Source organism: Alkalihalophilus marmarensis DSM 21297 (assembly GCF_000474275.2).
GTDB classification, from domain to species: domain Bacteria; phylum Bacillota; class Bacilli; order Bacillales; family Bacillaceae_D; genus Alkalihalophilus; species Alkalihalophilus marmarensis.
Genome location: NZ_ATAE01000033.1, coordinates 1 through 49,864 on the forward strand (window position 1 = coordinate 1; position 49,864 = coordinate 49,864).

The following is a 49,864-nucleotide window of genomic DNA, read 5'->3' on the forward strand; positions in this document are numbered from 1 at the left end:
TGGTTTAAAAGCTATTAAACATTAAGTGTCTCAAAGAAGGGTTATAGCATAGTCTTCGCTACTGAAATATGCTTCGCTTTCCGCGGTGAGCTGCTGAGCTTCCTCGGGCTTGTGCCCTGCGGGATATGCGTGACCAGGGAGATCCCACAGGAGCAAAAAGCGACGAGGAAGCTCCCGGACCGCCCGCGGAAAGCGAGCACCTGCAGCGGAAATCAACCACTATCGCAAGGTAAACTCATTCAGTTTGTGCGTGGCCAATAGTTATCCAAAAAAGCAAGGCGAAGAGTAAGCTCCCGGACCGCTGCCTGCAGAGGAGATCAACAACCACTGCAAAGAGGACTTTTTCATTCGTTTCCTTAATTGTGGCGTTCTTGCACAAAAAAGACGACTAGTTCAAACGGTTTTGAACTAGTCGTTTTCTTTATTTCAACATACATAATGATCTAATAATACTTTCTATAAATACTCTAGTAATGCTGTTGCGATGGAGAAGTAGATGAGCAATCCTAATATGTCATTAACAGTTGTAATAAATGGACCAGATGCGATGGCTGGGTCGAGTTTCATCTTATTGATGATGAGAGGCACAATTGTACCAATAATTGTAGCGATGCTTAATGTAAGAAAGATAGAGATACCAACTATGAATGCAAGCATCATATTACCGTGCATCACTGTCACAATCCCTGCGATAACAAGCATACAGATGAACCCAAGCATCAAACCTGTCCCAAGTTCACGCTTTAACATCTTCCAGACACCATCTCGCTCAACAGTGCCAAGCGCTAGACCACGAACCGCTACAGCAAGTGACTGTGTACCAGTATTGCCCGCAGAGTCCATTAACAGCGGGATAAAGGCAGCCAACAGAACAATCGCTTCTAATGTTTCTTCAAACTGGCCGATCACTTCAGCCGTAATAAGTCCAAAAAACATCAATAAAATGATCCAAGGTGCGCGCTTTTTAGCTGCTTGAAAAGAAGACACATCCACATCTGTCGCTCCTTTAGATGCAGAAAATTCTCCTAAGTCCTCCGTCGCTTCCTCTTCTAAAATATCGATGATGTCATCGACTGTAACAATTCCGACCAGCTTTCCTTCACTTGAAATAACAGGTGCTGCCAAGAAGTCGTATTTCTTTATTAAACGAGCCACATCCTCTTGGTCAGTTTTAGCCGAAACAGAAACAACCTCCCGGCTCATCACATCCTGTACTAAATCTGTCTCCTCAGAAGTAATTAAATCTCTTAAAGAAACAACGCCGACAAGCTTCTCGCGTTCATCTACTACATATAAATAGTAGATCGTCTCCGCATCAGGTGCTTCTTTTCTAAGCCTTCCAATTACTTCAGCTACCGTTTCTACAGCAGAGACGCGGATAAATTCTTTTGTCATAATTGCTCCGGCAGTTTCAGGCTCATAGGATAATAATTCGCGGACTTCACTTGCTTCTGATTCTTCCATTGAATTCAAAATCGCTGTTACTTCCCTTTCACTTAAAAATGATAAGAAAGTTACCACATCATCGGCATACATATCATTTAACATCGCTGATCCGTAAGTCGGATCAAGCTCTTTAAACACATACATCTGCTCTTTCTTTTCAAGTCCTTCAAATACTTCGGCAAATTCATTCGGAGATAGGAATTGATACACTTTTTGGCGCGCTTCAATTGCTAGCTCAATGAATATATCCGCTTGATCTGTTGGGTGGAGTGCAAGAAACCACTCACGAAACTGCTCAACATCTCCACTTTTTAATAGATCATATATTTGCTTTGCATACGTCATTCTCTTTTGTTCGTTTAATTTCACCATGTTGTAGTCCCCCTATTATGGGACCCACTTCCCTTTTCACCCATGAGGGGGGAAATGGATCATCTTGATTCGTTTCATTGCTTGATTTTACTGTTATGACTGATTGCTTTATCCTACTATCCATTTTCGCACCACCTCACTTTTCTATTCCTTTAAAAAGGGAAAATAAAACAAAAAGCACCTCCTACGAAAGAAGATGCCAATACTAAATAACAGATATCAATTACTTGATGATCAATATTATCGAAATCCTCCATTCGTAGAGCTTTAGCACTGTGCGGCATAGGAATCTCATTCCAGCTACATTAAAAACCACCTTATGTCGATGGTTCCTGTTGACCCATTGGCGTCTTTGGACGTTTTTGGGCAGCAGCGTATCTCCAGCACAGGAGCCTCACCTAACGAGGAACTATTTAATTACAACGAAGACTTTACAGGACATAAGATATTCTGTCAATACATCGAATCTAATTTTCTATAAAGAAGTTAGCTGCTTTCTTCCCTTAATGGCTTCAGCCTGCCAAGGAATAACCACGGTTTGTTTTGTATGAGTGGTCATAACTTCATTGATCCATTTTATCTCACTTTGTGCTCGCTCAGATAAAATTGGGTCAATTGTATTCGTGCCAGCAAAACTTTGGTTAATCACCCACCAGCTCGGTGTAATGTCAGCGCGAATAAGATCCTCTTGCAGCCTTGATGCCTCAAATACCGGCGTGGCTTCTGGCAAGGTGACGACAAGTACATCTGTCTCTTTTGGATTTCGCAGTCTTGGAAGTAACTTCTTTACCGATTCAGGCACTTCCCCTGTACTTCGTTCCATTTCCTTATGATAGGAATGTGCAGCATCTAGCAAGAGGAGCGTGTGGCCGGTTGGTGCCGTATCAATGACAACAAACGCATCATCGGCTTGTTCCACTACATCAGCAAATGCTCTAAAGACAGCAATTTCTTCTGTACATGGCGAGTTTAAATCTTCCTCTAAATAGGCAAGTCCATTTTCATCTAAATGTTCACTAGATGCAGACAACACTTCCTGTTTATACGCCTCTACTTCGGCTTTCGGGTCAATTCGGCTGATCGTAATAAGCTGATCCTCTTTTTCAGAGAATAAATCACTTACATGCGCAGCCGGATCTGTAGTTGTTAATTTCACTTTATGCCCTTTGTTTGCAAGGCCTGCTGCAACGGCCGCAGCGACCGTCGTTTTACCGACTCCCCCTTTTCCCATTGTTAAGATAACTCCTTGCTCTTTTTTCGCAAGGTCATTAATCAGGACAGAAAGAGAATCAGCCTGAACGTCTGAACGAGGCACCAATCGCGCATTGCTTTTAGGCAGCTCCTTAAAAAGAGAGCGCAGCGACTCTATTCCCGTCAGCTGATAAGGGACATACGGCAGCTCATATTGCTTTGTTTCTTGTAATTTTGCAGGCATTGATTGCAATGCTTTTTCTTGGCGCTTATAAAAAGCAGTTGATGTCAGATCCTCATTTACATAGGATTGCATTTTCCCATTTATAAGCAGCCATTGATTAACAAGGCCGAGCTCCTTCAGCTCTCCTGATGCACGGTCTGCCTCTTTAAGTGTAGACGGTTCTGGTCTTGCCACTAAAATAAGTGTTGTTTTCGCTGCATCTGACAGGGCTTTAACTGTATGGTCATAAAGTGCCTTCTTCTCAGCTAACCCTGATAATGGACCAAGACATGAAGCTCCATGAGTGCTCGTATCTAAAAAGCCAGACCAAGCAGTTGGCAGCTGTAAGAGACGAAGGGTATGTCCGGTCGGTGCCGTATCAAAAACAATATGATCATACTCATTTGTTCGTTCCGGATTTGTCAGGATCGTAGCAAATTCATCAAATGCGGCAATTTCTACAGTACATGCACCCGATAACTGCTCTTCCATTTGAGCAATCACTGGTGCTGGCAGCTTATCTCGAAACGGCCCAATCATTTTATTTCGATAAGCAGCAGCTGCTTCCTCGGGATCTAAGTTAATCGCTGTAACGTTAGGAAGTTCATCGATTTTCGTTTCGTGATAGCCAATTTCCTGTTCAAAGACATCTTGCAGATTAGAGGCAGGATCTGTACTAACCAAGAGCACTTTCTTCCCCTGATCAGCTAAGGCAACAGCTGTCGCACAAGCTGTAGAAGTCTTCCCCACTCCCCCTTTACCTGTAAAAAATAAATAAGGAGTCAGCTCTTCTTTTACTGGGTTAAATCGACGAGAGGTTGATTGAAATTGTGTCATTATAATAACTCAATTCCTTTCATTTTTTTAGGTTCTTTGGTCAGCTCTTGCACGCTTATTCCAGTCCATTTTGCCAGCTGCTCGTTAGTAGGATACTTACCTGTTAATTCAACTTTATCATTAACAACGACAACAGGAAGAGCCTCCGTTCCTTTATCATTAAGAAGCTGATTTACATTTTTCTCATCAATAAAAGCTTGCGGTTCACTTCCTAGGTTATAGCGGGCAACATCTGCTCCCTTTTTTTCCAGCATAAAAAGTGCGGTTGCAATTCTTGTTAACTCAGGATCTACACTTGGTCCACATACTCCGGTTGGACAACATAGTGCAGGGTCATAAATTCGAATCTTAGCCATTACAGTCATCTCCTTTATTCTCATGTGTAGGAAAAGGGTCAGACCATTTCAGTCGACCCTTCTAACTTGTTTATTTACCTGTTTCAGCGAATGTTTTAATACGGTCGCCAATTTCATCACGAACACGTTGGAAGAATGCCCATTTTTCTTCTTCTGTTCCTTCTGCTTTTGCAGGGTCATCAAAGCCCCAATGTACACGCTCTTTATTTGGCGGTGTAGCCGGACAAACGTCTGCTGCATGACCGCATAATGTCACTACAAGGTCTGCTTTCTTTAAGATCTCTTGATCAATCGTATCAGATGTTTGATTTGTAATGTCCACATCTACTTCTTTCATCGCCTTCACTGCATTTGGATTGACGCCATGTGCTTCAATTCCAGCTGAGTACACTTCATATTTATCACTAAGGTAATGCTTTCCCCAGCCTTCTGCCATTTGGCTGCGGCAAGAGTTTCCTGTACATAAGAAGTAAATAATTGGTTTTGACATGTTTAAAACCCCTTTGTTTATAGTAGTAGTAATGTATGTGCAGCTTTACGCTACAAGATAATAATTAGCCAGAGGTATAGTCCGACTAAGGTAATAAATAGTGTTGGCACAGTTAAGATAATACCGACTTTAAAGTAGTAGCCCCATGAAATCTTCATTCCTTTTTTCGAAAGGACATGCAGCCATAGCAGTGTCGCAAGGGAGCCTATCGGCGTAATTTTAGGACCTAAATCAGAACCGATCACATTAGCATAGATTAATGCCTCACGCATGATACCTGTTGTATTCGTGTCTGCAATTGCCAAAGCATTGATCATCACCGTCGGCATATTATTCATAATCGATGAAAGAATGGCCGCGATAAAGCCCATCGAGATCGTTCCAACAAATAATCCTTGATCAGCTGTCATTTGGATAAATCCAGCTAGAACATCTGTTAATCCAACATTTCGTAAGCTGTATACAACGACATACATACCGATGGAGAAAACAACGATCGCCCACGGAGCACCTTTTATTATGCCTGCTGAGCTTAAACTTGGGTTGTCTGCACTCATGATCCGGAAAATAATATAGAAAATAATGGCGATCGGCATAGCTACAAATGAGACTGGCAAGTGAATAAATTCACTTACGAAGTACCCAATTAAAAGGACAGCCAAGATATACCATGAAAGCTTAAACAGCTTCTGATCTTTAATTGCTTCAACAGGCGCCTTTAATTGAGACATATCATATTTTAGTGGAATGTCTTTTCTAAAGAATAGATACAATACAAGAATACTTGCCCCAAGTGCAAAGAAGTTCGGCACAATCATTCTTGTTGCATATTCAACAAATCCAATTCCGAAAAAGTCAGCAGATACAATATTAACGAGGTTACTTACAAGCAGCGGCAAACTTGTCGTATCTGCGATAAATCCGCTTGCCATAATAAATGGAAGCACCATCGCTTCTTTAAAACGCAGCGCCCTGACCATCGCTAATACGATGGGTGTTAAAATTAAGGCAGCACCGTCATTTGCAAACAATGCGGCAACAACTGCTCCTAGTAATGAGACATATATGAACATTTTCAAACCATTACCATTTGCAAACCTGGCCATATGTAAGGCCGACCATTCAAAGAAACCAATTTCGTCTAATATTAATGAAATGATAATAATGGCAACGAATGTTAATGTTGCATTCCACACAATTCCTGTTACCGTCACGACATCGCCAAAATCAACCACTCCAACGATTAAAGCTAAGATCGCTCCAATTGTTGCTGACCAGCCGATAGACAAACCTTTCGGCTGCCAGATGACGAGAACAAGCGTGAACAGGAAAATCAGTGATGCTACTATCACAGATGTCATTGTTTCCCCCACTCTCTTTTTTTTCTATTACTTTTTAATCACAACACACTCGTAACCCGCGTTGTTCTAGTTCAATTAATTTAACCTGCTGACTAGGCAGGTGTTGTAGTAAACTTTTGACCATAGGGTACGCCAAGTGGTCAGGGTTTACCCTAAAGAAAATCCATTGGCCGCGTCTTTCTTCCACAACGAGCCCTACATCCCTTAATTTTCGTAAATGCTGGCTCACTGAAGGCTGACTCATGTTAAATAGTTCGACAAATTCACATACACAGCATTCATCTTCTTCCATAAGCGCCATCATCGAAAGACGTGTTTTATCTCCTAAAAGCTTAAGAACTTTAGCAGCTTCTTCTATTTCCACTTGAGATTTTGTTTCCTCCATATCTCTCAGCCCTTTCTTAAGTACAAAGTTAGTATATAAGCATATACTTATATACGCAAGTGATAATCATATTCTTTACATTAACTTAACATACATTCAGTATAGATGAAAAATTATTATATCAACTTTTTTTGATTTATTGGTTGCATTTAGTGAAATTAGGTAGTAACATACAAATAAATCAATTTATTCTGATTTAATAATAAGGAGGCAAGAATCATGAAGTTAACTATTCCCTTAGCTGCTTCTGTAGAAAAGCCAGACTTTACGTTGTATGAAAAGCAGTTCAAAGCATTAGCTGATCAAAAACGATTACATTTATTGTCTATTCTGTGCCAACAAGGCGCTTCATGTGTATGTGATTTAACTGACATTCTTAATCTTACCCAATCTAAGCTGTCTTATCATTTAAAAATCTTACTTGATGCAGATATCATTACAAAAGAGAAAAGAGGCACCTGGAATTATTACAGTATTAATTCAGATGTGATCAATCATTTATTATCAGAAGAGTTATGCTGCTTGCTCCGCCCAGCTGAATAATATTATTAGCTGGGACTACTAATTACAGTTTACATCAATTTATTTTGATGTATCATAGCCTATTAATCAAAAAAAAATTGATATAAAAGAGGGGTTCAAATGAAAGAAACAATGATCAGCTTTAGTATGATCGCTCTACAGTTAACAGTGTTGTTTATCGGTGTCTCATTTTTACTGAACTTCCTTCAATCCTACATACCTTACGAACGAATTGAAAACAAACTCAAGCAGTCTCATCCTATTTTAGCAAGTGTCATCGCTTTATTTTTTGCTTTCCTTACACCATTCTGCTCATGTTCCACTATACCCGTCATTATTAATCTTCTAAAAAACAATGTCCGCTTCGGTGTAGTGATGGTTTTCTTATTTGCTTCCCCCGTACTTGACCCTACAATTCTCTCCATTATGACAGTCATTATGGGATGGAAAGTGACGATGATTTATATTCTTATTACATCGTCCCTCTCATTAATCATTGGACTGTTGCTAGAAAAGCTGGGGTGTGAACGTTATGTCAAACAAGTGATGATGAGTGGATATGAACAATCGAATAAGGCGTTTTCCTTTAAAGCTGCTTGGCTAGAGACATGGCAGTTAATGAAAACCGTTTATCCGTATTTATTAATTGGTGCGGCTATCGGAGCTGTCATACATGGTCTGGTGCCAGCTGAATTTATCAGCAACTATTTCGGCGGCGATGCTTGGTGGCTTATCCCACTTGCTGCAATAGTCGGCATCCCTTTATATATTAGACTCTCAAGTATGATTCCGCTCTCTCACATTCTTATCATGAATGGAATGGCAATCGGCCCTGTCATGGCAATGATGATCAGCTCTGCAGGTGCAAGCTTACCAGAACTTGTTTTACTAAAGTCCATATTTAAAAAGCAGCTTATTATTGCTTTTGTCTTATCGGTGCTTAGTATGTCAACCATCTCAGGCTTTGTATTTTACTTTATATAGGGGGTGATCTTATGTGGAAAAAAATATTGAAGTCAATCCGTCAGCAGCCAACTAAACCATCCTCTTGCTGTAAGATTGACATTAAGGAAGTAAGTCAGCAGCCTAAAGAAAAATAGAAAGCGGCCAAACGCCGCTTTCTATTATTTATAACTCAAGCACAAGCCCTGCCTTTGCTAGTACAACATCCCCGCTAAATGTCTCTTCTACCTCCCGCTTTAATTGCTCATGATTCCCGTGATGCGGCAAGTGGGAGAGGATGATTTTTTCTACCCCTGAATGTACAGCTAGCTTCGCAGCATCCTTACTGTTCATATGACCATATTGTCCTACGTGATCGCCGCTGTAGCCGCTGCATTCGGTAATGACTAAGTCACATCCGTTTGCAAAATCAGCTAACCCTGCAAAGTAACTAGAATCAGCGGTATAAACGATCTGTTTTCCATCACATGTTATTTTCATCGCATAGCACGGAACAGGATGCTGCGTCTTGAAAAAGTTAAACGCGAAAGGGCCGATTTTAAGCGGTTCTCTCTCATTATATGCTACTGATTTTACAAGATCTTTGTATGCTAATTTATTGAAAGAAGCTGTATCTTCTTGATGGGCATATATCGTAAAATTCTTCTTCCGCTTTCCCATTCCCTTGTTTACAATCTGGGCATACTGAAGCGGGCCGATATCGGCGAAATGATCATGATGATAATGCGACAGCACAACACCATTTAAATCAATAAGATCTATGTATTTTTGCACGTTTGAGACGACTCCGCTGCCACAGTCGAGTAACAACTTTGTGCTGCCATGTTCTAGTAAATACCCAGACGTCGCTTCGCCTCTTTCAGGATAAGCATGCCAATACCCAACGACTGTAATGTTCATCAGCATTCCTCGCTTTCTTTCTATTTATAACTCTCCGTACACAGTCTTTCCATTAATAAAGGTTTGCATCACATTGGCATGAACATTAAATGGATGATGAGACCAAATAACAAAGTCAGCATCCTTGCCTGGTTCAAGTGATCCTACACGATCGGCAATCCCTAGATGCTCTGCTGCTCTGATCATTATTGCTTTAAAGGCAGATTGCTCAGACAACCCGTTTTTCACAGCTGTATGAGCAGATGTGATAAGATGCTCAATCGTTACAACAGGATGATCGGTTGTAATTGCAAAAGGGACCCCGTGTTTCTCAAGCTCAATCAGGGTATGCCATCCTTTATCATTCAACTCTACCTTTGTACGCGACGTCATTGTCGGCCCAACCGAAACACGGATTGGATGATTTGAAAGATATTCTGCAATAAGATGTCCCTCTGTGCAGTGTTCTATGGTTGCCTCTACTTCAAACTCTTTTATTAAACGAAGGATGGTTACAATATCATCGGATCGATGCGCATGAATTCGGAGTGGAATTTCCTTTTTGATGACTTTAGCCAATTGCTCCATTCCAAGGTCGCGCCGCTTTAGGGTGCCTTCCTTTTGTTCCTTTACATAATCCTGAGCCTTCATCAGCTGACTGCGAAAAATCGCAGCTACACCCATACGAGTCATCGGCTCCTTCCCTTTTCCTCCATGGACTCGTTTTGGATTCTCACCGAAGGCTGCTTTCATACCTGATGGAGATTTAACGATCATCTCATCGGTGATCGTTCCAGCTGTTTTTAAGATTGACATTTCACCGCCGATGACATTCGCACTGCCAGGCATAATCTGAACAGTTGTAACCCCTGCTGCACGTGCATCTAGAAACCCTTGATCGAATGGATTTATACCGTCAATCGCTCTTACATGCGGTGTTGCGGCAGCAGATGTTTCATTAAAATCATGTCCTGCAGGCCCAATCCCTTCTTCAAATACGCCAATATGTGTATGGACATCAATTAAACCAGGAGTTATGTATTTCCCTTCCATATCAATGACTTCGGCTTCTTCAGGAAGATCAATCCTCTCTCCCGCATCTACTACTTTTCCTTCATTAACTAATAAGGCTGCCTTCTCTAATACTTCACCTGTTCCAGTTATGATCGTCGCTCCAACATATGCTTTCATGCTTAGTCACTCCTTGTTTCGGATACCGAAAAGTTTGAATACTTAAACTATACATGCTTTAGTGAATAACTTCTACCCATAAAAAAATCGACCAGCCATGTTCTGACTAATCGATTTATTCGTTCTTTTATTCTGCTTCAATAACAACTTCTGCGATATTCACTGCGTGGTCACCGACACGCTCTAGGTTACTTACCATATCAACATAAATAACACCAGCAGCACCTGTACATCTATTTTCATTTAAACGAATGATATGTTTCTTTCGAAGATCACGTTCCATCTTATCAATTTGTTCTTCTTTCAGTAAAACAGATTTCGCTTCTTCAATATCGTCTGTTTCTAATGCTTTAACCGCTTGTCTTAACGTAGATAAAGTTAGGTCAAACATCTCATCTAGATCAGCAACGGCCGAGTCTGAGAATTTCACTTTATTCGTAATTTGATATTCAACAAGCTCCATAATGTTTTCCATATGATCACCGATACGCTCTAGGTCACGGATCGTGTTCATCAACGTAGAGTGCGTTTTTGAATCCTCATCTGTTAGTGAGTGAGAAGAGACTTGAATTAGATAATCCGTAATCTTTTTATCTAAATTGTTAATCGCATCTTCATATTGAGGAATAAGCTCTCTGTGCTTTTTCCCTTGTGTTTTAAAATACTGACCAACTTCTTCAATTCCCTTTTCAGACAGCTCTGCCATACGTAATACTTCTTTTTTTCCTTGCCCAAGAGCAATAGAAGGTGATTGTCTAATGAATCGCTCTTCTAAGTGAACTGCTTTATATGCAATCGCTGAATCTTGTCCAGGGATTAATTTCACAACGATCCATGCTAGTACACCGATGAACGGCAGTTGAATCAATGTGTTCGACACATTAAAAATACCATGAGCAAAAGCAATCGTCATCTCAGGATTTAGATTTAAGCTGTTTTGGAAATATTCAACGACCCTCGTAAAAGGAACTAGTAAAATCAATACTAATATCGTTCCAATTACGTTAAAAATAACATGTGTTAATGCTGCTCGCTTTGCTGCAACTGATGCGCCGATTGCTGCAAGTACAGCCGTAATGGTTGTACCAATATTATCCCCGAATAAAACAGGAAGAGCAGCATCTAAACTCAAAGCTCCTTGAGCAAACAATGTTTGTAATAAACCAATAGCAGCAGAAGAACTTTGGATAATGACTGTGAAAATCGTTCCAATTGCCACACCAAGTAATGGGTTATCACTCATACTAACCGTTAAATCAGCAAATGTTTGCAGATCGCGGACAGGCTTCATTCCATCTCCCATTAAATTCAGTCCCAAGAATAAAGCACCAAAGCCAAATAGAACTTGTCCATAATTATTAACTTTATGATTTTTAAAGAAGAATATTAAGAATGTACCTACTGCGATGATTGGAAGTGCATATGCGGAAATTTTAATCCCGATAATAAACGCCGTAGCTGTTGTACCAATATTCGCTCCAATAATAACCCCAATTGCTTGCTTTAAGGTCATAAAACCGGCATTAACAAGCCCGATCGTCAGTACAGTCGTCCCTGTACTTGTTTGAAGTAAAATCGTAACAAAAATACCCGCAAACACACCCATAATCGGATTTGTTGTAAAACGGTCAAGTAGATCTCTCAGGCCGTCTCCAGCGACCTTTTGAAGGCCATCCCCTAAGTACTTAATCCCGAAAAGGAAAATACCTAGTCCTCCAAAGAACATAAACAACAGTTCTTGTAAATCCATTACTACATCCCCTTTAGTTGTTGTCTGAAGTTGTCTTCAATAACTCATCCCTTGACCATAGTAAGTAACTTTTATAAAGAAGTAAACGATATTATTATTAAGATTTTGTAAAGGAATTGTAAAGGCGCTCATTATCGTCTTATTTACAACATTCTACACCTTCTATACTGCCCAAAAAACCTTTAAATGTTGAGCTGTTTATAACGTTCCCAGATAAAACTTTACCCTTTCATAGAAAATAATAACTTTTAAACACAACAAAAAAACCCTCAATTAGATATACTAACTGAGAGTTTTCTTTACAATTATGCAGGGTATACGCTCACTTGTTTGCGATCGCGTCCTACACGCTCGTATTTTACAACGCCGTCTACTTTCGCGAAAAGAGTATCGTCGCCGCCTTTACCAACGTTTGTACCAGGGTAAACACGTGTACCGCGTTGACGAACTAAGATAGATCCGCCTGTTACGGTTTGACCGTCAGCACGTTTAGCACCAAGACGCTTAGAACGTGAGTCACGTCCGTTCTTTGTACTACCTACCCCTTTTTTCGATGCGAAAAATTGAAGGTTCATTTTTAACATGGAATTCACCTCCTGGATATTTACTTTATTTCAATATACTCACTGTATTCTTCAGCCATCGATTGAAGAGAGACAATCATCCCTTCAAGGAGGAGCTGAACTTTCTCATATGTGGTGTTATCCAAACCAGTTGGAACACCGCAGCGGAGAAACCCGCCTTCCTCTTCCATTTGGATATCAAGCTCTACACTGCACAGGGCAGAAATCGCATTGACCGCTCCAAAAGAAACAGCTGAAGCTCCAGCGCAAACGAGGTCATGACCATGCGGACCGGAGTCAGCATGTCCACTCATCGTAAAAGAATCAATCTGTTGATTAGCATTACGTTCAATAAGAACAGTGATCATCTCTACACCTTAAGCGTTGATCTTGTCGATAACTACTTTAGTGTAAGGTTGACGATGACCTTGCTTACGACGATAGTTCTTCTTAGCCTTCATCTTGTAAACGATGATTTTCTTTTGACGACCGTGTTTTTCAACTTTAGCCGAAACAGTTGCGCCCTCTACTAAAGGAGCACCAACCTTCACATCGTTACCACCGATCATAAGTACTTTGTCAAAGCTAACAACATCACCAGCTTCAGCATCTAATTTCTCGATGTAGATTTCTTGACCTTCTTGAACCTTGATTTGTTTACCACCAGTTTCAATAATTGCGTACATACCTGCACCTCCTCATATACTCAGACTCGCCATTATAGGTAAGGGCTATGCCTTTTAAAAACCTAATCTGCGCGGTTGTAGTTGTTTGGGTGCGACCAAATAACTAACAAAAGCTATTTTATCACATAAAAATTCAGGGTGTCAATCGCAACTTTACGGTTGAACCTTTTATTTACCCTTTTTTCTGTTTTAACCGTTCAAGCTGGCTTGCTGCTTCTTCTAAGTCTCCCATAAAGCGAATCGCAAAGGCTTCTTCCGGCATATGCTTATTTGGCATAAGTAAAATTCTAAAGCCTGCCGCTTCTTCAAGCTGCTTTAATAATTCCCCTTTTGGCCCAGCCAGAACAGCAGACACGGCGGAAGGAAGTTCAATCAGAATGGCTTCATGGTCCATTCCGCGGTATTCCCATATTAATCGTTCAATTTTATAAGCCTGCGCTTCATCTGACAAGACAGACCCTTGCTCCTTGCATGTCGGACAAGCTTTTGACAGACTTGCCTGCAGACTTTGGCGCACTTTTTTACGTGTCATCTCTACAAGACCAAGCCCGGTTAAACCTACTACATTCGTCTTAGTCCGGTCATTTTTCAGCCCTCGTTTAAATGCTTCTAATACGTATTCGCGATCTTCTTCTTTTTTCATATCAATAAAATCAATAATAATAATCCCTGATGTGTCCCTAAGCCTGAGCTGCCTTGCAATTTCCTTAGCTGCTTCTAAATTGGTTTTCCGCACCGTATCTTGAAGGTCCGTCTTTCCAGTGAACTTGCCGGTATTCACATCGATGACCGTTAACGCTTCGGTTTGATCCACGATAAGATAGGCACCATTCTTTAGCCATATTTGCCTTCTTAATGCCTTATCTAGCTCTTTGTCTATTCCATATACCGAAAAGATATTTTCTTTTTCATGATAGAGCCTTACTTTTTCATGAACGTCTGAATAAGGAGCCAGGAGAGCTTTCAACGTCTGATAGTCATCAGCATCATCAATTACGATCTCATCAATTTGATTCAAAGAAAAATCAAGCATCATTTTCTCAATTAAACTCGAGCCCTGATGAATTAAAGCAGGAGCTCTCTTTTCTTTCCCCTCCTGCCACACACTTTCCCAGCTCGTTCGGAGAAAATGAAGATCCTGCTCGATCACCTCCGGCTTCGCATCTTCGCAAACTGTTCGGATAATCATTCCTTCGTTTTCCTTAAGAAGAGCTTCTCCAATCCCGCGCAGCCGCTCTCTTTCTTCTTCTGTCCCCATACGGCGGGACACTCCAACATACCCGCCTTCTGGCATATACACAGTGTATTTACCAGGCATTGAGACCACTCCTGATAAACGAGGTCCTTTTTGCCCGAATCCTTCCTTTGTGACTTGAACTAAAAGTTCTTGCCCTTTAGTCACAAACTCTGTAATATTCCGTTGTTTTTTCACCTCATCCGCTTCTTCTGATAAATGAAAACTTAGAAGATCATCCCGATAGAGGAACCCGTTTTTTTCGCGCCCGATATCGACAAATGCTGCCTGCATTCCCGGCAGAACATTAACGACTCTGCCTATGTATACATTACCTACAATTCGATTTTCTGCAGGGCGCTCTACTAGTAACTCTACTACCTGCCCATTCTCCACTATTGCAGCGCGGCGTTCTCTTGTCGCTGTATTAAAATAGATGTTTCGATTCACAGGCCACCCTCCTTACGTCCAATTCCGTCCCTTTCATTGTACCTTATCACAGCCTTTTATGCAGTCTTTCGATTACACAACTACTCCAAAGAATTAATAACAGTACAACAAAGAGAAGCGGTCTGCAATCAGCCGCTTCTCTTACCTTGATGCCAGCTCAGCAAATGTTATCTGCCACTGTTTTTTTTTAATAAGGGCATCCAACACTTGTGCCTCGCAAACCGTGACCCTCTTTTTCGTCGCAGGATCAAGATAGTGAAATTCATGAATATATCCTCTATACATTTTTTTGATTCCATCAAAGAGTGAGAGCTGTCCTGATACAGCGACAGATTTGATTTTCTTTTTTGGAACCTTTTCGGTTTTAGGTCTCCCAATTAAAAATCGCATCATTCGATAATGCCTCTGTTTCCACTCCAGATAATGAACGATCATCAGAAAGCTTAATACGACCCATAAATTTAAATGAAAAGGAAATAGCGCTGCACTAAAGATCGTAACCACTCCCAACACTGCACAAGAGGCGGACCACGATCTTTTTAATGCCGTATGATAAGCGAAGTATTTCATATAAAGAAGTTGAATGAATCTCCCCCCATCAAGCGGCAAGATAGGAGCTAAATTGACGAGCAAAATGGTGAGGTTATGCCAAACAAATAATTCATGTGTAGACTGCGACCATACGTCCAGATAGAGCAGGATATAAGATAATCCAATCATCCAAACATGCTGAAGCGGCCCTGCGAGAATGACAATTAACTCTTCTTTTATCGGCCGATTCCCGCTGTCTTCCACCTCCGCTACTCCGCCAAAAGGGAGCAGCTCAATTTTGTGAATCCTCCACTTAAACGAATGAGCTGCTATGGCATGACCCATTTCATGTATAAACACGATTGCAAAAACGAGAAGCACTTCACGAAAATATCCAGTGATTACCCCTCCTCCAAGCACGACCCAGAAGAAGGGGTTGATCTTCATTTTAGAGAGAAGATACCATAGACTACTCAAATGAAATCACATCGCTAGGATCAATGTATTGATCTCCCTGTTTTAAAGCAAAGTAATAAACTCCTCTCCCTTCCTCATTAGTTGATACCGTGCCAATTTCATGGCCTGCTTGAATGTGGTCATACATATTTACATGAATGTCATTTAACAGCCCATAGATTGATTCGGTTCCATCATAATGCTGCACGACAACTGCCTTGCCAACCTCCTCATCATCGATTCCGCCTACAGTAATCACATAGCCGCCCTTTGCCGCTTCTATACTTGTATTAGCGCCTGTTTCAATATAGACGCCTCGTCCATTCTGTTCAAAGCCTTCACTAATCTGGCCGGATGCTGGTACGGCATAGACCATCTCCGCTTCCGGTTCCTCTTCATTTACGTCACCTAACGCCACATCTCTTGGCTCTGGCAATAGAGCGAGCGGCCGTCCAAATTGATTTTCATACCAATTAGCCACAGCAGCAAATTGAAATTCTTGTTCATACGAACCTTTCACAAACTGTCTGACTCCTTCAAATTGAGGAGCTCCTGTTTTAAACATGATGGCAATGACAAGAAAGATGCAGACAGAGAGCATAGCCCGGATTAAGAAATGATCTTGTCCCTTCTTTAATGGCGGAGTACTTTTAAACGATCCTGGTTCGACGTAAAAATCAGGCTCTTCTCTTGCATCCTCATGCTTATGAACGAGCATCGGAGCGGTTCTTTCTCTTTGTTTAACATTCCCCTGTATCTCTCTTCTCCTTGATTCTAAACGCTTTTTGACTTTATTCAGCTGCTTAGACATCCCTCATTCCACCTTTACCTTTAACTTGTTACAATAACTATATGACTTGTCCGTTTTTGATATGACAGAATTGGGAATAGGAAATAAGGAGGGGTCTTATGGAGAGAAAATATCTTGGAGTTGTTTTGGCTGGAGGGCAGTCAAGAAGATATGGACGTCAAAAAGCCCTAGCACACTATCAGAGCAAGCCATTTTTTATGCATAGTTTAGACGCATTGAAGGACCTTACTGAAGAACAGCTCATTATCTGCCATCCTGCTATCTTAAAAGACATTAAAGCCAAGACAAAAACATCCGTTGTTCTAGACCACCCTAAATATCAAGGGTCAGGACCATTAGCCGGATTATACACAGCTATGAGTACAAAAGATGCTGAGTGGTATGTAACAGCCCCTTGTGATACACCTTATATACATACAGATGTCTATAAAAAGCTGATTAAGATCCAACAGGAAACAACTTCACAAGCCATTATTCCGATTATAGAAGGACGAAAACAGCCATTAATCGGTCTCTACCATAAAAGTCTGCAGCATTCGATCAGCGAGCTGCTAGATCAAAAAATATATAAAGTAGGAGCCTTGCTAGAAGCGGCAGATACCTATTTAGCAGCTGATTCTTCATTCGACCCGGAAGCGTTTCACAATGTCAACAAACCAGAAGACTGGCCAGAAGCAAAACTTGATTAAAGGAGAGATATGTGTTGAAAAAAAGAAAAATAGGGACAACAGATTTAGAAGTAAGTGAAATAGGACTTGGCTGTATGTCACTTGGAACAGACCAAAATTATGCCACTCAAATCATCGATGCGGCTCTAGATGCTGGTATCAATTATTTTGATACAGCCGACCTTTATGATAAAGGATTAAACGAACAATTTGTCGGCAATGCCATTAAGCATCGTAGAAATGATCTGATCCTTGCAACAAAGGCTGGCAATCGGTTTGAGAGGGACAAGGAAGGCTGGGAATGGGACCCTTCTAAAAAGCATATTAAATCAGCCGTGAAAGACAGTTTAATTCGTCTGCAAACAGATTACATTGACCTCTATCAGCTTCATGGCGGAACCATTGAAGACCCGATTGACGAGACCATTGAAGCGTTTGAAGAATTGAAACAAGAAGGGTTAATTCGCCATTACGGAATCTCTTCGATTAGACCTAATGTGATTAAGGAATATGTGAAACGTTCGAATGTAGAAAGTGTGATGATGCAGTACAGCTTGCTTGACCGCCGTCCAGAGGAGTGGTTTTCTCTATTAGATGACCACCAAACCTCTGTTGTCGCAAGAGGGCCGCTCGCTAAAGGATTATTAACCAAAAAACCTCTCAGCACAGCAGGAGAAAAAATCCAAGAAGATGGTTATCTTGACTACTCATTTGAGGAATTAAAAGTAGTGCTCGATAAACTTTCATCTCATGATGAATTCAAGCGCCCATTGTCTGAGCTTGCTTTGCATTACTGCCTGGCGCACCCTACTGTTGCCGCTGTCGTATGCGGGGCTAGCAGTATTGAACAAATTGAGGATAATGTGCGCGCAGTAGAAACAAATCCGTTAACAGAAGAGCAGGTAGCATTGCTAAAATCTCTTACAAAATCCTCTACCTATGAGCAGCATCGCAGCTAAATAAAAAGAGTCTACAAGATAAGAGAATAGAACAGAGAAAAGAGAATTCTGGCAACTCAGCAGATGAACTATCGAGAAAATTCAACTAGAACTAACGGGGGACGCTGAATAAGCGCCTCCCCTAAAGTGGTGATTGATTTCCGCTGAAGGCACACGCTTTCCGCGGGCATTGTAGAAACTTCTTCATCGCTCAGCTCTTGTAGGATACCTACTAGCCACGTACACAATGAAAAATCCCTACTTGACATAAGTGTTGATCTCCGCTGCAGGCGCACGCTTTCCGCGGGCGGCCAGGGAGCCTCCTCGTCGCTAACGCTCCTGTGGGGTCTCCCTGGTCACGCGCATCCCGCAGGAGTCGGCGCCTTCTCTCTTATCAACGGAGGAAGGATGATATATAGTGCACCCTCATAATAAGCAGCTGTTCAGTGATCTTAGCAGATGAACCCAAGGATGTCTGTTTTTATTAATTTGAACTGAACCATAACTAAATCGCTCCACTTGATAATTAATCAATGCAGTCCTTTAGCGGATGAACTATACGGAGACTTCTACGGGGCCTAGAGCAGGAGTGAGATCCCACAGGGCTTTGCCCGAAGAAGCTCACTAGCTCCCCGTGAAAAGCGAAGTATAGTTCAGGAGCGGCGAGTTTATACCTACACTGCATTTTGTTTTTCACTTGAGCTAAATTGTAACCTATCTAAAATCTTCTAACTCCCCGAAAAAAAAGCTATGCGGGACTTCTGCTCGAGTCCCCATGAAAAGCGAGGTATAGTTAAGGAGCAAAATATCCAGGCCGCATTAGTGATGGTAAATTCTACAGTTACATCCCTAACTCACTTATTTGCCTGCTCTATTACCCGCCGCTAACTGGAGGGATAAACGCAATCACATCACCATCTTTAAGGATTTCTGTATCTTCTGCATATTCTTCGTTTACAGCAATCATCGATTGATCAACTACATGCGCAATTCCCTCGTGCTGCTCTTTTACCATTTCTTTCACTTCTTCAAGCGTTTTTCCTGAAGCATCGATTTGCATTTCTTTTGTGTTCAGACGCTCCGCTAACTCAGCAAATAATAATAACGTAATCATCATTCGTCTCCTTTAGGTGGTTTACCAGTTGGATAGGCTACTTTTTCAAGCTGATCGCCCATCCATTTTTCTCCGTCTTCCCAATGCTCCTTCTTCCAGATCGGTACAATTTCTTTAATACGTTCAATCGCATAACGGCTCGCTTCATAGGAGTCGTTACGGTGAGGAGTAGAAACCGCAATCACAACAGCTATTTCACTAATTTCAAGCTGTCCAATCCGATGTGTGATGGCTATTCTTGTATCCGGCCACTTCTTCTGAATCTCTTCCCCAATTTGTGCAAGTTTTTTAACAGCCATTGACTCGTATGCTTCATAAGCTAAATAAATGGTACGCTTTCCATGTGTAAGCTCTCGAACCGTGCCGATAAATGTGTTAATCGCACCTGCATGAGGATGTTCTACTTTTTTCACGATTGCTTCTATACTAATTGGATCTCTTGTAATCTCGTATAAATTCTCCATTATTTCTTCTCCCAACGCGTTATAATCCATTCACTAATCCGTGCGGCATCATTCAAATGAAACACCGGCAAGTCCACTCTCTTTATTGGCAAGGCAGTCACAATTGCTTCTACCTGTTTTAATGTATCGACTAGCTTAAGATCACTCTCTTCCTTTACAATGATTAGTTTCGGGTAATCTTCTTGCTTAAACCCTTCCACAAGGACTCCATCAAGATCAAGAGTTTGATACATTGCCAGCAGTTGATCTAGTGATGGCTTTTGTTCTTGGGCCGCCTGCAATTGCAGAGCACCATCTTCATTCATGACGAGACTTGCAGCAGCACCAGCTTGACGATGTTTCCATGAATCTGTGCCATAATCTAGAGATACAAGCTCGGTCGCATGTCCATGGTGCTTGATAGTCCCTATCCTCATACCTCTTTCAGCTAGGTCAGCAATGACTTTCTCGATTAACGTTGTTTTTCCGCTGTTTTTATACCCTACCACTTGAATGATAGAATTTACTCCCACGGCCACTTGCTTCCCTCACCATCCAATAAGAGCACCTCAACATCCATTCCAGTTGTAAATCCTCTTGTCCCGCCCGGCAGCAAGATCAAAGCATTTGCATCACTAAGCGAGGTAACAGAACCTGATTTATCAAGACCGGTAGGAATCACGTGAAGACGCCCCTCTTTAATGCTTACCCTGCTGCGCACAAAACGTGTAAACGGGTTAGGTTTAGGAAAGTCAGCATCCAACACAGCCTTTTCCTTTTGCAGATGAGGCTTGTCATAGCTGAAGCTAGATAGAAGGATCGGACGAACAAAAAGCTCAAAGCCGACATAGCATGCCGACGGGTTGCCCGATAAACCGAATAACAGTTTATCGCCTAGCGCAGCGACCGTTGTCACACTACCTGGCCTCATACCAACCTTATTAAATAATACCTCTGCTCCTAACTTCTCATAAATGGCAGGCAGATAATCATAATCGCCTACAGATACTCCCCCAGTTGTGATTAAAAAATCAACTTGATCGATCGCATTGCTTATTGCTTCATAGCATTGATCAAAATCATCTACCAGCTTCCCAAAATAAACAGGCTCTGCTCCCGCTTTTTTTAGCTGTCCGGCTGTCATGTAGGCATTGCTGTTACGGATCTTTCCAGGTACAAGTTCATCACCCACATCAAGCAGCTCTGTTCCTGTCGCAAAGATTCCTACTTTAGGCTTCTGAAACACTGGTACCTTTACATATCCAAACGTTGCAAGCAGCGCCTTGACCCCGGGTGTGATTTTAGCTCCTTTTGAAACTAATTTAGATCCTTTGGTCGTATCTTCACCTTGCTTTGACACATTGTCCCCTGCTAGAAACGAACGCTTAATTTCTATAAAATCCCGCTCAGCTTCTTTAAATTCTCTTGTTAACTCAAACTGCACCACCGCATCTGCAGTAGCTGGAATTTGAGCGCCTGTCATAATCCGGATTGCTTCTCCCTCTTTTAAGGATTTGAAAGCAACCGACCCTGCCCCTATTTCTTCAATTACTTCTAAAGTGACAGGGTGTTCTCTTGTTGCAGAAACCGTATCTTCTGCACGGATGGCAAATCCATCATATGGAGATTTGTCAAAAGGCGGCACATCATGATCTGCCTTTATTTCTTCCGCTAAATAGTATCCATCACATTCGTCAATGGAGACCATCTCTACTCTTCCTTCTTTTATGTACTTCATCACTCGTGTAACCGCTTCAGAAACTGCGATCGGCTTTCTTCTTTCTACCAAATGAAACACCTCGCTATCTATCTTTCTATCTTTGTATCTTTCTATCTTTCTATCAACAGGACTCTCTTTTTTACACATAAGAAATTCCTTTCATTATACAAAAGAAAATAGTTTTATTAAAGCGGAATAAGCCCGCAAATCATCGTTGCGGCCTCATCTGTATTCTGACTATTAACGATCTTTTAAAATCTCTCTCATTACATGGCCAAGCTCTGGCACAATGATTCGGTTCATTGCAAGCTTGACCGCACCTGGTGATCCTGGCATTGAAAAGATGGCTTTTCCATCTCTGACACCAGCAATCGCGCGGCTTAAAATAGCTGCTGTTCCAATATCTTCGACAAAGCTTAAATAACGGAACACTTCCCCAAACCCAGGCATTTCTTTATCCAAACTGTCACGAACGGCTTCATACGTCGTATCACGCAATGCAATTCCTGTACCCCCATTAATTAAAATGGTATCAATATCAGCACGGCTCGCTGCAATCTTTAACCAATGCTGGATTTGGCTGTATTCGTCACGGACAATCTGGTATTCTGTTACACTATGCCCGCCCTCTTCTAACATTTCACGGATTAACGTTCCGCTTTTATCTGTATCATACGATTTTGTATCTGAAACTGTTAAAATCATACAACGCACTTCAGCTGGCGCTTCTTTTTTATGTTGTTCTACTGACATGTTGATTCCCCCTAAATTGACAAAAAAATAACTTTTCCATTATGATAACACAGATATCCAACAACAAAAGGCAATCCCCTCAAATGACGGGAAAGCAGCTTAAAAAGGAGCGATGAACTAGGATGAGTGAACTGACCCATTTTAATGAACAAGGACGCGCCAAAATGGTTGATATTTCTGATAAACAAGAAACAACAAGAACAGCCATTGCTCATACAAGCATTCAAGTAACAAATGAGATTCATCAAAAGATTGAGGAAGGAAAGATTGGAAAAGGTGATGTTCTCTCTGTTGCCCAAGTGGCTGGTATTATGGCGGCTAAAAACACGTCACAATGGATCCCGATGTGCCACCCACTCTCCCTTACTGGCATCAACATCCACTTTTCATGGGAACAGCAAGAACAAAAATGGGTGCTCAAGATCGAAGCTGAGGTGAAAACAAAAGGGAAAACGGGAGTAGAAATGGAAGCATTAACAGCTGCCAGCGCTACAGCCCTTACCGTTTATGACATGTGTAAAGCAATAGATAAAGGAATGGTGATCGGTCAAACGTACTTAAGCCACAAGAGCGGCGGTAAAAATGGCGATTATCACCGCGCTTAACAGAACGAATGCCCCCAATAAAATGGGGGCATCTTTTTATCCTAATACCTTTAATGATTCTCTGTTAAATGCCGGAAGATCATCTGGCGTTCGGCTTGTGACTAAGTTACCGCCGCAAACGACTACTTCCTCATCATGCAGTTTCGCTCCTGCATTTTTCAAATCTACGTGAATGGACTTGAATCCAGTCACATCTCTGTCTTTCAATACTTCTGCTGTTATGAGTAACTGCGGACCATGACAGATCGCCATAACAGGCTTGCCATCATCTACAAATGATTTAGCAAATTGAACAAAACGGTCATCACCGCGTAAAATATCAGGTGAGAAGCCTCCTGGAATGAAGAGGGCATCGAAGTCACCTGGAGAAACATCGTCAATCCCTTTATCAATTGTTACAGTTTCTTCATCATTTTTGCCTGTTACTTTATTGCCTGATTCTTTTTCAACCGTTACAATCTCATGTCCTGCTTCCTTAAAAGCATGAACTGGATCTGTGTATTCAACATCCTCAAATAAGTCTGTGACAACTACTGCAATCTTCTTACTCAACATAATCACTCCTTCTAGTTTAACTCTAGTGATAGAATACCCTTTGTTGAAGTGATTAAACATAAAGATAAGCAAGAAAAAAACCACCCGAGAACAGGTGGTTTAACGAACGCCAAAAAATTGTTTAATTTTTGCAAAGAGTCCCTTATCCTCTTCTAAAGACATTAACGGAACAGCTTCACCTAAAATTCGTCTAGCAATATTGCGGTATGCAATAGATGCTTTACTTCCAGTATGTAAGGCGATCGGTTCTCCTTTATTGGAGTATTTGATGACATCTTCATCATCTACAACGATTCCAATTAAATCAATTGCTAGAATCGAAGAAATTTCGTCCACATCAAGCATTTCCCCGTTTTTCATCATATGCCCGCGGATTCTATTTACAACGAGCTTAGGAGCTTCAATCTCTTCTTGTTCTAAAAGTCCAATAATACGATCGGCATCACGAACTGCAGAAACCTCAGGAGTCGTAACAACAATTGCTTTGTCTGCTCCGGCTACTGCATTTTTAAATCCTTGTTCAATCCCTGCCGGACAATCAATTAATACATAATCGTATTCTTGTTTTAATTCGTTTACGATTTCTTTCATTTGTTCAGGTTCAACTGAAAGCTTATCTTTTGTTTGAGCTGCTGGAAGCAAATATAAACATTCAAAACGCTTGTCCTTAATTAACGCTTGCTTCAGTTTACAGCGGCCTTCAACGACATCTACTAAATCATAAATGATTCGGTTTTCAAGCCCCATCACCACATCAAGGTTTCTGAGTCCGATATCAGTATCAATAAGACAAACTTTCTTACCATTAAGCGCAAGGGAAGTACCGATGTTGGCAGAGGTTGTTGTTTTTCCAACGCCACCTTTACCACTTGTAATGACTATTGCTTCTCCCATGCTCATGACCCCTTTCTATACCACGCTTCATCCATCAATAATTTGTGAATCATTCTTTTGAAGATTAGGACGCTGACGCATCAAGTCTTGAACTCTCTCAAGCTTAAAACTCTCGGCCTCGCTATCAAGATAAGCACTCGCCATTGCCACTCCTTTGTCACCCTCATCAAACTGGTGAATCTGATCGGCAATCCTGAGTTGCGTGGGACTCATAAGTGCTGCTGCAACAACTGCTTTCGTATCTCCTTCAAAACCTGCATGAGCCACTCCTTTTAGAGCACCCATTATATACACATTTCCTGTCGCCATCACAGTCCCGCTCGGGTTCACATCTCCAATTAACAAAAGGTCGCCTCGGACTTTTAGAACTTGTCCGGAACGAACCATTTTCGTAAGGGTGACGACTTGTGATTCCTGCCTTAACAGCTCAGCTTCCGCTTTCGTTAATACATCTGAATGGATTTCTTCAATAGCCAGGTTTCGGCCTTCCGTTATAATGCTTGATATTTCTTCGGCTTGACCTTCTGTTAAATACCGATGTCCTACTTTCACATTGACCATCACATCAGGTTCATCTGATCCTTGGTAATGCTTTGTTGAAAGCTTTTCTTTCAGTTCCTCTAGTAAACTTTCATAGGAACAGCGGTCATCTAATAAAAAGTTCAGACCATCTTTCGTTCCTTTTATCGTAACATGTTGTTTTTTCTGCGTCATTCAACGTTCACCTCAGACACACACGCATTAAAGCCTGTCTCAAATCTATTTACTACTAAAATATCGGAAGAATCTCGCATCGATTTCTGTCGTTTCCATTCATTCGTTCGACCGTCTACTTCGACCTATTCGTTCAACCAAATTATTCAACAAGTAAGAACATGAGTATAAAGGCTCAAATCGGTGATTGATAGTTTTATTCAACATGTAAGGGGCTAATCCCTCTTTCCTAACTAGAACTCTGTTAATATTTTTTTGTTTTTGTCGATTTAGAGCCTTAACGCTCACGAAGCCTCGAGTTATGCTGAACATGCATGCAAAGTTTCTTCACCGGATAGAGCACCACAATGGCTAAAGCTCCGTTTAAAAGCAGGGTAGGCAAAAGCCGGTCAAACACAAAGGCTTGGCCGCCCATATCTGTAATGCCGATTAAACGAAACAATCCATATTGATAATAATCAAATAATGCCACAGCGACAAGGGCAAGAAGAATTGGCACGAGAATACTATCTTGGATCTGCTTATAAGACAAAGCAAAGACGTAACCAACAACAGCAAACCCAAACACATACACACCTAAAAGTTCGGTATACACTACATCATATATAACCCCAAAGCAGAGCGCATAAACTAAGCTTGTGCTTCTTCCTGTATAGATACCAATAAACACAAGCAGAACAACAAGAAATCTCGGAACCATGATGAGGTCAGAACCGTATCTTTCCGGCATGAAAAATGGATATAAACTTCCTTCAATGACTAGAGCAAGCAATAAAAGTGTGGGAAGATAGGCACGGCTCACTACTGATCCTCCTCTAATATCTCTGGATCAACAGAGGTACTCGTACGCTCGATTACGTAAACATAATTTAATGAATAGTAATCTGCGGTCGGTTTAATGTAGGCATTTTGAGTCAAGCCGTATTCATCCGGCTCTACCTCAACCACTTCACCAATTAATAAACCTTCAGGGTACACTCCCCCAAGTCCAGAGGTTGTAACCATTTGCTCTTCTTCGATCTCGGCCTCAATATCGAGCTTCCGCATAATGAGGAGACCACGATCCTCGTCATAGCCTTCAATAAAGCCATTTAATGCTTGATCACCGACAATTTTCGCTGAGACTCGGTTAGTCCTGTCATTATCAGATAATAATTGCACAAATGAACTAAATTGACTTGTCCGTTTCACTTTACCAATTAAGCCGCCTTGAGAATCAACGAGCGCCATATTCGGTTCAATACCATGCTGGCTTCCGCGGTTGATGGCAATAAAATCATTCCAGCGGTCAGGATTACGGTGAATCACAACAGCTGGTCTCATTAAGTAATCACTTAAACTTTCTTCAAGGTCGATCATTTCGCGCAAGGTTTCATTCTCATCGCGAAGTAAATTACGTTCTACGGAGATTTGGGCGTATTCTTCAAGACGTGATTTGAGAAGTTTATTTTCTTCATACACGCTGCGAATATCAGATACGCTCTCAAAGAAACCCGCGACAGAATGTGCGGGTTTTGAGAACATAGACTGCACCCATCCAACCGTATCTCTCATAAACTGCTCTGGCCGTGTTGTATTCTCACGATCAGAAAGCGAATAACCAATCAGCGCCATCAAAATGATAATGCTGACAAGAAGAATAATTAATTTTTTGTTTGAGAAAAAGGATGGCATGCTAGACACCTACTTACGATTTTCTATCAGAACGAGACGTTATCCCAGCTTTTGAACGGAATAAATGTAGATTTTCAAGCGCTCTGCCTGTTCCGATGGCCACACAATCTAGCGGATTTTCAGCTACGATTACCGGCATGTTTGTTTCATCGCTTAATACGCGGTCAAGATTGCGTAATAAAGCTCCGCCGCCTGTTAATACAATTCCGCGGTCGATAATATCAGCTGCAAGCTCAGGCGGTGATTGCTCAAGCGTATTTTTCACTGATTCTACAATCGTCGTAACTGTATCTTCAAGAGCTTTGGAAATTTCTTCTGCTGTTACAGAGATGGTCTTAGGAAGTCCTGAGACAAGATCACGTCCGCGGATATCCATATCATCTACGCCTTCTGGTGCTCCTGCTGAGCCAATTTCCATCTTTAACGTCTCAGCCGTACGTTCACCAATCATCAAATTGTATCTCTTTTTCACATACTGAATGATTGCATCATCCATCTCATCACCAGCCACACGGATTGATTGGCTCGTAACAATTCCGCCAAGTGAAATAATCGCGACTTCTGTTGTACCGCCGCCAATATCAACAACCATGCTCCCGGTCGGCTCCCATACAGGAAGATCTGCCCCAATCGCTGCTGCAAACGGCTCTTCAAGTGTATAAGCCTCTTTTGCGCCCGCTTGTTTGGTTGCATCTTCTACGGCGCGTTTCTCAACCGCTGTAATCCCTGTTGGCACACAAACCATCACTGAAGGCTTACGAGTGAATACCGAGCGATTCTTAACTGTTTGGCGAATAAAATATTTAATCATTGTAGCTGTTGTATCAAAATCTGCGATAACGCCGTCTTTCATCGGACGCACAGCCACAATATTTCCTGGCGTACGGCCAATCATATTCTTTGCATCATTTCCTACTGCTTCAATTGAACCTGTATCTGTACGTAATGCAACCACTGACGGCTCACGCACTACGATGCCTTTCCCTTTAACATAAACAAGTGTATTAGCTGTTCCTAAATCAATTCCAATATCTTTTGAAAACCCACCAAACATCTATGTATCTCCCTTCAGACTTATCTGAAATCATAACCTTTATTATATCGAACATTTCTCAAAAAAAATAGCCTTAAGTTCCCCGACACAAAATTTCCACCTTTTGTTTCATTTTAAAATAATGTGAAACACGTGAACTTCTACCAAAAGGGCTATCTGCCCTTGATGAGACCCTTAACTACCTAGCATCTTTTTCTAAATAATATGGCCCTGCTCTTTTAAACTAATGAATTTGCGATCACCGATAATGACGTGATCTAATAATTCGACACCTAATACCTTGCCTGCTTCATTCAGCCGCTTAGTCACTTCTATATCTTCAAGGCTTGGTGTGGGGTCGCCTGAAGGATGATTATGCAAACAAATGATTGAGGCGGCAGAGCGTCTTAACGCTTCTTTAAACACTTCTCTGGGATGTACAATACTCGCGTTCAGACTGCCAATAAATAAGGTATGACGATGAATGACACGATTTTTCGTATTCAGATAGAGAGCGATAAAATGCTCTTGCGTTAAAAATCGCATATCTTCCATGACAAAATTAGACACATCCTCAGGAGATCGTATCACATATTTTTCTTCAGTCGGGACTGCGTGGATCCGTTTGCCGAGTTCCATCACTGCTTGGATCTCTACTGCTTTCGCTGTTCCAATTCCATTTATATGACATAATTCTTCGATCGTCGCTGTCCGCAATAAAGTCAGGCCGTCAAACGAATCTAACATTTTGCCGGCAAGCTGCAGAGCAGACTCTTTTTTTGTCCCATTTCGAAGAAGGATCGCAAGAAGCTCTTGATTGGTTAATACATTGGCGCCTTCTTTAAGCATTCTCTCTCTTGGTCTTTGATGGGTAGGAAGATCTCTAATGAGGAGGGTGGGCAGCGTCATGGCTTTCTCCTTTCGGTATAGAAGAGTATGGGGTTGTCAAAGATCAGTTCGTTTATTATCAATATTAGGGTGAATCAATATTAGGGTGAATATTGAAGCGCTTGAGTTCTCTCATCGTTTTCGCTAAAGGCAGACCGACAACTGTATTATAGTCTCCTGAAATCGAATGAACTAAATATGCACCGAATCCTTGGATTCCATACCCTCCTGCTTTATCAAAGGGTTCACCTGTTTCGAGATATTGATCAATATCTTCTTCAGATAATGGATAAAAATGAACAACGGTTTCTTCAAAGAACGTCGTCACTTCTCCCTTTTCACAAATAGCTACACCTGTCAGAACGGAATGATCGCGGTCAGATAAGGAAGTGAGCATCGCTTTTGCTTCCGCGGCATCACTAGGCTTACCTAAAATCTGATCATTACATACTACAACCGTATCCGAACCTAACACAACCGCATCAGGATGATTCTGTGCCACAGCTTCAGCTTTTTTACGTGCGAGTTCACAAACAACTTCACTTGGGGTTAACTGGGGATTTACGGTTTCATCTACATCACTTGTTTGAATGGAAAATGTATAACGAGCCTGCTTAAGAAGCTCTTTGCGCCTTGGGGAACCGGAGGCTAAAATAAAGGGTTTCATGAAGGGTCACCTCAACAATGTTTTTCTTCATTGTACAAGGTTATGTACAGAATACCAAATAATCCTAATAACCACAATCGTATTCAGAACATTCAAACGAAAAAGCCTAAAAAAGAAAAGAGAGTCTTCTTTTTTAGGCTGAATGATCTTAATAAAATTCTACGACCTGCTCGTATGCCAGTAATACACGCAGTAACGACTGCTGAGCCTTCCATAATTCTTTTTGGTCGTTTGAATTCATAAAACCAGCGAGATGTCCTAGTGATGAATCAAGCTCGGTACCAAGCAGCAATGTCGAAGCTTGCGCCGCCTCAGGAATTTCTGCAAGAGCCTCTTCTCTTCCTTCATGAAGAACCGTCAGCTCCTTTGTAACAGCTTGAATGTCCGCATCTGAAATACCAGAACCTTTTGCTAAGCTGTTTGTCGTGAGGGTCAGCATGCTGTTAAAGATAGATAAGGCATCGGTGTACCATGCCGCAGCATTCTCACTAGCAGCAGCTAACCCTTCTCCGCTGACTTGATAAGATTTTAAATACGTTTCTTTACCTTCGTTCTCTAGAATGGCAGCAAGCGACGTCGTATCTCCTCTGTCAGCCCCTAGTCCGACAAACAAATAAAGAGGATCCGTCGTATCTGTTAACACAGCAGCTAGTCCACTGTTTTGAAACACCGACACCATTTCTTGCCCCTTTTCAACTGTGGAGAAGGCGCCTCCTTGAATCACTTCTACACTTAAAGTGGGCAAACCGCCGTCTATCGCTTGGAAAGTAGGTGCCGCCTCAGAACTCGCTTGTTGGACCGGCTCACTTACCGCTGCATTCTCCCCGCCGCCTGTGAAGACATTTAACACAACGACTCCGAAACTAATCCCGACAATAATGGCAGATAAAATAATGGCAATAGGTATGAGTGAAAATGATTTCAGCGAAGAAAAATTAGGCAGCGAGGGAAGCGAAAACGTAAACGAACGCTGTGATTTCTTTTTTCGGTTGACCGGAAGCTTCGGTCCGCTTTCACGGTTTCCATCATCCCAAAAAGGACCTTTCCCCTTTTCTCGCTCTGTATGCCGCTCGGTAAAATCGATCACATTATCAGGCTTGGGTATAGGTGCATCCTCTAGCTCTTCATCGTACCGTTCATACCGTTCATCCCTAGCCGCCGTAATTTCTTCTTTTGCTTCATTAAACACTCGGTCTTGGCTTTTGTATTCTTGTTCTTCTTCATGCAGATCGTATTCATGTTCTTTGTATTCTTGTTCTTTGTATTCTTGTTCTTTGTATTCTTGTTCTTTGTTGTTCAAGCGAATTGATATGGTGCGCTTGTCCCTCTCCATACAGCACCTGCTCCTTTCAACATGTTCTTACTCCTAGTCTATTAACGGAGGTGAAATGATAGAACGAGAGAATAAAAAAACTAGAATAAACTAATTAAAAAAAAGAGACGAAGAAATGGATGTCTTCGTCTACTGATTGTATAATGGCGAACTCTTATTAGCCGGTCTTGGATAATCAACTTGCGGAAGTTCTTGTTCTAAATCAGGCTCATCTAATGGATAATAAAAAGCCGATACCGTCATCAAAAATTCAAGCGCTTCCTGCTCATCTTCGACTAACACTCGTTCATTCGGTGCCGCGTACGTAATCGAATCAATACTCATTAATCGATCATTACGATCTAGTTCTTCAGCAAATCGTGCCAGCCCTGCATATTCATTTGTACGGACACGAAGCACAAAACGAATCACTTCTAGCCCTTCTACTGATGAGGCAGCTTCAGGAGGGGCTGAAGGTACAGGTTCTTCCTCTTCTTCAACCTCAATAAAGTCCTCTAACTCTTCGGGCTCATTATCTTGCTCTAGATCCTGCTCAACCTCGATAGATGTCTCTCCTGTCTCGCCAAACCAGACACCTTCTGCTTCATCTTGGATATCGATAGAGAGGATGTAAGCATCAGCCATTCCTTCTGCTCTCGCAAAGGTCAATAGCAGCTGGTCAACAAGCGGACGCACCGGAAGCTTACGCTGGATCATCATCGAGGATTCAATCACTTCTAACGGTTCCTCTTCCGCCTCTTCAATCACGCCAGCTAACTGCGCCTGTTCATATTCAAGCTCCACTAGGGCCGCTTCTTTTTCTAGCTGGATTGGACGGATAAAACTAAAAAACAGCCAGATAAGAAAGCCGATTAACAGCAAACTGCAAAGAGAAATCCATATTCTTTTATCAAGCCGTATTTCTCTCATTGTTCATCACCTAAAGATCGACCTTCTTCTCGGTCTAAAGTTAATTCAAAGCTGGCAAGGTAACGTGATTTCACTTCATCAAAGTTTATATCATGCTGCTCATCATCGAGCATTTCATGGCTGTCAATGACAGAGAGTCGTACTGAAGTTGTAAGTGAACTGCTCTCTAAAGCTTCATGGTACTGGGCAATTTCTTCTAATCTATCAAAATGCACATCCACTAGAATGGAATGCGGCTGTGTGTAAGTGAAATATTGAATGAAACCGCGCTCAGGCAATAGAGATACGATGTAGCTCGTGACAGAGGATGCGGGGATGATCTGCCCCTCAACAGCGGCAGCTGCCGTCTCAATCTGCTTAGCATCTGTCCATTCAAGCCCTGTCAGCTCCTGCCTTATTTGAGCAGACTCCAGCTGAACGTTGTAGACTTGGTCATTTACCACCTGCACCTCTTGTGTCAGATGACGCTGGAATAAGAACGTCGTTAACACCGCTAAAAGCAATAGAAATAAAAAGGCCCCTGCATATAAAATACTCGTATAATTTTTTTTAGGCTTTTCGGGTAATAAATTTACTTCAACGAGCATTAACGATACACCTCTTTTTTCAACACAAGGCCTTGGGCATCATAGTACCTTACCGGCGCATCATTTTTCGTTTGCTCAGACAAGCCAGCAATTTCAAGCATGAGCCGTTCACTAAACGCTGCCTCAAATTGAGAGAGATAAGGATGATCGCCACAAAGCAGCATTTGGCTCATTTCTCCCTCGCCTTTTAAAACATTGAACTGATAGAAATTCATCACTTTTTCCACTTCACGGACACATTCTTCAATGGCTTCTTCCATTTCTTCCGCTTCATTTGTCCATGCTAGACGGGTCACGTCCCCTTCACCTGTTAAAGACCAGCCTTCCTGGTCAAGTTCTGAGAGAATCGTGCTTAAAAATAATGGATGATGATCTTTAAAAATAGTAATCGTTGTGACCATTGCGTCAATCTGCACTTGAATCACATAGGCACCCGTCTCAACTTGTCCATTTTCAAAAAACAACCGGTAGGCTGAAAGCGTTGATAGATCAGCTGCATTCGGCTTCAGGTGGACTTCAGAAAAGGCATCTATGTATTGATTAAGAACGGATTCTCTTGAAGCAAAGAGCAGCACTTCCTTCTGACCGTCACGCATTCCAATTACTTTAAAGTCAAAAATCGGATCATCAAACGGCAGCAAAAGGCTCTCTCCTAAATCTAAATAAAGCTGCCCCTTCACTTCTTCATCGGGAATCGTTCCATCAATAAAATGAGTGCGAATAATTGTATGCTGCTGCGGCAGACAAAATTGAATCCGTTGTCTTTTCAGCTTCCACTCTTCCACGCACTCTGTCAAAATCGTCACAAAGGTCGTCATGTCTTCAATCTGGCCGTTAACGACAATCCCAACAGGTAAATAACGCTCTTTTATTTGAGTGATGTGCAGGAGATCAGGCTGCTTGCTTCCTATATAGCGAATAACATGATCTTTAATAATAAAGGCATGCCGCTTTTGATTTGGTTGTTGAAAAAGGTTCATCTGCTATTCACCATTTCTCTATAAAAATATCTTCTTATACGTAGTTTACTATAAGAATAGACCTATGTACCATTGGACTAGAGAATTTCCATAAAAATAAGCCGTTAGAGCTCCGAGTACGATAAAAGGACCGAATGGAATCGGCTTTTTGCGTTTTACTTTTCCAGCCGCCATCCCAATTCCAGCAATCACTGTTCCGTATAAGCATGAAAAGAAAAAGGCAAGCAGCACGTCCTGCCAGCCAAGAACAAGTCCAAGCACGGCAAACAGCTTAATATCTCCACCACCCATTCCTCCTCGACTGATCACCGCAATAAGGAGAAGCAACCCAAATCCAACAGCCGATCCCACAAGACTAGACCACCACGGATCAAGCGGTGCTACCGTCAAACGTAAAAGCAGAAAGAACGGCGTAAAAAATAATAAGATCTTATTTGGAATTAACATGTAGCGAATATCGCTGACAAAAATAATAGCAAGAAGCGAAACAAGTAAAAGAGCCACAATTAATTCATACGACCAGCCAAGCAGCACGTACGCCCCGCTGAACGCCAAGCCAGTTGCGAGTTCTACAAACGGATAAAGCGGAGAAATTTTTGTTCCGCAGCCGCGGCACTTTCCCTTTTGAAAAAGATAAGAAAGAACAGGGATCAGCTCACGCGTCGATAAATCCCGGTCACAGGTCGTACAATGCGAACGCGGGGCGACAATTGATTCCCCCGCTGGCACACGCAGCCCGACGACATTAAAAAAGGACCCAAACGTCAGGCCGAATACAAATAAATAACCAATAAACAACCAATCAACCATCAAGGCCTCCTAAGGTGTAAGGATTTTCAGAATTTGTGTAGTGAAAAAGCCTATCTGGGGGATAGGCTTTTTTGCTGCTTATTCAGAACAAATATCATCTCTTGAATTACTACTGAGGAACTGAGCATTTACCGCGCCGTCTGTCCCCTGTCCAATATCACATTTTCCACCTGAATAAGTCATTTCAATTAAAGGACTTCCACCTTCGAATTCTACTGTATAGGTTACTTCTCCATCTCCCCAAGGGTTAACTAAACCCTCATGGTATTCTGCAATTAGATTATCAGCATCCTCATCGGTGTTACTATAATCTATTGTTGTTTCATCATCAATCTCTCCTCCACCTGCAGCATACAACCTCGCAGCGTTTAATACCTGTTGGGCATTTGATATTGCTGAGTCCTTCTTACTATTCTCAATAATATTCCCAATACTCGGCACTGCTATCGCAGCAATAATACCTAAAATCACAACAACTGCCAACAGCTCAACCAGCGTTAAGCCTTTTTCATTTTTCGTCTGTTTTAACCATTTTTTCATCATCATCGTGTCCTCCATTTTTCAATTTTCATCTGTTCACGCGTCTTTAGTAACTCTCTGCATATAAAAAACCAATCCTGCATGTAGTCATGACAAAATTGGCCGGTTGCACTAGCTGCTCCAAACTACCCAAGTGCCCATGTACAGATAGCTTTTCATCACGTTCCATATGAAATTCATATACTTTTATAAGTATAAATGTCTAGTAGATTGGTTCTACAGAAATCATACTGGCAAATCCTTCATTTGTCTAGCAAAATTTTCTATCCCACCGCATCAAATATTTCAAACATCGGAATGGCAATCGCTGCGACAATCACACCGACCACAGCTGCCAAAATGACAATCATAACTGGCTCTATTAAAGCTTTAATTTGGTCTGTTCCCGCTTCTACTTCTGATTCATAGAAATCTGCTACTTTATCAAGCATCGTATCTAGTGACCCTGTTTTTTCACCGACTGCAATCATTTGCGTCACTAAAGGAGGGAATACCCAATGCTTATGCATCGGCTCAGCAATCGATTCCCCTCGTTCTAATGAATTACGAGATTCACGGATCACTCGGGCAATCACTTCGTTTCCTGCTATCCTCTCTACAATTGAGACAGACTGTAAGATCGGCACAGAGCTTGAAAACAGCGAGCTTAAGGTTCTCGTCATTCGCGCGAGCGCTGCTTTTTGCAGCAGCTTTCCGAATATCGGCATACGCAGAATAAACAGGTCACGGTAATACCTAAGTTCCGCTCGATCGTTCACGATTTTTAACAGCACGATAAATAAAATCGCTGCAAGCGGCAAAATCCACCATAACATGCTGAACATCTCGCCTGCCTGCAGCACAAGCACTGTAATCATCGGCAGCTCGGCATTAAAGCTTGCGAACATATCAGCAAATGTTGGCACGACATAGGATAAGAGAAAAATCACAATGATGATCGCCACAAAACCAACCACAATCGGGTACGACATCGCAGACATCACTTTTTGCTTAGTTTTATGCTGTTTCTCATAATAGCTCGCAAGCCGCTCTAGGATATCATCTAAATTCCCGCCAAGCTCCCCTGCTTTGGCCATATTAACAAATAGCGGAGGGAATACTTTTTTTTGATTTTCAGCCGCTTGTGAAAACGGATTTCCTGCACGCAGCTCATCCTCTACATCATGCAAGGCTGCTTTGAGTTTTTTAGAAGACGTCTGCTCACGTAAGATCACAGTCGCATCAACCACTGAGATCCCCGCTTTTAAAAGTGTTGCAAACTGCCTTAAATAAATCACAAAATCTTGTGAGCGCACTCCGCCCGCGCCTAGCTCGATTTCCATATCGAGAATACTTTTGGATTCACTCAGCTCTCTCACGGCTACTCCGTCTTCTCTTAGCATGAGACGGGCCTGCTTTTCAGAGGGGGCTTTCACTTTTCCGTTTTTCACTTGTCCGCGCCGGTCACGTCCTGAATATTTATAAACGCCCATTTACATCCCACTTTCACTTACGTACGCGCTCACTGTTTCAAAGTCGACCGCACCTGAGTCAACTAATTCTTTAATCGACATCTCAAGAGTATGCATTCCGCTTGCCCGGCTTGTCTGCATCACACTTGGAATCTGGTGAATTTTCTCGTTGCGGATCAGGTTTTTCACAGCTGCATTATTAACGAGAATTTCCGTTGCCGCTCGTCTTCCTTTTCCATCTGCTGTTTTAAATAACCGCTGAGAGATGACGGCTCCTAAGACAGAAGCTAGCTGAATTCTAACTTGCGGCTGCTGCTCTGGCGGGAACACATCGATCACACGGTCAATCGTTGCCGGGGCATCCGTGGTATGCAATGTCCCTAATACAAGATGCCCTGTTTCTGCTGCCGTGATTGCAATCGAAATTGTCTCTAAATCACGCATTTCTCCTACTAAAATAATGTCAGGGTCCTGCCTTAAGCAGCCTCTTAGCCCGTTTGCGAAATTTTGGGTATCAAATCCCACTTCACGCTGGTTAATAATTGAGCGCTTATGCTTATGTAAATACTCAATTGGATCTTCAAGCGTAATAATATGTTTATTTGATTGTTCATTGATCTCATTAATCATTGCAGCAAGAGTAGTCGATTTCCCGCTTCCTGTTGGACCTGTTACAAGCACTAGCCCTTGAGGTTTTTGGGCAATCTCTTTTAAAACGTCAGGCATCGAAAGGTCATCTAGGGTAGGGATTTTCGTCGGCACAACTCGGATTGCAAGACATACACACGAGCGCTGGAAGTAGGCATTGATACGAAAACGCGACACTTTAGGAATGCCGTGTGAGAAGTCAAGCTCTCCCCGCTTTTGAAACACCTTCCATAGATGCTCCGACAAAATCGCACGCGCCATCCCCTCGGTGTCAGCCGGCTTTAGCACCGCTTCACCGTGATGAGCAAGTTCCCCGTTTATACGGATCACAGGAGGCACCCCAACCGTTAGATGAATATCAGATGCCCCCATTTCAAACGCTTCAATTAGTAAAGATTCCAGCTTCTCTTTCATCTTATCACTCCTCATATCTCTCCTTTACTCATCCATCGCCACACGCAGTACTTCTTCGATTGTTGTTAACCCTTGCTTTACTTTGAGCAAACCATCATCTATTAAGAAGATCATCCCTTGTTTCATCGCATAATCACGGATCGTGCTCATTGATTTGTTGTTCATCATCATTTGACGAATATCATCGGTTACCATTAATACTTCCTGAATAGCCAGTCTTCCTTTATACCCTGTCGCATTGCAAGACGGACAGCCGCTCCCTCTTTTTACTTTAGAAGGTTTGATGCCGCGTTTTTCAAACAAATTCCGCTCCATTTCAGTTGGCGTAAATTCTTCTGCACACATCGGACATATTTTTCTCACAAGACGCTGCGCTACAATACCAGATAGCGAAGAGACGACTAAATACGGCTCGATCCCCATATCAATCAGACGAGGAATCGTTGCAATCGCGCTGTTTGTATGAAGTGTGCTTAATACGAGATGTCCCGTCAGAGAAGCTCGGATTGCTATTTCAGCGGTTTCCGTATCACGGATTTCCCCAACCATGACGATATTAGGGTCTTGTCTTAATACCGATCGCAGGCCGGCAGCAAATGTCAGCCCTACTTGAGCGTTCACCTGCACTTGATTAATGCCCTCAATTTGATATTCAACCGGGTCTTCAATCGTAATAATATTCACTTGCTCTGAGTGCACGTGGTTAAGTGCTGCATACAGTGTTGATGATTTACCAGACCCAGTAGGCCCCGTAATTAAAATAAGCCCCGACGGCTGTTCAATCATTTTAAGAAACCGTTGATGATTAATTTTATTAAAGCCGAGTTGTGAAAGCTTATTCAGCGTGCTGCCAAGGTCTAAAATCCGGATCACGACCTTTTCTCCGTACACGGTAGGCAGTGTTGAGATCCGCAAATCAATCGGTGTCATTTGAATCGATGTCTTAATCCGGCCGTCTTGTGGGAGGCGGACTTCTGTAATGTTTAGGTTCGCCATGATTTTCAAACGGGCTACAAGTGAATTTTGAATCCGCTTTGGATACACCCGCTCCGTTTTTAAGACCCCGTCCACACGGTAGCGAATAACTATTTTCTTCTCCATTGGATCAATATGAATATCACTCGCTTTTTGAACGAGACCCGCTTGTAAAATTTGATTAACAAGCTTTATGACAGGAGCATCTTCCTCATCTGCATCAGCAGGATTCGCATTTGCAAGCGCTTCTAGATCCTTTTCATCGAGTTCTGCCTGCAAGAATGCATCGTCTAATTGATAATGGCGTTCAATCGCTTGTTCAACCTCATCTTTTGTCGCAATAGCCGCCTCTATTTGAAACCCCGTCGACATTCTCAGATCATCTATCGCATAGTAATCCATCGGATCGACCATCGCGACATACATCATGTTCCCTTCTTTTTTAAGAGGGATCAGTTGATTTCTCATCGCAAATTCTTTTGGCACCATTTTCATCAATGAGGTATCAATTGGGTAACGAAAAAGGCTGACATGCTTGATGCCAAGCTGGACCTCAAGTGCTTCAATCAGCTGTGCTTCTGATATATAATTTAATTCTAAGAGGGCATCACCTAATTTCTGCCCTGGCTTCTTACTCCCAAGCGCCTGCTTTAACTGCTCGCTTGTTAAAAAGCCGGCATCTACTAATAAATCCCCTATCCGTTTACGTACACGAGCCATCTTTATTCACCTCTATTCTTCACCCTTCACTTTAGGCTTCTCTGACTCACCATTCTCATCGTGGGAAGTTCCATTATCAGACTGTTCCGGGACTTTGTTTGTATCGTTTCCATTTCCGTTTCCACTCCCGCTTCCACTACTGTTCCCATTGTCGTTTCCACTCTCAGACCCATCAGCACCCTCATTTCCGCTGCTTGGTCTATCAGATGGCGGGTTTGCCTCACCCGAACCATTATCTACCGGCGGTACAGGAGTTATGACTGCATCTCCTCCTGGCGGCAATGGGTATATGACAGACGGCGGCAGAGCTGGGTTAGTGTCCTCAATCAGTTCTTCGTCAACAGGCGTTTCTTGTAAGCTCCACTCTTCAATTTTGTGCTGAGGCGGGTAGTAATCAATGCCGATTTTCTTTTTCACAATGACGTCGCCGTCTAACGAGCGTTCAATATGATACACATGAACAGAATATCCTGGCGCACCCTCACTTATAACCTCTTTATCCCCAATGCGGCGGTCAGGTGAGAATTGAACGATTGTACGCGGAGCGATCTCCTCTTGCTGCTCTAGTAACAGCTGATAGTCATGGATAAAGGATTTTCCAATTAACTCAATTGATAGTTGACTGTTTTCATAGCTCGTTTGCAGGACATAATCATAGTAGTTAGGGTTGTATACTTTAAAATCCATCGATTGAGCCGACACACTTGCTGCGTAGCCTGCTTCGGTGTAAGCCGGCAAAGTCAGCCCCGTATGACGTTCAACGACTTGAATATTCGTCTGGCCAAACAATTGAAACAGGGCAGCTGCCAGCATATCGAGTCCTTGACTATCAACTAAAGGCTGCCTCAGCTCTCTGAGCGTTTCTTGCACAGAAAATACACTTCTTCCGCTTACTTCATAGCCGTTTAATGCCTCTGTCCATTGCGGCAGATAAGTAGATTCCACCTGAGAAAGCTGCACGGATGCCACACTCACCTCTTCTAATTGAAAAGCTTGTTCAAAATGTCTGCTCAATTCAAATGACACTCGCTTCTCCTTCATCGACTGAAGTTCTTCTTCAATCGATGAAGCCAAAGAGTCGTAATCTACCCACTCCGATATTTGATAGCGGGAAAGAGACTGGACCGCATCACGCAAACGTTGTTTATTCACAACAGCATGAATCTCTGCCTGCCTTTTTGAAGCAGCTTCCGTTAGAGCCTGATCGACTTGAAATTCAATGACATCACTAGGCAGGATGGCTGTTTCTTCAAATAGATATAGAGAAAGACTCGCCTGTTCGTACCATGTATTCACTTCATCTTCTATTATTTGTTTGGCCGCGCTTTGCTCCATACCGGTTACTGATACACCAGCAATTTCCGTCCCTGTTTCATAAGCACCTTTCTTCCACCACAAGTCTCCCAACACGGCCGATCCGCCAACTGTGACAGTAAAAAGAAAAGCAGTAGATCCTATAAGAAGCAAAAAAGCGCGCAAGAATGGTTGCTGCATCAACATTCGTCAGTCCTTTTTATCGTCATTTTCTAATTCCTCAAACAATCGCTGTCTCGCCGTTACGAAGTCTTCTTCAGTATTTTTTTGTTCATAGTTTGCAAGATTTTCCTCATTCGTTTCATCTCTACGTAGAGGTGATTCGTCACTCATCCAATCATCCTCTGGTGCCACTCGTATCGGTAGCTCATGATCATTACTTTCTTCATGGCTTTCTTCTATTGATGAAGCAAGACCTAATCTGCTTATACCAAGGTCCTCGTCCTCTTCCATTGAATCGGTCTCCTCTTCAGTCAATAAACTTTTGGGGCGATGTTCAAAGAAATCAAATATGTCTTCTTCTACGTCTCCCTTTTCATCTAGAGCCGTTGCAGATTCATCCATAGCTGTTTCTTCTGATTGCGTGATTGGTTGGTTTTCTTCTTTTTCATTAGAAGGTGGTAGTTCTTCTTGTCTGACCTCTTCTAGCATAGCTGCTGATTCGGTTTCTCGAAGCTTTTTTTCAGGAGCCGTACTAAAAGAAAAGACTGGCTCTCCCTTTTCAGAGTGACCTTCCGTTTCTGCCGTTTGCTCCTCTTCCCATTCGTCTATCTCAAATTGCTTTCCTAATACGGCAATAAACAACAAAAGCAGTCCCATAAAAGCTAACGCAGCAATCATCCATGTATAAAGAGCAGCGAGTAAAAGCGTTAAACCAACAAGTAAACTTGAGATCATAATTACTTGAACGCGCTGCTTCATTGAAAGGTTAAAAGGAACCTTCCAGAAAAAAATAACGAGCAGTATCATACCTGCTGCTAACATTACGATCGGATACATACGAGTTAACGTCTCCTTCTTCTTCAAATCACTTCCATTTTCATTCCATCATTCTATAAAAACTGACTATCATCATAGTATGATAGTCACTTCATCTCCTTAAGTTGATGATAGTAGATCAACTGAGACCAAGCAAGAAAAAAATTGAAAAAGAACGAAATGATCATAAAAGAGTCAGATTTTCCCTAAATTAAGAGAACCACATTTCTTTTCTTAGAAATGTGGTTCTCTTTTCTCTTATTTATTTTCTATTAAATGCGGAGATAAAGCAGTTGATTTCTTCAGCCACCTTCTCACATCTGATACAAAATACAGTGAGCCTGATACGATAATGATTTCATTATCAGTTATATTTGCAACAGCATCCTTTATCGCTTCACTCCATGAAATAGACATCCTCTTATGCGGCACTAATGCTTGTTCATACAACTCACGCTCAGAAGCGGCTCTGAAGAAATCAAAAGTTGTAAACGTGAAATCTGCATCCATGGTCTCAAAAGGAGCGAGCAGTTTTTTCATATCCTTTTCTTTCGTTGCAGCCATAACGAGCTTATAATGCTTATCTGGATAATGAGAGGTCAGCGTTTCAGCGAGTGCGCTCATCCCCTCCTCGTTATGAGCTCCATCAAGAATGATGACCGGCTCCTTGTTGACCACTTCAAACCGTCCTGCCCAGCTTGCGTTTTTCAACCCCTTTAACACGAGGTCTGTATCGAGTTCAATAATTCCCAGCTCTCCTAGCGTGATCATTGCTTCAAGTGCTAGTGCGGCATTATTGCGTTGGTGATTGCCAGCCATTTGAATTGTGCAAGTGTCGAATGAAAGACGTTGCGAATAGAAAGAGAACATCTGACTTGTTGCATTTCGTGTGATAAGTACTTGTTCAAAGTCTTCATTCAACTGTTTCAGTGCAGCCTTTTCCTCCGCTGCTTTTTCTTTCAGTACTTGTTTTGCCTCTGGTTGACTGACACCAGAAATAACCGGTTTGCAGTACTTTATAATCCCAGCCTTCTCAAATGCAATGTCCTCAAGAGAATCACCCAAAATATGCATATGATCATGACCAATGGATGTAATGATCGATAGCAGAGGATCAATCACATTGGTAGAATCAAGCCTGCCTCCAAGCCCTACTTCTACTAACACGAAATCCGGCTTGCTTACTGTTGCAAAGTATAAAAAGCCGATTGTCGTAATCACTTCAAACTCTGTTGGAGAACCTAGTTCGGTTTTCTCAAGCTCTTCTACAAGCGGCTTCACTTTACTCGCACACTCAAGTAAGTCATTGCCTGGGATCGGCTCGCCATTAACAGAAATCCGTTCTTCAAAACATTCAATATATGGTGAAGTAAAGGTACCGACTTTATAGCTGCTTGCTTCTAACATATGACGAAGATAGCTTACGGTTGATCCTTTCCCATTTGTTCCTCCGATATGAATCGTTTTTAATTCTCGCTCTGGGTGTCCGAGACGCGCAAGCATCCACTCCATCCGCTTTAAGCCTGGCTTTATTCCAAAAGGCAGCAAGCTATGAATCCATTCTATAGACTCTTCTACATTTCTCATGCTACAACTCCCCTATCTGTCTGTGCGCGATCAATCTACTATCTCTCATTATAGCGATGACTCCTCTATCAATTCAATAACTGCATCTATTATCTAATAATTACCTCTCGTCTTAACAGAGGAATAAAAAGAAGCCGCCAATCTCTATAAGATCGACGACTCAATGAATACTATGCTTTTAATTCTGCAATACGCTCTTTAACGGTTTCGCGTTTCGCTTTGTAATCAGCTTGTTTTGCTTTTTCTTCTTCAATTACTTTTTCAGGAGCTTTAGCAATAAAGCCTTGGTTGCTTAGCTTCTTATCTACACGCTCTACTTCTTTATCTAATTTCTTAAGTTCTCCTTCTAAACGCTTAATCTCAGCATCAAGGTCTAAGAGTCCTGCTAATGGGAGGAATAATTCAACACCTGTCAAAACTTGAGACATTGATTTTTCAGGAGCTTTAAGGGCTGTACCTAATTCGAGCTTGCTTGGGTTACAAAATTTCTCAATGTAGCTCTTGCCACGTTCTAATTGAGCGAGTGTATCTGCATCCTTTGCACTGACAATCAGCTCAATTTGCTTACTCATTGGTACATTTAATTCTGCACGAGTATTACGAACCGAGCGGATCATTTCTTTTAGAAGCTCCATATCTTTTACTGCATCTGCGAAGATATATTCTTCTTTACGCACAGGCCATTCTGCAACAGTGATGGAATCGCCTTGATGCGGCAAATGCTGCCATATTTCCTCGGTAATAAACGGCATAATCGGGTGAAGAAGTCGCATTGTCTGATCAAGCACATAAGCGAGAACAGAACGCGTTGTACGTTTTGCTTCTTCATTATCACTATTAAGAGGTAATTTAGCCATTTCGATATACCAATCACAGAAATCATCCCAAATGAAGTTATACAATAGACGGCCTACTTCACCGAACTCATAAGCATCAATTAAGCGTGTCACATCTTCTGTCGTTTCTTGAAGACGAGTTAAGATCCATTTATCTGCAATAGATTTTTCACCGCTTAGATCGATCTCATCATACGTTAATCCGTCCATATTCATTAGGGCAAAGCGTGAAGCATTCCAAATCTTATTGCCGAAATTCCAAGTAGATTCGACTTTTTCCCAGTAGAAACGTAAGTCATTTCCCGGGGAACTTCCTGTAGAAAGGAAGAAACGCAGGGCATCTGCACCGTATTTGTCGATAACATCCATTGGATCAACACCATTGCCTAATGATTTACTCATCTTACGGCCTTCTGAATCTCGAACAAGACCATGAATTAATACATCATTAAATGGACGCTTGCCTGTAAACTCAAGACCTTGGAAGATCATACGTGATACCCAGAAGAAAATAATATCATAACCAGTCACAAGGACATTCGTTGTATAGAAACGCTCATAATCAGCAGCGTTTGTATCCGGCCAGCCCATTGTTGAAAACGGCCATAATGCAGACGAGAACCATGTATCTAGTACATCATCATCTTGCTTCCAGTTTTCAGGATCTTTTGGAGCTTCGTGACCTACATACACTTCGCCTGTTTCTTTATGATACCAAGCCGGAATACGGTGTCCCCACCATAGCTGACGAGAGATGCACCAGTCACGAATGTTCTCCATCCAGCGTAAATATGTTTTCTCAAAGCGATCTGGAACAAAATTCACTTTATCCTCTGATTTTTGCAGTTCGATTGCTGCATCAGCAAGGGGCTGCATTTTTACGAACCATTGGGTTGATAAATAAGGCTCTACTACCGCGCCGCTTCGCTCAGAGTGACCGACTGAATGAGTATGCTCTTCAATTTTGAAAAGAACACCTGCTTCTTGAAGATCTTTAACGATTTGCTTACGGCATTCAAAGCGGTCCATGCCATCATATTTTCCAGCTTTCGCATTCATTGTTCCATCTTCATTCATCACAAGAATGCGCTCTAGATTATGGCGGTTTCCAATTTCAAAGTCATTCGGGTCATGGGCTGGAGTGATTTTCACTGCACCAGAACCAAATTCCATATCTACATAATCATCAGCTACAATCGGAATTTCGCGGCCTGTAATTGGAAGAGTAACTGTTTTTCCAATTAAATGCTTGTAACGCTCATCCTCAGGATGAACTGCTACAGCTGTATCCCCAAGCATCGTTTCAGGGCGGGTCGTCGCAACTTCGATCTCTCCGCTTCCATCTGTTAGTGGATAATTCATATGATAGAAGGCACCTTGTACATCTTGGTAAATAACCTCAATATCAGATAGTGCTGTTTTCGTTTGCGGATCCCAGTTGATGATATACTCGCCGCGATAGATTAAGCCTTTTTCATAAAGCTTAACAAATACTTCATTAACTGCTTTTGATAAACCTTCATCCAGCGTAAAGCGCTCGCGTGAGTAATCTAGTGAAAGACCAAGCTTTGACCATTGGTTGCGAATAAAGTCTGCATACTCTTCTTTCCACTCCCACGACTTTTCAAGAAACTTTTCACGGCCAAGGTCATAACGACTTACACCTTCTTCGCGGAGTTTCCCTTCTACTTTCGCTTGAGTCGCAATACCAGCATGGTCCATTCCCGGCAGCCATAACGTATCATAACCCTGCATTCGTTTAACGCGAGAAAGAATATCTTGTAACGTCGTATCCCATGCATGACCTAAATGTAGTTTTCCTGTTACGTTAGGGGGTGGAATGACGATCGAATACGGTTGTTTTTTTGAATCTCCTGTTGCTTCAAAATACTTGCCCTCTAGCCAGTATGAATACCATTTTGATTCTGTTTCTTGCGGATTATACTTTGTAGGCATTGTCAGCTCTTTTTTCTCCATTAAGTATCCCTCTTTCTTTGCTCTAACTTATTCATCCATCTTTATGAAAATAGAAAAAACCCTCTTCCTCCAAAGGACGAAGAGAGTTTGTATTCGCGGTACCACCTTTGTTTGCAGCTGCCATTTAACCTACTTCAATAGTAAGCATTGCGGCTGCACACTTCATTTGATAACGGCATCTAACCGACCACGCTTACTAATCGTTCAGCGGGGCTGCTCCTGGGCGACATTCAATTCCTACATCTTAAGAAATCTCACAGCTAATGATTTCTCTCTCTGAAAGGTTCAGAATTTACTCTTCCCATTCTACGCATCTATTTTCAACTGTATGGTTAACTGTATAGGTTAACTCATGTGGTTAACTTAATTGTGTATTCCCGTAGGACAATTCTCATCTATTTTAGCTTGTTTGTTATTCATTCGTCAATATCAGCTTTTCCACTCTTGCTAAATCATATACTAATCTATGTACAAAACCTAAGAAGCGCTACGGCAGAATGTCTAAAAGCAGCTTGCACACATACTGAGGCATACGCATAGAGTACAGTAATGAGAGATTGGTTTAAAGATTGGTTTAAAGATTGGTTCGAAGATTGGTTCGAAGATTGGTTCAATTGAAGGAGGGCTCAACATGATGGGCCGAAAATACCGTCGTCATTATCATCGTCCCCCTTGGTGGCTTAAAATACGAGCGATGTTTGCCCAGATATTGCTGCCGTTAATCTGCTTTCAATTTTTACGTACTCTGCTGTTTCCAACGACTTTTGACGTTATCTTGCTTACATTAATGTTCGTTCTATATTGTTCTCTCTTATTAAAGTTATTCTAGCTTAATAAGAGAGTTTTTTTATAAAAAAACGTTCTCTACGCTTAGGCAGAGAACGTCAGCTTCCTTCTGGCGGAATAATTAATTTTTGGCTTAATCGTTGGACTTTACGCAAAGAGATGAGTCTTTTTTCTAAACGTTGGACATGCTGCAGCTCGCTAAGCTCAGAACGCTTATTAATGTATGACTCGACAGCAAACACTACTGGTTCTGGAAACATTAAATACCCGCAAAGCAGCTCTTTCTCTTCATCAAGTAAAGGCAGATGGCGCTCATATCTCATAAACCACCTTAATACCTCATCTTCATTCCACATCGTATAACGAAAATTTTGACGGCAGAAGCTGGCTAGGTCTCTAGCTGGCGTATCGACGCTGGCCTTTTCAAAATTTATAACTGTTGGTTCATTTTCCATATTGAAAATGGCATGTGCACGAGAGATCCGTCCGTGGCATAAAACCGTGCGGTACTTTTCTTTTTCAAGACATGCTTCATACCAGTTTTGCAGATGTTCGCTCGCTTTAACAGCCATTTGATCAAGCATATGCGCATGAGTGATAAATGTCAGCTCAAACGGCGACATATAATTTTTTCGTTCTACAAAATCAGCAAAGCGATTCAGCTCAAGCCGCTTCATTTCCCATCTTTTTTGCAGCTCATTAAATGACTGATCTACTTGTTCTTTCACAAACGTTTGTGTTTTTACTGTCAAGCGGTGAATGACAGCCATTTGTGTAGCGAGCTTCTCCTCTTGAGATTCCCGGCCCATATATTCTACTCCCTCATACCAAGGCATCACATAATACGTATGAGTATTTGTGGCAACCGTATACTCCCCGTATTTTGTCGGCATGATTGGGATTGCTTGTTTATAATTTAATTTCGATAGCTTTCTCATCGCATGGATAAATTCATCCGCTTCCATCCGGTTCATCGTTGTTTCTTTCAGGGCAAATATTCCTCTAGATGTGGTAACTTTTTTGACCTTGCCGAAATCTTCAATATGATCTGGGTAAAGGTCGTAATAAAATAAAATAGAGGCATAGGGACTAACAACGTGTTGCCTCATGTAACCACCTTCTTTTGTTCATCTATCCACCTAGCTAAAATAACGACAAGATGTTTAGCAGCATCCCATTCAAGCGTCATCTGTGTAAGCTTCTCTTCTATTTCTCGTTCACTGCGATTGCTCATCAGCGCATTCGCTGCGCTTGCCCATTCATAGGGTTCAAGACATTCTTGAAGTAGGAGCAATGCTTGATCTTTAGTAAACCCTTCTGTTTGTCCCATCGAATGAATGAGATCTCTCAGGGAGTTGGTACCATTCTCTTTATGCCACTGCAGTAAGAACGATCGTAAGGAATGATAGCCTAATTCTGGTTCTTCATTGGTACCTTGCCATATTAAAACATCATAAATGCATCTGGCTTGCTTTGCAGTATGAATAGGGTCTAGGACTGGCTTTTTAATATGGCTTACTTTAACCGAAAGAGCTTTTGCTTTCTTTATACGCTCTAGGGCTTCTTTATGGTATTTTCTCATCTGAGCTTGAATGTCTTGTCTTAATCCATTTAACAGAATAGGATTCCAATGATCGTCCTTCCATTCAACTTTTGGGTCAGCCGGTCTTCTAACAGCTTGTTCACCTTTTGTTTGAATGCCGTTCGTGATCATTAGTCCAAATAATACCCCCCATGCTTGTTCGTGACCTAGCTGCGGATATGGCTCTTCTAATTCATCATGAAGAGTAATCCATTGGTCGCGCCATTTAGCTGAGGCTTCTTCCTCTTTGGTGCGAATCATGCGATCACATAAAACAAGCGGTGTTTGGGTGCAGTTGTCACGCCATTTGATATGCCAGTCAAGTAAGGAAGAATCCGACCAAGAACGAATTCGTTTCCGTCCTTGGTCGGTAAAGATGACTGCCTCATTAATAAATTCAACCTGCTTAAATCCATATTGTTTTTTTAGCCAATCCACAAGTTCTATCATAGCAGCTCCTTTTAGGACTTGGCGCTTGTTGGAATATAGAGAATTTGACCTTCTTCCACTTTCTCTTCTGTTAATTGATTCATGCGAGCAATTTGACTCGTACTGATGTTGTAGCGGTCAGCAATCGTATTGATGGTTTCATTCGGTTGAATGATACACATTCTCCATTTAGAAAAGCGCTCTTCACCTTTAGTCAGCATTTTTGTTAAATACAATGCATTCTCTTCACGCGGTTTATTTGCTGCAACAACTTGCTCTGCTTCCTCTGCCTCTGCTGCTTCTGCTTCTGCTTCTGCTTCTGCTTCAACATAAACAGGCTCTGGCGCTCTTGCTGCCATTTTAGTTAGAGGACCAACCGATTCTTCCTCCGCTTCTACTACTACCTCTTGTTCAATTTCTTCTACCTCTTCCACCATTTGTTCTTCTACTTGTTCCTCTACTTGTTCCTCTACTTCTACCTCTTCTACTCTTTCTTCTGCCGCCGGTTCAACTTCATCTTGCCGATCATCTTCTACCTCATATTCCATATCTTCTTCCATATCTTCTTCCACATCTTCTTGCCCTTCATCTACTACTTCTATTTCTTCTTCATATACGTCAGCTTCTTCTTGCTCTTCTGCTCGTTGTTCCTCTTCAGCTTCTTCATAAGCGTCCTCACACTCCGATTCATCTAGCTGCCCATCGAGTTCATAGTCCTCAACTTCGTGATTCTCCACCTCAACCCGCTCTTGTGGCTCAACTGCTTCTTCTGTTTCTTCCTCAGTAGGCAAAGGCTGCTGATAACCGTATTGTGAGAAGGCTGATGGCTGCCACATTTGTGTTTGCGGGGGCTTCGCTCGTTGTTCTGGATGAAATTGCGGCGGACTAATTAACTGTTCGTTTGAACCCGCTCGCTTTGCATCAAATGCAAAAGATGGATCTACGCTTTCCTCTTTCTTTACCTTTTGTGCTGTAGGAGGAGCCTCTCTCTTTTTTGCAACTTCTTGATGCTGATTCATTCCGCTGATACTTATATCTGCAGTTAATTGAATGCAGCTTCTCTCAGGCAGATCATAATCGAACGAATCGATTTGAACATAGACATCATCTAAATTATGAATTCTGCTGATTGGGATCGTTACGTCAATAGGAAAGAAATGAGTGATTTTCCCGGTTCCATCCTCACTCAGTGAGACATCACCGACAGAACGAAAGGCAACTTGGTCTTCAATTGACCCTTCAAGGTCAATTCCTGATTCCGTTTTTGCAGGATGGTACTCACCAACTAACCTTAGGCCGCCTTTAATATAAACATGATGGTCCCTCTCCTCTATGGAGATATCTGGTTCAAGCGACATGCCTACAATCTCCTGTACTTCTTGCCCTTTATTTAACCAAACTGATTCCTCAATTGAAAACGATAGCTTCGTTGGATGTTCTTGTGTCACATTACATTCCTCCTCTAACATGATCAATCTACAACCGCTTATGTCTACACTATTCAGTACAATATCACTTTATGAGCAAGCCTTTGTAAATATGACCACAGTTTGAAAGAGAAGAGGTTTCAGTCCATATCGAGTAGGAGGAGGCTATTAGCCTCCGACCTCTCACACCACCGTACGTACGGTTCCGTATACGGCGG

The 49,864-nt window shown here is 41.9% G+C and carries 50 protein-coding genes, 2 riboswitches and 2 other annotated features; of the genes, 6 read left to right on the top strand and 44 right to left on the bottom strand.

Annotation, left to right across the window (positions count from 1 at the left end):
* Positions 1-456 precede the first annotated feature (456 nt).
* The 6 genes from mgtE to A33I_RS12015 all read right to left on the bottom strand — a co-directional run bounded on the left by mgtE (position 457) and on the right by A33I_RS12015 (position 6,661).
* Complete coding sequence (gene mgtE / locus A33I_RS11990) at positions 457-1,818, bottom strand: magnesium transporter (RefSeq protein ID WP_022628656.1); 1,362 nt, start codon at positions 1,816-1,818, stop codon at positions 457-459.
* Positions 1,819-2,063: 245 nt separating this feature from the next.
* Positions 2,064-2,231: riboswitch (M-box (ykoK) riboswitch) on the bottom strand.
* A 62-nt stretch (positions 2,232-2,293) separates the two neighbouring features.
* Positions 2,294-4,069 (bottom strand): arsenical pump-driving ATPase, encoded by a 1,776-nt coding sequence (gene arsA, locus A33I_RS11995; RefSeq protein WP_022628657.1) that lies wholly within the window; start codon positions 4,067-4,069, stop codon positions 2,294-2,296.
* On the bottom strand, positions 4,069-4,425 hold the full coding sequence (gene arsD, locus A33I_RS12000; RefSeq protein WP_012959879.1) for an arsenite efflux transporter metallochaperone ArsD: 357 nt from the start codon (positions 4,423-4,425) through the stop codon (positions 4,069-4,071). Before arsD ends, arsA begins: the two co-directional genes overlap by 1 nt.
* 70 nt (positions 4,426-4,495) lie before the next feature.
* Positions 4,496-4,915 (bottom strand): arsenate reductase (thioredoxin), encoded by a 420-nt coding sequence (gene arsC, locus A33I_RS12005; RefSeq protein ID WP_022628658.1) that lies wholly within the window; start codon positions 4,913-4,915, stop codon positions 4,496-4,498.
* 50 nt (positions 4,916-4,965) lie between these two features.
* Positions 4,966-6,276, bottom strand: a complete 1,311-nt coding sequence (locus tag A33I_RS12010) for an arsenic transporter (protein WP_022628659.1) — start codon at positions 6,274-6,276, stop codon at positions 4,966-4,968.
* Positions 6,277-6,310: 34 nt separating this feature from the next.
* Positions 6,311-6,661 carry an ArsR/SmtB family transcription factor gene (locus A33I_RS12015; RefSeq protein ID WP_012959882.1) on the bottom strand — a complete coding sequence of 117 codons (351 nt, stop codon included), beginning with the start codon at positions 6,659-6,661 and terminating at the stop codon, positions 6,311-6,313.
* Between the two features lie 219 nt (positions 6,662-6,880).
* Here A33I_RS12015 and A33I_RS12020 point away from each other — a divergent pair, with 219 nt between their 5' ends.
* Both A33I_RS12020 and A33I_RS12025 read left to right on the top strand, forming a co-directional pair.
* On the top strand, positions 6,881-7,204 hold the full coding sequence (locus A33I_RS12020; protein ID WP_022628660.1) for an ArsR/SmtB family transcription factor: 324 nt from the start codon (positions 6,881-6,883) through the stop codon (positions 7,202-7,204).
* A gap of 99 nt (positions 7,205-7,303) precedes the next feature.
* A complete protein-coding gene (locus tag A33I_RS12025; RefSeq protein WP_022628661.1) occupies positions 7,304-8,167 on the top strand; it encodes a permease in 864 nt (287 codons plus the stop codon).
* A 144-nt stretch (positions 8,168-8,311) separates the two neighbouring features.
* Here A33I_RS12025 and A33I_RS12030 read toward each other — a convergent pair whose 3' ends face one another.
* The 9 genes from A33I_RS12030 to A33I_RS12070 form a co-directional block, all read right to left on the bottom strand.
* A complete protein-coding gene (locus A33I_RS12030) occupies positions 8,312-9,046 on the bottom strand; it encodes an MBL fold metallo-hydrolase (RefSeq protein ID WP_031311609.1) in 735 nt (244 codons plus the stop codon).
* A gap of 24 nt (positions 9,047-9,070) precedes the next feature.
* Entirely contained in the window at positions 9,071-10,216 is a 1,146-nt protein-coding gene (locus A33I_RS12035) for an amidohydrolase (RefSeq protein ID WP_022628664.1), read from the bottom strand.
* Between the two features lie 127 nt (positions 10,217-10,343).
* Positions 10,344-11,966, bottom strand: a complete 1,623-nt coding sequence (locus A33I_RS12040; RefSeq protein WP_022628665.1) for a Na/Pi cotransporter family protein — start codon at positions 11,964-11,966, stop codon at positions 10,344-10,346.
* 305 nt (positions 11,967-12,271) lie between these two features.
* A complete protein-coding gene (rpmA, locus tag A33I_RS12045; protein ID WP_012959889.1) occupies positions 12,272-12,550 on the bottom strand; it encodes a 50S ribosomal protein L27 in 279 nt (92 codons plus the stop codon).
* A 20-nt stretch (positions 12,551-12,570) separates the two neighbouring features.
* A complete protein-coding gene (locus A33I_RS12050; protein ID WP_022628666.1) occupies positions 12,571-12,897 on the bottom strand; it encodes a ribosomal-processing cysteine protease Prp in 327 nt (108 codons plus the stop codon).
* 9 nt (positions 12,898-12,906) lie between these two features.
* A complete protein-coding gene (gene rplU, locus A33I_RS12055; RefSeq protein ID WP_012959891.1) occupies positions 12,907-13,215 on the bottom strand; it encodes a 50S ribosomal protein L21 in 309 nt (102 codons plus the stop codon).
* A gap of 12 nt (positions 13,216-13,227) precedes the next feature.
* Positions 13,228-13,302 (bottom strand) — a sequence feature (ribosomal protein L21 leader region).
* A gap of 85 nt (positions 13,303-13,387) precedes the next feature.
* Positions 13,388-14,899 (bottom strand): Rne/Rng family ribonuclease, encoded by a 1,512-nt coding sequence (locus tag A33I_RS12060; RefSeq protein ID WP_022628667.1) that lies wholly within the window; start codon positions 14,897-14,899, stop codon positions 13,388-13,390.
* Between the two features lie 141 nt (positions 14,900-15,040).
* A complete protein-coding gene (locus A33I_RS12065) occupies positions 15,041-15,907 on the bottom strand; it encodes a M50 family metallopeptidase (RefSeq protein ID WP_022628668.1) in 867 nt (288 codons plus the stop codon).
* Entirely contained in the window at positions 15,900-16,697 is a 798-nt protein-coding gene (locus A33I_RS12070) for a M23 family metallopeptidase (RefSeq protein ID WP_022628669.1), read from the bottom strand. Before A33I_RS12070 ends, A33I_RS12065 begins: the two co-directional genes overlap by 8 nt.
* Before the next feature lie 98 nt (positions 16,698-16,795).
* On the opposite strand from A33I_RS12070, the gene mobA reads away from it, so the two are divergent.
* Together mobA and A33I_RS12080 are read left to right on the top strand one after the other, a co-directional pair.
* Complete coding sequence (gene mobA / locus A33I_RS12075) at positions 16,796-17,386, top strand: molybdenum cofactor guanylyltransferase (protein ID WP_022628670.1); 591 nt, start codon at positions 16,796-16,798, stop codon at positions 17,384-17,386.
* A gap of 14 nt (positions 17,387-17,400) precedes the next feature.
* Positions 17,401-18,324, top strand: coding sequence for an aldo/keto reductase (locus tag A33I_RS12080; protein ID WP_022628671.1), 924 nt, complete (start codon positions 17,401-17,403; stop codon positions 18,322-18,324).
* 853 nt (positions 18,325-19,177) lie between these two features.
* Here the strand turns inward: A33I_RS12080 and moaD are convergent.
* From moaD to A33I_RS12105, 5 genes are all read right to left on the bottom strand, one after another.
* Positions 19,178-19,417: a molybdopterin converting factor subunit 1 gene (gene moaD, locus A33I_RS12085; RefSeq protein ID WP_022628672.1), complete on the bottom strand. Its 240-nt coding sequence runs from the start codon at positions 19,415-19,417 to the stop codon at positions 19,178-19,180.
* Complete coding sequence (locus A33I_RS12090; protein ID WP_022628673.1) at positions 19,417-19,881, bottom strand: molybdenum cofactor biosynthesis protein MoaE; 465 nt, start codon at positions 19,879-19,881, stop codon at positions 19,417-19,419. Before A33I_RS12090 ends, moaD begins: the two co-directional genes overlap by 1 nt.
* Positions 19,881-20,393 (bottom strand): molybdopterin-guanine dinucleotide biosynthesis protein B, encoded by a 513-nt coding sequence (mobB, locus tag A33I_RS12095; RefSeq protein ID WP_022628674.1) that lies wholly within the window; start codon positions 20,391-20,393, stop codon positions 19,881-19,883. The genes A33I_RS12090 and mobB overlap by 1 nt, the downstream gene beginning before the upstream one ends.
* Positions 20,384-21,649, bottom strand: coding sequence for a molybdopterin molybdotransferase MoeA (locus tag A33I_RS12100; protein ID WP_031311611.1), 1,266 nt, complete (start codon positions 21,647-21,649; stop codon positions 20,384-20,386). The genes mobB and A33I_RS12100 overlap by 10 nt, the downstream gene beginning before the upstream one ends.
* Positions 21,650-21,820: 171 nt before the next feature.
* Positions 21,821-22,333: a MogA/MoaB family molybdenum cofactor biosynthesis protein gene (locus A33I_RS12105; RefSeq protein WP_022628676.1), complete on the bottom strand. Its 513-nt coding sequence runs from the start codon at positions 22,331-22,333 to the stop codon at positions 21,821-21,823.
* Positions 22,334-22,455: 122 nt separating this feature from the next.
* Here A33I_RS12105 and moaC point away from each other — a divergent pair, with 122 nt between their 5' ends.
* Positions 22,456-22,938, top strand: a complete 483-nt coding sequence (gene moaC, locus A33I_RS12110; protein WP_022628677.1) for a cyclic pyranopterin monophosphate synthase MoaC — start codon at positions 22,456-22,458, stop codon at positions 22,936-22,938.
* 36 nt (positions 22,939-22,974) lie between these two features.
* On the opposite strand, the gene A33I_RS12115 is transcribed toward moaC, so the two are convergent.
* From A33I_RS12115 to A33I_RS12215, 21 genes are all read right to left on the bottom strand, one after another.
* Positions 22,975-23,490, bottom strand: a complete 516-nt coding sequence (locus A33I_RS12115) for a type 1 glutamine amidotransferase domain-containing protein (protein WP_022628678.1) — start codon at positions 23,488-23,490, stop codon at positions 22,975-22,977.
* Between the two features lie 102 nt (positions 23,491-23,592).
* Positions 23,593-24,387, bottom strand: a complete 795-nt coding sequence (minD, locus tag A33I_RS12120) for a septum site-determining protein MinD (RefSeq protein ID WP_022628679.1) — start codon at positions 24,385-24,387, stop codon at positions 23,593-23,595.
* A gap of 27 nt (positions 24,388-24,414) precedes the next feature.
* Entirely contained in the window at positions 24,415-25,101 is a 687-nt protein-coding gene (minC, locus tag A33I_RS12125; RefSeq protein ID WP_022628680.1) for a septum site-determining protein MinC, read from the bottom strand.
* Positions 25,102-25,378: 277 nt separating this feature from the next.
* The gene (gene mreD, locus A33I_RS12130; RefSeq protein WP_022628681.1) at positions 25,379-25,903 is read right to left on the bottom strand and encodes a rod shape-determining protein MreD; all 525 of its coding nucleotides are present in this window, start codon (positions 25,901-25,903) and stop codon (positions 25,379-25,381) included.
* Positions 25,903-26,775: a rod shape-determining protein MreC gene (gene mreC / locus A33I_RS12135; protein ID WP_012959907.1), complete on the bottom strand. Its 873-nt coding sequence runs from the start codon at positions 26,773-26,775 to the stop codon at positions 25,903-25,905. Before mreC ends, mreD begins: the two co-directional genes overlap by 1 nt.
* Before the next feature lie 13 nt (positions 26,776-26,788).
* Positions 26,789-27,829, bottom strand: a complete 1,041-nt coding sequence (locus A33I_RS12140; protein WP_022628682.1) for a rod shape-determining protein — start codon at positions 27,827-27,829, stop codon at positions 26,789-26,791.
* A 195-nt stretch (positions 27,830-28,024) separates the two neighbouring features.
* Positions 28,025-28,717, bottom strand: coding sequence for a RadC family protein (gene radC, locus A33I_RS12145; protein ID WP_022628683.1), 693 nt, complete (start codon positions 28,715-28,717; stop codon positions 28,025-28,027).
* A gap of 64 nt (positions 28,718-28,781) precedes the next feature.
* Positions 28,782-29,363 (bottom strand): Maf family protein, encoded by a 582-nt coding sequence (locus A33I_RS12150; protein WP_022628684.1) that lies wholly within the window; start codon positions 29,361-29,363, stop codon positions 28,782-28,784.
* Between the two features lie 148 nt (positions 29,364-29,511).
* Positions 29,512-30,696 carry a hypothetical protein gene (locus A33I_RS12155; protein WP_022628685.1) on the bottom strand — a complete coding sequence of 395 codons (1,185 nt, stop codon included), beginning with the start codon at positions 30,694-30,696 and terminating at the stop codon, positions 29,512-29,514.
* Positions 30,697-30,825: 129 nt separating this feature from the next.
* A complete protein-coding gene (locus A33I_RS12160) occupies positions 30,826-31,605 on the bottom strand; it encodes a hypothetical protein (protein ID WP_022628686.1) in 780 nt (259 codons plus the stop codon).
* Complete coding sequence (locus A33I_RS12165) at positions 31,602-32,192, bottom strand: hypothetical protein (RefSeq protein WP_022628687.1); 591 nt, start codon at positions 32,190-32,192, stop codon at positions 31,602-31,604. Before A33I_RS12165 ends, A33I_RS12160 begins: the two co-directional genes overlap by 4 nt.
* Positions 32,192-33,172 (bottom strand): type IV pilus biogenesis protein PilM, encoded by a 981-nt coding sequence (gene pilM / locus A33I_RS12170; protein WP_022628688.1) that lies wholly within the window; start codon positions 33,170-33,172, stop codon positions 32,192-32,194. Before pilM ends, A33I_RS12165 begins: the two co-directional genes overlap by 1 nt.
* Positions 33,173-33,220: 48 nt before the next feature.
* Positions 33,221-33,982 (bottom strand): prepilin peptidase, encoded by a 762-nt coding sequence (locus A33I_RS12175; RefSeq protein ID WP_022628689.1) that lies wholly within the window; start codon positions 33,980-33,982, stop codon positions 33,221-33,223.
* Between the two features lie 78 nt (positions 33,983-34,060).
* Positions 34,061-34,525 carry a type II secretion system protein gene (locus A33I_RS12180; RefSeq protein WP_022628690.1) on the bottom strand — a complete coding sequence of 155 codons (465 nt, stop codon included), beginning with the start codon at positions 34,523-34,525 and terminating at the stop codon, positions 34,061-34,063.
* Positions 34,526-34,613: 88 nt separating this feature from the next.
* A riboswitch (cyclic di-GMP riboswitch) is annotated at positions 34,614-34,697 on the bottom strand.
* Positions 34,698-34,785: 88 nt separating this feature from the next.
* Complete coding sequence (locus tag A33I_RS12185; protein WP_022628691.1) at positions 34,786-35,994, bottom strand: type II secretion system F family protein; 1,209 nt, start codon at positions 35,992-35,994, stop codon at positions 34,786-34,788.
* Entirely contained in the window at positions 35,995-37,035 is a 1,041-nt protein-coding gene (locus A33I_RS12190; RefSeq protein WP_022628692.1) for a type IV pilus twitching motility protein PilT, read from the bottom strand.
* A 24-nt stretch (positions 37,036-37,059) separates the two neighbouring features.
* The gene (locus A33I_RS12195; protein WP_022628693.1) at positions 37,060-38,730 is read right to left on the bottom strand and encodes a GspE/PulE family protein; all 1,671 of its coding nucleotides are present in this window, start codon (positions 38,728-38,730) and stop codon (positions 37,060-37,062) included.
* 12 nt (positions 38,731-38,742) lie between these two features.
* Positions 38,743-40,230, bottom strand: a complete 1,488-nt coding sequence (locus tag A33I_RS12200) for a VanW family protein (RefSeq protein WP_022628694.1) — start codon at positions 40,228-40,230, stop codon at positions 38,743-38,745.
* 3 nt (positions 40,231-40,233) lie between these two features.
* The gene (locus tag A33I_RS12205) at positions 40,234-41,043 is read right to left on the bottom strand and encodes a hypothetical protein (RefSeq protein ID WP_022628695.1); all 810 of its coding nucleotides are present in this window, start codon (positions 41,041-41,043) and stop codon (positions 40,234-40,236) included.
* A 237-nt stretch (positions 41,044-41,280) separates the two neighbouring features.
* The gene (locus A33I_RS12210; RefSeq protein ID WP_022628696.1) at positions 41,281-42,609 is read right to left on the bottom strand and encodes a bifunctional folylpolyglutamate synthase/dihydrofolate synthase; all 1,329 of its coding nucleotides are present in this window, start codon (positions 42,607-42,609) and stop codon (positions 41,281-41,283) included.
* A gap of 170 nt (positions 42,610-42,779) precedes the next feature.
* Positions 42,780-45,422, bottom strand: coding sequence for a valine--tRNA ligase (locus A33I_RS12215; protein WP_022628697.1), 2,643 nt, complete (start codon positions 45,420-45,422; stop codon positions 42,780-42,782).
* Between the two features lie 69 nt (positions 45,423-45,491).
* Positions 45,492-45,740: a binding site (T-box leader), on the bottom strand.
* A gap of 313 nt (positions 45,741-46,053) precedes the next feature.
* Here A33I_RS12215 and A33I_RS12220 point away from each other — a divergent pair.
* A complete protein-coding gene (locus A33I_RS12220) occupies positions 46,054-46,251 on the top strand; it encodes a hypothetical protein (protein WP_022628698.1) in 198 nt (65 codons plus the stop codon).
* Between the two features lie 55 nt (positions 46,252-46,306).
* On the opposite strand, the gene ysxE is transcribed toward A33I_RS12220, so the two are convergent.
* Genes ysxE through spoVID form a run of 3 tightly spaced genes read right to left on the bottom strand, consistent with a single transcriptional unit; the run spans position 46,307 to position 49,667 of the window.
* Positions 46,307-47,317 (bottom strand): spore coat protein YsxE, encoded by a 1,011-nt coding sequence (ysxE, locus tag A33I_RS12225; RefSeq protein ID WP_022628699.1) that lies wholly within the window; start codon positions 47,315-47,317, stop codon positions 46,307-46,309.
* On the bottom strand, positions 47,314-48,240 hold the full coding sequence (locus tag A33I_RS12230; RefSeq protein ID WP_022628700.1) for a hypothetical protein: 927 nt from the start codon (positions 48,238-48,240) through the stop codon (positions 47,314-47,316). Before A33I_RS12230 ends, ysxE begins: the two co-directional genes overlap by 4 nt.
* 11 nt (positions 48,241-48,251) lie before the next feature.
* A complete protein-coding gene (gene spoVID, locus A33I_RS12235; protein ID WP_022628701.1) occupies positions 48,252-49,667 on the bottom strand; it encodes a stage VI sporulation protein D in 1,416 nt (471 codons plus the stop codon).
* Between the last annotated feature and the right edge of the window lie 197 nt (positions 49,668-49,864).

What these genes read in the sequence shown, in the direction of transcription:
- mgtE (WP_022628656.1), bottom strand. Translation starts at nt 1,818, where the DNA reads ATGGTGAAATTAAACGAACAAAAGAGAATGACGTATGCAAAGCAAATA.
- arsA (WP_022628657.1), bottom strand. Translation starts at nt 4,069, where the DNA reads ATGACACAATTTCAATCAACCTCTCGTCGATTTAACCCAGTAAAAGAA.
- arsD (WP_012959879.1), bottom strand. Translation starts at nt 4,425, where the DNA reads ATGGCTAAGATTCGAATTTATGACCCTGCACTATGTTGTCCAACCGGA.
- arsC (WP_022628658.1), bottom strand. Translation starts at nt 4,915, where the DNA reads ATGTCAAAACCAATTATTTACTTCTTATGTACAGGAAACTCTTGCCGC.
- A33I_RS12010 (WP_022628659.1), bottom strand. Translation starts at nt 6,276, where the DNA reads ATGACATCTGTGATAGTAGCATCACTGATTTTCCTGTTCACGCTTGTT.
- A33I_RS12015 (WP_012959882.1), bottom strand. Translation starts at nt 6,661, where the DNA reads ATGGAGGAAACAAAATCTCAAGTGGAAATAGAAGAAGCTGCTAAAGTT.
- A33I_RS12020 (WP_022628660.1), top strand. Translation starts at nt 6,881, where the DNA reads ATGAAGTTAACTATTCCCTTAGCTGCTTCTGTAGAAAAGCCAGACTTT.
- A33I_RS12025 (WP_022628661.1), top strand. Translation starts at nt 7,304, where the DNA reads ATGAAAGAAACAATGATCAGCTTTAGTATGATCGCTCTACAGTTAACA.
- A33I_RS12030 (WP_031311609.1), bottom strand. Translation starts at nt 9,046, where the DNA reads ATGAACATTACAGTCGTTGGGTATTGGCATGCTTATCCTGAAAGAGGC.
- A33I_RS12035 (WP_022628664.1), bottom strand. Translation starts at nt 10,216, where the DNA reads ATGAAAGCATATGTTGGAGCGACGATCATAACTGGAACAGGTGAAGTA.
- A33I_RS12040 (WP_022628665.1), bottom strand. Translation starts at nt 11,966, where the DNA reads ATGGATTTACAAGAACTGTTGTTTATGTTCTTTGGAGGACTAGGTATT.
- rpmA (WP_012959889.1), bottom strand. Translation starts at nt 12,550, where the DNA reads ATGTTAAAAATGAACCTTCAATTTTTCGCATCGAAAAAAGGGGTAGGT.
- A33I_RS12050 (WP_022628666.1), bottom strand. Translation starts at nt 12,897, where the DNA reads ATGATCACTGTTCTTATTGAACGTAATGCTAATCAACAGATTGATTCT.
- rplU (WP_012959891.1), bottom strand. Translation starts at nt 13,215, where the DNA reads ATGTACGCAATTATTGAAACTGGTGGTAAACAAATCAAGGTTCAAGAA.
- A33I_RS12070 (WP_022628669.1), bottom strand. Translation starts at nt 16,697, where the DNA reads ATGTCTAAGCAGCTGAATAAAGTCAAAAAGCGTTTAGAATCAAGGAGA.
- mobA (WP_022628670.1), top strand. Translation starts at nt 16,796, where the DNA reads ATGGAGAGAAAATATCTTGGAGTTGTTTTGGCTGGAGGGCAGTCAAGA.
- moaD (WP_022628672.1), bottom strand. Translation starts at nt 19,417, where the DNA reads ATGATTACGTTATTATTATTTGCTGAGTTAGCGGAGCGTCTGAACACA.
- A33I_RS12090 (WP_022628673.1), bottom strand. Translation starts at nt 19,881, where the DNA reads ATGGAGAATTTATACGAGATTACAAGAGATCCAATTAGTATAGAAGCA.
- A33I_RS12105 (WP_022628676.1), bottom strand. Translation starts at nt 22,333, where the DNA reads ATGTCAGTAGAACAACATAAAAAAGAAGCGCCAGCTGAAGTGCGTTGT.
- moaC (WP_022628677.1), top strand. Translation starts at nt 22,456, where the DNA reads ATGAGTGAACTGACCCATTTTAATGAACAAGGACGCGCCAAAATGGTT.
- minD (WP_022628679.1), bottom strand. Translation starts at nt 24,387, where the DNA reads ATGGGAGAAGCAATAGTCATTACAAGTGGTAAAGGTGGCGTTGGAAAA.
- minC (WP_022628680.1), bottom strand. Translation starts at nt 25,101, where the DNA reads ATGACGCAGAAAAAACAACATGTTACGATAAAAGGAACGAAAGATGGT.
- mreC (WP_012959907.1), bottom strand. Translation starts at nt 26,775, where the DNA reads ATGCCATCCTTTTTCTCAAACAAAAAATTAATTATTCTTCTTGTCAGC.
- A33I_RS12140 (WP_022628682.1), bottom strand. Translation starts at nt 27,829, where the DNA reads ATGTTTGGTGGGTTTTCAAAAGATATTGGAATTGATTTAGGAACAGCT.
- radC (WP_022628683.1), bottom strand. Translation starts at nt 28,717, where the DNA reads ATGACGCTGCCCACCCTCCTCATTAGAGATCTTCCTACCCATCAAAGA.
- A33I_RS12150 (WP_022628684.1), bottom strand. Translation starts at nt 29,363, where the DNA reads ATGAAACCCTTTATTTTAGCCTCCGGTTCCCCAAGGCGCAAAGAGCTT.
- A33I_RS12155 (WP_022628685.1), bottom strand. Translation starts at nt 30,696, where the DNA reads ATGGAGAGGGACAAGCGCACCATATCAATTCGCTTGAACAACAAAGAA.
- A33I_RS12160 (WP_022628686.1), bottom strand. Translation starts at nt 31,605, where the DNA reads ATGAGAGAAATACGGCTTGATAAAAGAATATGGATTTCTCTTTGCAGT.
- A33I_RS12165 (WP_022628687.1), bottom strand. Translation starts at nt 32,192, where the DNA reads ATGCTCGTTGAAGTAAATTTATTACCCGAAAAGCCTAAAAAAAATTAT.
- pilM (WP_022628688.1), bottom strand. Translation starts at nt 33,172, where the DNA reads ATGAACCTTTTTCAACAACCAAATCAAAAGCGGCATGCCTTTATTATT.
- A33I_RS12175 (WP_022628689.1), bottom strand. Translation starts at nt 33,982, where the DNA reads ATGGTTGATTGGTTGTTTATTGGTTATTTATTTGTATTCGGCCTGACG.
- A33I_RS12180 (WP_022628690.1), bottom strand. Translation starts at nt 34,525, where the DNA reads ATGATGAAAAAATGGTTAAAACAGACGAAAAATGAAAAAGGCTTAACG.
- A33I_RS12185 (WP_022628691.1), bottom strand. Translation starts at nt 35,994, where the DNA reads ATGGGCGTTTATAAATATTCAGGACGTGACCGGCGCGGACAAGTGAAA.
- A33I_RS12190 (WP_022628692.1), bottom strand. Translation starts at nt 37,035, where the DNA reads ATGAAAGAGAAGCTGGAATCTTTACTAATTGAAGCGTTTGAAATGGGG.
- A33I_RS12195 (WP_022628693.1), bottom strand. Translation starts at nt 38,730, where the DNA reads ATGGCTCGTGTACGTAAACGGATAGGGGATTTATTAGTAGATGCCGGC.
- A33I_RS12200 (WP_022628694.1), bottom strand. Translation starts at nt 40,230, where the DNA reads ATGTTGATGCAGCAACCATTCTTGCGCGCTTTTTTGCTTCTTATAGGA.
- A33I_RS12205 (WP_022628695.1), bottom strand. Translation starts at nt 41,043, where the DNA reads ATGTATCCGATCGTAATGTTAGCAGCAGGTATGATACTGCTCGTTATT.
- A33I_RS12210 (WP_022628696.1), bottom strand. Translation starts at nt 42,609, where the DNA reads ATGAGAAATGTAGAAGAGTCTATAGAATGGATTCATAGCTTGCTGCCT.
- A33I_RS12215 (WP_022628697.1), bottom strand. Translation starts at nt 45,422, where the DNA reads ATGGAGAAAAAAGAGCTGACAATGCCTACAAAGTATAATCCGCAAGAA.
- A33I_RS12220 (WP_022628698.1), top strand. Translation starts at nt 46,054, where the DNA reads ATGATGGGCCGAAAATACCGTCGTCATTATCATCGTCCCCCTTGGTGG.
- ysxE (WP_022628699.1), bottom strand. Translation starts at nt 47,317, where the DNA reads ATGAGGCAACACGTTGTTAGTCCCTATGCCTCTATTTTATTTTATTAC.
- A33I_RS12230 (WP_022628700.1), bottom strand. Translation starts at nt 48,240, where the DNA reads ATGATAGAACTTGTGGATTGGCTAAAAAAACAATATGGATTTAAGCAG.